Raw genomic sequence first — 40,625 nt, 5'->3', positions numbered from 1 at the left:
CTCCTGATGATAGTTGGCCATGTCGAATCCGGCCGCCTCAAGCATCTGCCGCACGGCGCGCATGAACGGGTCGGGGCCGCAGCAGAAGATTTCGCGCTCGCGAAAATCGGGCGCCAGCAGCGGCAGCCGTATCGCGTCGATCCGGCCCATATGGCCGAACCAGCCCTCGCGGCTGGAGCGTTCCTCGATCATGAAGCCGAGCGACAGGCCCGGCATGCGGCTGCCGAGCAGTTCGAGCTCCTTGCGGAAGATGATCTCCTCGGGCTTTCGTGCGCAATTGACGAAGCCGACGTCCGTCCATGGCGCGCAGTCGTTCAGCCAACGCAGCATCGACATCATCGGCGTGACGCCGGAGCCGGCCGAAATGAACAGATACTTGGCCGCGGGGTGGCTGTGCAGCGAAAAGTCGCCCGCCGGCCCATAGGCCTTCACGTGCACGCCGGGTTTCAGATTGTCGAACATCCAGCGTGTGCCGAGGCTGCCGGCCTGCGCTTTCACCGTCACCGCGATCGAGAACGGCCGCGACGGCGAGGACGACAGCGTATAGGTCCGCATCAGCGGGCCGTCAGTGGTCGGCAGTTCCAGCGTCACGAACTGCCCCGGTCTGTAGCGGAACCAGGTCTGGTTGTCGGAGCGGAAGGTGAAGGTCTTCACGTCAGGCGCCTCGTCGCTGACGCCGATCACTTCCAGCACCTGAAGCCTGTCGTTCCAAGGCGCCATCTCGTCAAGATGGCGGTAGAGCCCGAGATCCGTCATCGCATTCACACCCTTGACCTTTCTCAGGCGACGCTGCGCAACGCCGGCCGGCCGTCCTCGGCAAGGCGCGGCCCGATGAAGGAGGCGTACCATTCGACGAACTGGATGACGCCGCCCTCATGCAGTTCAGAATAGGGGCCGGGCTCATAGGCCGGCGACAGGATGCCGAAGGCGTTTTCCTCGACGATGCGGCGGTCCTGGTCGTTGGTCTCGGTCCAGACATGGGTAAGCTCGGCGAGATCGTAATCGACGCCTTCGACCGCGTCCTTGTGGACGAGCCATTTGGTGGTGACGGCCGTTTCCGTGGCGCTGATCGGCAGCACGCGGAAGGTGACGGCATGGTCGCCGAGGATGTGGTTCCAGGTCGTCGGATAGTGGTAGAGCAGCAGCGAGCCGATACGGTCCGTGGAAACGCTGTCGGAAAGGTTCTTCCTCACCGCGCGCTTACCCGTCATCGTATAGCTGACGGCGTCGCGCAGCAGCGGCGCGCGGGTGGCGCGATACTGCCCGGCCGGATCGATGCGGAACTTGCTCGGCAAGCCCGCCGCCTCGCATCTCGCCCAGTGCGCGAGCATCTCCGGATCGCTATGGGCGCCCTGCACGCCAGTCACGGTCGGCGCTTCCGGGAATGTCTTGCACAGTTCCGGATGGTTGCCGGCGCAATGGTAGCACTCGCGGTTGTTTTCCCAGACGAGCTTCCAGTTGCCCTTCTCGACGATGGTCGATTCGAAGGCGATTTTTGCCTCCCGCAGCCGGTGCGGCAGGAGGTAAGGCTCGATCATGGCGCGCATCGGCGCGAAATCGGCAGGCTCCTTGGCCAGGCAGATGAAGATGTAGCCGCCAACGCTTTCGCAAGCCACCGGCTTCAGGCTGAACTGACTCTTGTCGAAGCCGTCCGCCATCTGCCTTGCGAACAAAAGCCGGCCATCCAACTCGTAGGTCCACTGGTGATAGGGGCAGACGAGCTTCGCCGCCGTGCCTTTGTCGGCGTTGCAGACGCGGCTGCCGCGATGCCGGCAGGAATTGTGGAAGGCATTGATCCTGCCTTGCTGGTCGCGGACCAGCACGACCGGATAGTCGCCGATCTGGGCAGTGATGTAGCTGCCCGGCTTCGGCAACTCGCAATCGTGGCCGATGAACAGCCAGTCGCGATACCAGATCAGCTCCATGTCGAGCTTGAAGAAATCGGCATCGGTATAGAAGGGCTGCTCGAGCGAATAGCGTTCCCTGCGGCCGTGCAAGAGCCTCAGCATATCGTTGCGCGCATCCATGTCCTGTCCTCATAGCCGTCGCATCGGACCGAAATCGGAATCGATTCGGAAAGCACGATGCGCAATTCAAAGTCTTGGAGCGTACTTTGTGCGTCCAAATGGACGCACGTCGCTCCAAAGACTGAACTGGTGGTGATGGAGGAAGGATCGCTCGCAGGCCGGCAACAGGCCAGACATGCATTATCCACCTCTTGACCGCCCACCGCGATCAGTCGAGTCTAGAAATCTCGGGCTGGTTTCCGGGCTCTGGAGTGTCCTTGCGGACTCATCGCGACACCTTCCCAAGCTTGTGGCCCAGTGGTCTCCCGTTGCGACTTGAACTCCACCACCGTTGCGGGGGCAGCGCCGGGTTCTGACCGGCTTCCCAATTCTCCGCTTCGTCGTCACAAAGCGGCACCTGAGATGGCGTGATCTAATCATGACGGCCGGCTGACTGTCGGCATGAAAGCGACATCGTATCCATGCGGCGCGACACGGCCGGCGAAACCTGTTGGCCGGGATTTGAGGGGGATGAAATTGCATTCGGCTGCGAGCGCTGCCGGTTCTGAAAGCATGCCGGATCTAGCCATTGCAGGGCGCCGAAATGCCTAATGATTCGACAACAACTCCAACACAGGTTTTTAAGCCGCTTCTAAAATCGAACCGAACGGTTCGTTTCTGTTGACAGTGCGTGCATGAGGCTGTGAACGCAGGTCCGGCAATCCGTCAAATGGTCGAATGGCGCCTTTGGCATAAGCCTCTGAAAACAAAACGTAAAATAACGCTATTAGGAGCATCTGGTACAATTTCAAGGTGTAGATTCTTGGTCCACACGGAACAACTTAGTGATTGGAATCCGCCGAATGGCCTTCCCACATCGGGGCTGTCCGAACGACGCGAATTCCTCCCAAGACACCCCGCTAGACGGACGGAAAATTAAAGATACTGGAGTACCAAAAATGAAAATGATTGCTCTTACTGCCGTCGCCGTTCTGGCCATCACCGGCAGCGCCTTTGCTGGCAGCGACCATTTTGGGTCCAACGGCGCCAACCAGCCGGCCGCTGCGGTCGACAACAGCTCGTACACGGCTTCCATTCAGAAGCCGGCTCACGCTGAAAAGCCCGTTGTCCAGGGCGCCGACCGCAACCTTTTCGGCAACAATTAACAGCTGATCCCAAACAGCAGAGCGGCGTTGTCTTTCATAAAGACCGCGGCCGCCGCGCTGAGGGGATACGACAATCCAGGAGTACTAGAAATGAAGAAGATCATTCTTGCCGCCGCCGCCATTCTGGCCGTCTCCGGCAGCACTTTTGCCGGCAGCGACAATTTTGGATCGAACGGCGCCAACCAGCCCGCCGCTGCAGTCGACAACAGCTCGTACACGGCTTCGATTCAGAATTCGGCTTCGGCGCAGAAGCCGGTTCCGGCTGACGAGAAGCCCGTCCACGGCAGCGACCGTAACCTCTTCGGCAACAACTAATGTCGATCCCAACAGCAGCGGCGGCATTTGCCCGCCGCGCTGGTGGAACACGAAAAATCCAGGAGTACTGAAATGAAGAAGATCGTTCTTGCGACCGCCGCCGTTCTGGCCGTCGCCGGCAGCGCATTTGCCGGCAGCGACAATTATGGATCGAACGGCGCCAACCAACCGGCCGTTGCGGTCGACAGCTACACGGCTTCGATCCAGAATTCGGCCCCGGCGCAGAATCCGGTTCCGGCTGACGAGAAGCCTGTCCACGGCAGCGACCGCAACCTGTTCGGCCGCTAACAGCGACCTGAACGCATTGGAGTAATTCCAGGAAAAGTGTATAGCGGTTTTCCGTCCGGAATTGCGGAAAAACAAAGAGTTAGAGCGGCGGGCTTTGCCCGCCGCTCTTGTTTTTTTGCCTTCGCCAAACTGCCTGTACCAAGCAGTTAGGCCGCGGGCCTCAGGCTGCCTTTGCTTCCGCTTTGTGGAGTGTGAAGGAATGTCCGTCGGCATCGAAAATATGCAGGTCGCCGGCATCGGCATTCAACCGCAGCGCAGCACCCCGCTTGACCTCGACATTGCCGGGCAGCTTCGTCACCAGCGGCAGGTCGGCGCGGCCGATGTCGACATAGACGAGCTGAACCTCGCCGAGCTGCTCGACATAGTCCACCGTGCCCTCGAAAAGATAATCCGCGCCGGTGGCGATCATCAGATCCTCCGGCCGCACGCCGAAGCTCACCGAAGCGCCCTTCACCGACGCCGGCGTGGCGATCGGCACCGTCGCCTTGCGCCCGCCGACATGACTGACGACGGTCGGGTCGCCTGATTTGTCGATCGTCGCCGGCAGGATGTTCATTGCCGGCGAGCCGATGAACTGGGCAACGAACAGATTGCCGGGTTTCTTGTAGAGATCCATCGGCGTGCCGACCTGCTCGATATGGCCCTCCTTGAGCACAACGATGCGGTCCGCCAGCGTCATCGCCTCGACCTGGTCGTGGGTGACGTAGATCATCGTTGTAGCCGGCATCGACTCCTTGAGCTTGGCGATCTCGATGCGGGTGGCGACGCGCAGTGCCGCGTCGAGGTTCGACAGCGGCTCGTCGAACAGGAAAACCTTCGGGTTGCGCACGATGGCACGGCCGATGGCGACGCGCTGGCGCTGGCCGCCCGACATCGCCTTGGGCAGCCGGTCGAGATAGTTTGTCAGCTGCAGGATTTCCGCGGCCTGGCGCACCCGCTTGTCGATCTCTGCCTTGCTCTCCTTGCCGATCTTCATCGAGAACGCCATGTTGTCGTAGACGGTCATGTGCGGATAGAGCGCATAGGACTGGAACACCATGGCGATGCCCCGCTTCGACGGCGGCACGTCGTTGACCACCTCGCCGTCGATCCTGAGCTCCCCGGAGGTGATTTCCTCAAGCCCGGCGATGGACCGCAGCAAGGTCGACTTGCCACAGCCGGAAGGGCCGACGAAGACGATGAACTCGCCCGATTTTATGTCGAGGTCGATGCCGTGGAGAATGTTGAGATTGCCGTATGATTTCTTCACTTGCCTTAGCGTGACATCGGCCATGATTCCCTCCAGTGAATTGCAAATTCAGTTAACACGCCCGAACCAGGCGCCGTAGCCGCCGAGGCGGATAGAGCCGACGCCAGTCTGTCCCGAAAACCCGTGCCCCGGCAAGGGTTGCAGCGAGCGTCCGCCGAGATCGATTTCGCCCGGTCGGCTGCCGAGATTGAAGGCGCAGACGATCTGCTCGTTGCCCTCGCGGCGCGTGAAGGCGACCGTATCGCCCTGGCTTTCGATGAAGTCTATTTCGCCCTTGGCCAGCGCCGGATGCGAACGGCGGAAAGCGAGAAAGCGCCGGTAGTGTTCGAGCAGCGAGCTGTCGTCGCCCTGCTGCACATCGACCGCTTGCGAAAGGTGCTTGGCGGGCACGGGGAGCCAGGGCTTTACCTTGGAGAAGCCGCCATTGCCGTCGGCGCCATTCCAGACCATCGGCGTGCGGCAGCCGTCGCGGCCCTTGAACTCCGGCCAGAAGCGGATGCCGTAGGGGTCCTGCAGGTCCTCGAATTGCAATTCCGCTTCGCCAAGGCCAAGTTCCTCGCCCTGATAGATGCAGACCGAACCGCGCAGCGACATCAGCAGCGCCGAGATCACCTTGAGATAAGCGATCTGGTCGGCCTCGCCCGCCGCCCAGCGCGAGGCAGTGCGCATCACGTCATGGTTGGAGAAGGCCCAGCACGACCAGCCGTCGCTGGCAACGTTGCCGAAGGCTTCCAGCACCGAACGCACCTTTGCCGCGCTGATCTTTTCGGGCGCCAGGAAGTCGAACGAATAGCACATGTGCACGCGCTTGCTGCCGGCGGTATAGGCCGCCACCACCTCGAGCCCGCGCTGCGAATCGCCGACTTCGCCGACCGCCGCCGTCGCCGGATATTCGTCGAGCAGCGCGCGGAAGCGTTCGAGGAAGTCGAGATTTTCGGGGCGGCTCTTGTCGTAGAGATGGTCCTGGTAGTTGTAAGGGTTGACAGAAGGAGCGGTCTGGTCGTTGCGCTCTTCGGGCGGCAGCGGCGGATTGTCCTCCAGGCCCTGGCTGTGGAAGTAAAAGTTGATGGTGTCGAGGCGGAAGCCGTCGACGCCGCGCTCCAGCCAGAAGCGGGTGACATCGAGCAGCGCATCCTGGACCGCGCGGCTGTGGAAGTTGAGATCGGGCTGCTCGGCCAGGAAATTATGCAGGTAATATTGCTGGCGGCTGGTGTCCCACTGCCAGGCCGAGCCGCCGAAGATCGACAGCCAGTTGTTGGGTGGCGTGCCGTCGGGCCTGGCGTCGGCCCAGACATACCAGTCCGCCTTCGGGTTGGTGCGGCTCGAGCGGCTTTCCCTAAACCATGGATGGATGTCGGCGGTATGCGACAGCACCTCGTCGACCATCACCTTGAGCCCAAGCCTGTGCGCCTCGGCGGTCAGGGCATCGAAATCGGCCAGCGTGCCGAACATCGGATCGACGTCGCAATAGTCGGATACGTCGTAGCCGAAATCCTTCATCGGCGACTTGAAGAACGGCGAGATCCAGATGGCATCGACGCCGAGCGCCGCGATATAGGGGAGCCTGCCGATGATGCCCTTGAGGTCGCCGATGCCGTCGCCGTTCGAGTCCTGGTAGCTGCGCGGATAGATCTGGTAGATCACGGCACCTCGCCACCAGTCGCGGTCGATTGCGAGGTCGGGGCTCAACGTTGCTTTCACAGCGGATTGCATGATCTCAACCCCCTTTGACCGAGCCGGCAAGCAACCCGCGGACGAAATAGCGCTGCAGCGAGAAGAACACGATCAGCGGCACGACGATGGTGATGAAAGCCGATGTCGTCAGGATCTCCCAGTCGCCGCCGCGCGAGCCGAGCAATGCGTTGAGCTTGGCGGTCAGCACGATCTGGTCGCCCTCGGTGCCGAGGAAAACCATCGCGACCAGCAGGTCGTTCCACACCCACAGGAACTGAAAGATGGCGAAGGAGGCCAGCACCGGGAACGACAGCGGCAGCACGATCTTGACGAAGATCTCGAAATCACTGGCGCCGTCGATGCGCGCCGATTCCATGATTTCGCGCGGCAGGCCGGCAATGTAGCTTCTGAGGAGATAGATGGCGAAGGGCAGGCCGAAGCCGGTATGCGCCAGCCAGATGCCGAGATAGGTTTTCGACGGCACGCCGAAGAAGCTGCCGACGCCGTTGTAGAGCTTCAGCAGCGGGATCAGCGACATCTGCAGCGGCACGACCAAGAGGCCGATGATCACCGCGATGAGCAACGCCCGGCCGGGAAAGCGCATCCAGGCCAGCGCATAGGCCGCGAACGCCGCGATCAGGATCGGGATGACCGTCGCCGGAATGGTGACGGTCAGCGAATTCATGAAGGAGCGGCCGATGCCTTCCGAAAACAGCACCGTATTGTAATTGTCGGTGGTGAATTTCGGCGGCGCCGACGAGGCGTAGTAGACGCGCTGGCCGCGCTCGCCCTCAAAGGGCTTCGGTGAGGTCATGACGAAACTGCCGTCGGCGTTGAGCTGCAAGGTCTCGCCGTCGCCAAGATCGGCTGTCGTGCCGGCGGGATATTGCGTCGGCGCCGCCGACTTGACGCCGAAGGCGCTGATGTCGCGGGCCGGATCGTCGCCGAAGATGTTGCCCTCGAGGACGAACTTGCCGTCCTTCTCGACTTGCGCCGAGGCGGGTGGCAGCCGGCCCGCTTCCGTCTGGGTGGAACTGGCGAACGAGTTCCACCAGCCCGAGGCGATGATCTGATCCTTGTCGCGAAGCGATGAGACGAGAATGCCGAGCGTCGGCACGGTCCAGATCGCGACGAAGATGAAGACAGCGATATGGACGCCGAAACGGCTGGCAAAGGACTTTCCGGTCGCCACGGCCATCTCAATGTCCTCCCGTTTCTTTGTTGGCCTGGCGGATGTTCCAGACCATGATCGGAATGACCGCGATCATGATGATGATGGCGATGGTGGCGCCGCGGCCGAAATCGCCGCCGCCGCGGAACATCCAGTCGAACATCAGATTGGCCAGCACCTGGCTGTTCCATTGGCCATTGGTCATGGTCAGCACGATGTCGAAAACCTTCAGCACCAGGATGGTGATGGTGGTCCACACGACGGCAATCGTGCCCCAGATCTGCGGCACCATGATCTTCCAGAAGATCTGGAACGGATTGGCGCCGTCGATGACGGCCGCTTCCAGCGTCTCTTCGGGGATACCCCGCAAGGCAGAGGACAGGATGACCATGGCAAAGCCGGTCTGTATCCAGATCAGGATGATCATCAGGAAGAAATTGTTCCAGAACGGCAGCGATATCCAGACCTGCGGCTGGCCGCCGAAATACTGGATGATGGCGTTGAGCAGGCCGATCTGCGTCTGGCCCGCGCCGCGATACTCGTAGATGAATTTCCAGATGACGCTGGCGCCGACAAACGAGATGGCCAACGGCAGGAAGATGAGGCTCTTGGCGATGGTGCCCCACCAGATCTTGTCGGTGAGGACGGCGATGATCAGCCCGAAGAAAGTGCAGGCGGCAGGCACGACCGCCAGCCAGATGATGTTGTTGAGGATGGAAGTGCGGAACTCGCGGTCGCCGAACGCCCATTCATAATTGGCGAAGCCGACGAAGTTGGCGCCACCGCGATCGAGGAACGACAGCCTGAGCGTCTCCACGACCGGGTAGATCAGGTAGATGGTTAGGATGATCATGGCCGGGCCGACGAACAGCCACGGCCGGATCATCCCCTGCCGGCGCAGATTGTCGATGGCTGCAGCACCTGCAACGCCGCGCGACGGGAAGATGATGTCCACCAGCTTGTTGGCGCCCCAGAAGTAGGCGACGCAGCCGCCGACGCCGACGATGATGACGAATATGGCCGAGAAAATCTGAGCCGCCACGGGTCCCTCCCTCTGCGCATGATCCGCCAGTCGAGAATGGCTTTGGCGACGGATCATGCGCCGATTCAGTTGTTTGGAACGCGACCGGATGCAAGGCGGGGTCTTGCTGGTCGCGCGTCATGCCGGAATGTGCTCAAAAACAAAGATTGCTGCGGCGCGGGCCGCCGGTCGGATCCGGGCCACTGAGGCCCGGATCCATTCAGGATCGGCAGTCCGCACGTTCAGCTGGGACCGCCTACTTGATCGCGTCCCAGCTCTTCTGGATGTCAGTGGCGACATCCTGGGCGGACTTGCCGCCGACGAGATCGATCATGCCGGTCCAGAAGGCGCCGGCGCCGATCTTGCCCGGCATAAGGTCGGACCCGTCGAAGCGGAAGGTCGAGGCTTCGGCAAGGATTTCGCCCTGCTTCTTCAGCGCGTCGCTGGCATAGGCGTCCTTGTTGACCGACTTGAATGGCGTCACGAAGCCGCCTTGGGCCATCCAGATCTCATGGGCGAGCGGCATCTTCAGGAATTCGATGAAGGCGCGGGCACTCTTGCTATCCTTGGTGATCATGGCCAGCGTGCCGGCGCCGAGCACCGGGGTGCCGAGGTCGGGCTTGGAAGCATAAGGTGGGAAGTAGAAGAAGTCGGCGTCCTGGCCGATCTCAGTGCCTTCCGGGAAGAAGGTCGGGATGAACGACGCCTGATGGTGCAAATAGCATTTCGGCGGCACCGAGAACAGGCCTTTCGGGCTGTCGCGGAAGTCGGTCGCCGCCACCGCCTTGGCGCCGCCGTCGACCATCTTGTCGTCGGTCGCGATCTTGCCGAAAATGTCGATGGCGTTGACCACCGCGGGATCGCTGAATGGGATCTCGTTCTTCACCCACTTGTCGTAGGTCTCGGGCGTCTGCGTGCGCAGCATGATGTCCTCGACCCAGTCGGTCGCCGGCCAGCCGGTGGCGCCGCCCGAACCGAGCCCGATGCACCATGGCGTACCGCCGTCGGCGATGATCTTCTTTTCAAGCTCGGCGAGCTCTTCCTGCGTCTTCGGCACCTCGTAATCGGCTTCATCGAAATTGTCCGGCGAGTACCAGACCAGCGATTTCACGTCGGCCTTGTAGGGGAAGGCGAAGAAGCCCGGCTTGCCGTCCTTGTCGTTGAAGGTGCCGAGATCGACCCATGACTGGCCGGCGCCGTAATTGTCCTTGATCCAGTTGGCGGTGTCGTCGCCGAGCGGCGTCAGCAGGCCCTTGGACGCCAGATCCTGGATCAGGCCCGGCTGCGGCAGCACCGCGATGTTGGGCGGGCTGCCGGCCTGCGTGTCGATGACGATCTGCTGCTCGTAATTTTCCGACGACGAGTATTTGATCTCAGCGCCGGTGGCCTCCGAGAAATAGTCGAGAACGGTGCGCACAAGGCCCTCGTCCTCGCCGCGCCATGGCCCGAAGATCGATAGCGTCTCGCCCTTGAGGTCGACCTTCTTGAGCTCTTCGTAGTTCGCCCAGTTGAAGCGGGGGTCCTCACCCGGCTTGAACTTCAGTTCGGCTTGCGCCGGTGCGCCCAGGGCGAGCGTGACAAAAGCGGCGCTCAGCAGAAGCATTTTCGTCATAGGTATTCCCTCCCAGTGGTGACAAACACCGGACGGAACCTCCATTCCGTCCGCCGACGCCGCAGGACTGTGACTCAGTCGGAAAGGAACCGCAACCTTTCGAAGAGTCTTCCAAAGCGCTTTGGTCATTTCGATCACGCCACTGAATGGATCAGGAGTCAAGAGGGAGATAAGCTAATCGACTTAATTCTGCCGACATAAGGAGCAACTAAAGTGCGATGCAGTATGGTTTTTTGGCGCTGCAGCAGCAAATTTTGCTTCAAACCGGTCAGAAACAGTGCTTATGGTCTTAGATGCAGCAGCGCTGCCGTGGCGGGGCCGACAATCCATAGTTAGAAGCGCTTTGAGGCTTGGAGGCCTCCGGTGAACCTCAAACAGCTTTCCCACATGCTGGCGCTTTCGCAGACCACGGTAAGCCGTGCGCTCAACGGCTACCCGGAAGTCAACGAGGAAACGCGCCGGCGGGTGATCGACGCCGCCAAGCGCCACGGCTACCGCCCCAACCCGAGCGCGCGCCGGCTGGCGACCGGCAAGACCGGGATGATCGGTTATGTCTTGCCGACCGGGACGACCGTCGACATCGACCCGCATTTCGTCGAATTCCTGTCGGGTCTCGGCGACTACGCCCGTTCGCACGAACTCGACCTGGTTCTGTCACCGGCCGATGCCGACGACCAGGAGACGACCTACCGGCGTATCGTCGCCAACCAGCAGGTCGACGCCGTCTACATCTCCTCGCCGAGGCCGGCCGACCGGCGGGTGGCGCTGGTCAGCACGCTCGGCATCCCCTTCATCGTCCATGGCCGCAGCGAGGGCCTGGATTTCGACTACCCCTTCACCGACATCGACAATGAGGGCGCCTTCCACGAAGCGACACGGCTACTCGTCCAACTCGGTCACCGGCGGCTGGCGCTGATCAACGGCGACGATCGCGAGACCTTCGCCATTCACCGCGAGCGTGGCGTGCGCCGGGCGCTGGCGGCGAGCGGTCTTGCGCTTGGCGAAGGCCATGTCTGTTCCCTCGCCATGACCGAGGAGAACGGCTACCGCGCCGCCAGACGGCTGCTCGAGGGGAGCGATGCGCCGACGGCGATCGCCTGCTCCAGCCTGATCATGGCGCTAGGCCTCGTGCGCGCGGCGCGCGATCTCGGCCTGACCATCCCCGGCGACCTGTCGCTGATCGCCCATGACGACGTTTTCCCCTGGCTGAAGCCGGAGAATTTTTCGGTGCCGTTGTCGACGACGCGTTCGTCGATCCGTTTGGCCGGCGCGCGCGTCGCCGAGCGGCTGGCGGCGCGGATTTCCGGATTGGAGGAGGGCGCCCGCGGCGAAGTCTGGCCGGTCGATCTGGTGGTAAGGGGATCGGTCGCCGGCGCGCCGACGTAAGGGTCAAATCCTAATCGCTCTGAATGATGGAGTTCGACCCTCTGCGGAAGTTCGCTGGCTTTGGCCGAACTCACGCCTTACGACCCAAAGTCGGACATTCCGGGCTCTTATTTGCTTCCAGATAGCGGGCCTCACCGCGATGGCGTTTCGCGGGCCTCCGCGAGCTCCCTTCCGGCCACTGGTATTCGAGGCCGCACTGTCAGCTGCGTATCACAGGGAAAAACGCAAAAGCGATCTGTCCAGCAAGGCCGAGCAGATGGGCGGGCTCCGCATAGAGCGCCATATGCCCGATGACCGTGCGCCCCGAAAGCACCACCGATAGCGCCGCTTCGGTCAGCATCAGCAGCACGAAGGCCACCGCGCCCGTGCCCGCGGCTTCGGATAGCGATAGTTTGCGGCCACAGAGCAGCCAACCGCAGATGATCCATGCGGCGGTCAGGATCACCGGCAGCTCGACCGCCACGGCGCCGAGTTCATCCAGCTGCGGAACCAGGACCAGCATGCGGATCGTGCCGAGCGCGAAGCCGACTGCGAAGACAGAGGCGAAGTAGAGCGCGCCGAGACGAATGGCCCTCATGGGGCGATCACCGACCGAACAGGACGCCGCAGCGAGCGCGGCATCGGCTGCGCGTAGCCGAATCGCAACACGAGATCGGGCCGGCGGTTGCCAAGCCCGAGAAGGGACTGCAGTTCCCGGCGGACAGACGGCACTTCGACCGGCTGGTTCAGATGCGCGTGCCGGATGCCGAGAGCGGTCGCCTGCAAGGCAAATCGCTGGTAGCTGCGCCCCGCCTGAACCCAGTGTGCGGGATCGTCGCGCTCCGAAACGAACACGGCAAGCCCGCTGCTCGACTGTACCTGTCTTGCGTACCGGTCGTTCTCCGCATCGGGTTTGAAGAAAACACCGAACATGATCCGGCCGAGGAAGGTCGGCAGCGACGGGTTTCCCGAGCAGCCGGAATAGAGCCCGTCACCCATCTCGATTGCCGCGCGGGCGTTAAAGCGCAACCAGGATCCCAGCTCCTCGGCAAAGGCCGGGTCCGAGACTTGGCTAGCGTTTGCTGCAAGGATCAGTTCCAGAACCTGTTCGATCTTCGCGCGATCCTCGATCAGCAGCAATTCGCACCCGGCAACGCGCGCCGCAACTTGCATTGCGCTGAGATCGCTGCGGGGTACCGGGCGCCCGCTGAAATCCGACCGCGTGCACTGGCGTTCGAGGATCGCGTCGAACAGCCCGTCGCGGTTTCCCACCTGCCCGAGCGCGATCTCGATGCGCGCCTCGCCATTGGTAGCGAATTCCATCGCCGAGGACCGCCCCGCAGCGCCCGCCGCCAGCATCAGGTTCTCTGCTGCGCAACCCAGCGAAGCGTAGAGGTGGTGGTGATCGGAATCGGCCACTGGCAGGGCGCGTGCCATGTCGGGTAGGATCGCAACCCCCTCGGTCGTCCGGCGGAAGCGCCAAGCCTGCGCATTGTGGCTGTTGGCGGCGAGTGTGGTGTAGTGCACGAGCCCCATGAACTCGGCCGGGTCTCGGTGTGACCAAAGCGCAGCGGTGGCGGCGTCGTAATCAGGTCCTCGGTTCAGCATGAGAGCGCCTCCTCCGGCAATTGCGGCAGCTCCCCCGGCAATCAGGATAGATCGGCGCGAAATCATGGAGCCCCCATTTGGCTATGGTTGACCGACGCCGTCACCGGAGAGCACCCGCCTGCGGCAGTTGCAACCGGCGGACAATCAGCGCGTCGGCGGCGACCAGGATGAGGAGCGAGAAGATCGCTGTGGCAAGAAGCGGCACCTGCGGGACTGCATAGCCGCCGAGCTTATCGGCTGCAGCAAGCGCCTGCACGACACCGTAGACGCCCAGGAAATTGTGGAAGGCAATGGTCGCGTAGACATCTCGCGAGGCGAAGAAGAACGCGCTCGTCGCGAGGCCCACAACTGTGAGAAGCACGACCATGCCGATCGTGTCGAACGGAGGACTGTGGGCGAAGTGGTAGACACCGAAGAGCAAGCTTGCGACCACCGCGGCACCTGCAGCAGCGACCCAGCGGGAGCCGCCGAAAACCCCCTTGAGAACGCCGCCCACCAGTGCCCAGCACACGAGCACCTCGGCGACGGAAACGACAAACACCTGGGCATAGGCGTTGAGGATCACCATCGGGTTCGTGGAAGGCGCTCCCTGAATGAAATAAAGTCCGAGCCCAAGGGCAGCGCCCATCGCGATCCACGGAATCGAAGGTGAGCGCCGACCGAAACCCGTATGCTCCTGGTTCACGCCGCCGGAGGAGATCACGAACCTCAGCATGAGAAGCGCGCCTACGATGCCGATCGCAAGATTGGCGACCACCACATAGACGAGCCGGTCAAAAACGGCCTCGGGCCTCAGCAGCGTTTGGATACGCCCTTCGAGAAAGAAGGTCGCGGCCGTCCAGACGACATAGAAGGCAAGCGCCAGGATTATTGCGTTTCGCACCTTGACCGGCATTCCGAGTCTCCCGGCTGAACAACTGCCGCCAGTGACTATCAATGGATGAGCGGCCTTGCGTTGATTTCCATCAAGACCCACAGACAGCCGGACTCCGCGCTGCCGTCTGGCTACCCGCCCGGTCGGGATACGCGCAGTTGAGCCAGGTCAATGGCCTCGGGAAAACGGACAGGTAGATTGTCGGCGATCGATCTGCGGAGCATGCCATGTCCCACGCCGCATCCCGTCGCGCGGCAACCAGTCAGGATGCGAGCGCCATCCTGCCGTTCCTGCTGATCACCTTTGGAATGGCCTGGGCTGATGGGGCTCTACTTGGCCATGCCCGACCGGATCGAAGCTAACTTCGGTCCGGTTAGCGGCAGCTATCCGTTGTTCATCCTGGCCGTCTACGCCCCGGCCATCGCGGCGGTGGTTCTGGTGCTCCACCACGGCGGGATAGCCGGGCTGAAGGCGTTTCTTTCGCGCCTGTTGCTGTGGCGAATGGCGGCGGGTTGGTGGGCCTTTCTCCTCCTCGGCATTCCAGCCGTCTATTTCCTTGACGCGGCCCTGGCGGCACGCTGGCGGGCTGGGCCGGAAGCCTGCCGGAGGCGGGCCCGTTGTTGGCGGCAACCGCCTTCATGCTGGTCCTCGGCCCGGCGGAGGAATTCGGCTGGCGTGGATTTGCCCTGCCGCTCCTCCAGCGCAGGATGGCGCCGGTCCGGGCCGGACTCGTCCTCGGGCTGATCTGGGGCGTCTGGCACCTGCCGGCATTTTATCTGTCGGGGCTAGTGCAGAGCGAGTGGAGCTTCATGCCCTTCCTCATAGGCTCCGTCGCCGTCAGCCTCATCCTCACGGCAATGTTCAATGCCGCACGGGGCTCCATCCTGCTCGCCGCGCTGTTCCACTTCCAGCTCAACAATCCCCTTTGGCCGGACGGGCGGCCCTGGGATATGTATCTCTTCGCCGCCGTCGCCGCGGCTGTCGTGTGGATCGACCGCAAGCGGATGTTCAGCCGCGCAGGAGCGGCGACCGATGTGATTCCCGGAAGCGACAAACCGTTGCGGTAGATCAAGGCGCGTCGCGTCGAATCAAGCAGGCTACGCTTCGGCGAGTGCCGCCGGTCGCTGTTGCGAGCCGGTGAGCCGCGCCTTGTTCTTGCCGTCGGGGTCACATCGAATGCGCAGCCTGCTCCTGGCCCTCTTGATCGTGCTGGTCGCGTCTGCGGCGGCGATCTGGTTCCTGGTCGACCGCGACTTGAGGGAGCTCGAGGCTCGCCTGCTGGGGCGAAGCCAGTTGGTCGAAACGTCCTTCGGATCCATAGAGTATGCCTCCCTTGGCAACGGCCATCCGGTCCTCGCCATCCATGGCAGCGGCGGCGGCTTCGATCAGGGGCTGGAGTTTGTCGGCCCCCTCGCGGACCATGGCTTTCGCCTGATCGCGCCCTCGCGCTTCGGCTATCTGCGCACGCCGGCCCCCGCGGACTTCACGCTGGAACAGCAGGCGGACGCCTATGTCGATCTCCTGGACCATCTGGGTCTCGACAAAGTTGTCGTCTTCGGCGGGTCGGCGGGTGCGCTGTCGGCGATGCAATTCGCGATCCGGCACCCCGAGCGCTGCGAGGCGCTGGTGCTTCTCGTTCCCGCATCCTATGCGCCCGACCGGCGGCCGACCGAGTCGGGGGCCGAAAGTCGTTTCGCGGAGACCGTCATGATGACCGCGTTGCGCTCCGATTTCCTTTTCTGGAGCGCCATCCGGCTTGCGCCTGATGCGATGACGCGCCTCATTCTCGCCACAGAGCCGGCTCTGGTCCATGCCGCCAGCCAAAAGGAACAGGCGCGCGTGCGCGCCGCTCTTAAACACGTCCTGCCGGTGAGCCGGCGGGCCGAGGGGCTCTTGTTCGATTCCCGCACGGCCGGCAATCCGCCGCCGATGGAGTTGGAGAAGATCGCCTGTCCCGTGCTGGCCATCAGCGCCGAGGACGATCTTTACGGAACCGCGGCCTCCGCCCGCTATGTGGTAGCGAATGTCCCAGCCGGAAAACTGCTCCTGTACCCGCGAGGCGGCCATCTCCTCGTCGGTCACAGCGAACAAGTCTGGCGCTCCGTCGCGTCTTTCATTGCGGAGGTATTGACCGATGTGAATGTTGCAGGGGGGATCCCTCATGACTGGCGACCAGCTTGTCTGCCGTCCCGAGCGCATTCCGAGACCTTCGGTGGAAGTTTCCCGGATCAGCCGCACCTGGATGTGTTTGACAATTGTCAGACGCGATGTGCGAAGGACCGCTAATTGGGCACCCTGCCCGTTGAGGCGGATCGGGCGAACGACAAAAGTTCCACCCATTTCGGTCGTTGGCGGCAGCCAGTTGATTGAGTTTCGACATGCATAAAAGCAGAAGCGTTTAAGCCTACGCCTATTCTTTCGCTGCCTCGGCCGCCTTTGTGTCCAACAGGCCATAGCCGAAATCATTGTCCCGTCCCTTGGGGCCGAGATCCCTGGCGGTGGCGGCCAGCGCCTTCTCGACCCAGTCGGCGGAACGGTCCGGCGCAGCATGCAACAGGTTGGCGATGGCGCCGGTCACGATGGCTGCGGCAAACGAGGTGCCGGTGACCACATCCGAACCGGCGCCGCTCGGCGCCACCATCTCGACGCCGGGAGCGGAGAGGAAGACGTAGGCGCCGCGATTGGCCTGCTGCATCAGCCCGTCCTTGGCATCGGTGGCGGTCACCGCGATGACGCCGTCGAAGGCGGCCGGGTAGCCGTAGGGCGCCTTCGGTCCATTGTTGCCGGCGGCGGCGACCAGCACGATGCCGAGCGCCCGGGCATTGCGGCAGGCGACGCCGAGCAGATCGTTCTTCGGGCCGACGAAGCTCATATTGATGATGCGGACATCCTGCTCCGCCGCCCAGTCGAACGCCGCCAGGATGATGTCCATGGTCGATTTGCCGCCCTCGAAGGCGCGGGCGTGATAGATCCTGGCGCCCGGCGCCATGCCTTTGAGTGCGCCGACGCCGGCGATCAAGCCGTCGATCGAGGTGCCGTGATCGCGCGCCTCGATCGGCACGTCGGGCATGGCGTCGAACTGATCGGCGATGACGCCGGACAGCGCCGGATTGGTATCGTCGATGGCGGTATCGATGACGGCGATGCGTACATTCTCGCCGCTCGCCTCTCTCGAATCGAGCGCGATGCGTTCGAAGGCATAATTGACTACGGTGGCTGCCTGCTGCAGCGCGTAGATATGGTTGGGCTCGCGCCGCAAGGTGCGGCCGTCGGCGGCAAGCTGCGCCAACACGACGCCGACCGGGCGGCCGTCGGGAATGCCGAAGCGCACCAGCGTGGTGCCAAGCAGTTGAGACTGGCGCTGCGAGCGCACCTCGAGGCCAAACGAAGCTGCGATCTGCTGGACGGCATCGCCATCCACCGTCACCAGCACCTCGTCGGGCACGAAATCACCGATGACGGCGCGCGGCGGCTCGGCCGCGACGAGATCGGTGGGCGAAACGATCGGCCCGCCCGCTGCGGCGGCTTGTATCGCTGTCGCACCGGCGGGCGGGACCGGCTGCGGCAGCGCACCGCTGGCCGGATCGCGGCGCGGATCGGGCGTCGGCAGCGGAGCCTGGTCGCCGCCGACCGGATTGGGGAACAGGTCGACGATCAGCGCGGGAAGAAAGACAGCACCTGTGGGGCCGGCGCCAGGCTTTTCGCCGCCGCCATCCTTTGTGTCGTCTTCGATGCAGTCGGCCGCCGCCGTCCCTCGGTTGAGGCAGTCGATTTCCGTCTGCGTGAGGTTCGGGTCATTTGTCTGCGCCAAGGCAGGCGCAGCGGCGATTGTCGCAGCCGTCACCAGGAGCGCTGCAAATCGGACGACCGCCCTAGGCGCCATCGACCGGTTTCCTTCCCTCGACCACAGCCTCCGCAAAAGGCTGGGCGGCAATAAGGCCGAGCACTTTTTCATAGTCGGCTGCAGTCGTGGCCGGGATGCCAAGGCGGAACACGCCGTCCGCCGTCGGCCCGCCGGCAATCTTCAGCTGGTGTTCGCCAAGAAAAGCGACAATGTCGGCCATCTTCGCATCCAGCTTGAACTTCACCAGCGCGAACGGCATTTTCGCCAGATCGCCTTGCTGGCCGGCAATTTCGAAATCGCTGTCCATGCCGCCGGGCTGCTCAAACGACTGCACGACAACAAGCGCCAGCAGAGCCGCGGCTGCAGCCCAGGCGACACCGGCCGGCACCGCGGTGAAGCGGCCCCACATCTGCGCCAGCCAGGAGGATGCCGCCGGCGCGCGCACCGGGCCGGCCTCGGCGTCGAGCGCCCGGGCGAAGCGGCTGAGCGCACCGGCCGGCGGACGGATCGCCTCATTGGATGCTGCGGTGCTGGAGAATTCGGCTTCGGCCTCGCCGAGTGCGGCAAGCGCTGCCGGGTCGGTCGCCAGCCATTCCTCGACGGCTTCGAGCTCCGCACCTTCAAGCGAGCCGTTCAGGTAAAACGGCAGCAGCGTTTCCATTTCATCGCGGCGCGACATCTTTTCAGCGGCGCTCATGGCCACCCCCTGTCGTAACCGGCGGCCTTGAGGGCCTCGCCGAGTTTCTTGCGGGCGTAGAACATCCTGGTCTTGACGGTGGCGACCGGAATGCCGAGCACCTCGCCGATCTCGCTCACCGACTGTCCATGGTAATAGGCAAGGTCGATCACCGTGCGGTGCTCTTCCGGCAAGGCATCGACAAAGCGCCGCAAGGCGGCGCCCTTGTCTTCCTTCATGGTGACGACTTCCGGCGTATCGGCGCCGTCGGCGATCTGGGCCGCGTCATCGTCGTCGATCCAGTCTTCCTTTTTCTTGCGCAGCGACGACAGCGCCTTGAAGCGGGCGATGCCGAGCAGCCATGTCGAGACTTCCGAGCGCCCCTCAAAGCCGGGCGCCTGGCGCCAGAGTTCGAGAAACACCTCGTTGGCGATATCGTCGGCCATCATTTCCGATCCCGTCTGGCGCACCACGAACCGATAGACCCGCGCGTGGTGGCGCATGAACAGGAGCCGCACGGCGGCACGGTCGCCCTGCGCGACCCGGCCGACAAGCGCGCGATCGGTCTCCGTCGCTGCCATCATGGCCGGTCGAGCCGCCTGGCTCCTGTCTGCTCTGTCGCCGATCGGCCCCAAAAGGTTCACCGCTTTCCGCCCGGATTCTCTGAAAGCTAGCCGAAGAGCGGCAACGTTGCCAGAGATCTCCTTCTCCCGTCTCTATACGGGGAGAAGGTCCCGGCAGGGGGATGAGGGGCGGCGCCAGCGCTCGCTGTTCACACTGAGCGTTCGCGCTGCCCCTCACCCTTACCCACTCCCCGTAAGGGACGGGGAAAGGGGGCGCGAAGGTTGGTGGTCGCCTCCATCAGCTCAAAAACGGCCGTGCCTTCATTGTCGCGGGCACCGGCACGCCAAGGCGCGCAAGCACCGTCGGCGCAAGCTGCAACTGGTCGAGCAGCGTATCGGCCTCCGGACCCTTGCCCTGTCCGAAATAGTACAGAGCAAAATCCTGCATCTCGTCGCCATGGCCGCCATGATGGCCGCGATCGGTCTGGCCGTGATCGGCGGTGACGATCACCTCGTAGCCGGCTTCCCGCCAGCGCGGCAGGAAGGTGGCCAGCATGCCGTCCATCGCATAAACGGCATGGTCCATCTCGTGGCAGTCGTGGCCGAAGCGGTGGCCCATCGAGTCCAGCGTGCAGGTATGCAGGATGCCATAGTCGATGCCGTGGCGCCTGGTCAGCATGGTCAGCGTCGCGAACAGGTCGATGTCGCTCGGCGTCATCTGGTTGCGGGCGTTGTAGCCGGTCATGGTGTGGAAACGGCCATGCGTGATCGGCCCGCCCGGCTCGTCGAATTCCATATCCTCGACCAGATCGAAAGGATAACCCCGGAAGAATTCGGACCAGTAGGAATGGGTGACCGCGCCGGTCTTCCCACCGGCCTTGCTGACCTCGGAGAAGATATCCGGTTGCTCGACGCGAAACCGGTTCTCGTTGGTCAGGATACCATGCACCTGCGGCGCCACGCCGGTGTGGATCGAGGCATAGCAGCAGGCCGAGGTCGACGGCAGCACGGAACGCATCTTCCAGACACGTGCTTCGCCCGATAGCACCCAGCCTTCGAGATTGCCCATCAGCCGGCGCCAGTTGCGGTAAGGCACGCCGTCGAGGATGATCAGCAGAAGTTTTGTCGTCAGCGCCACCGGGGTGTCTAGTTCCCCGCGCTGGCCATGCGCCGTCCCTTGATCGCCTTTTCCAGCCAGCCAATCTCCATTTCGGGGACTGAGGACAAGAGAAGGTCGGTGTAGGCATCGAACGGCGGCGCCAGCACCTGGCTCTTAGCGCCGTAGCGCACCACCTCGCCGCGATACATCACCGCGATCGAATCGGCGATCGACTTCACCGTGGCGAGGTCGTGGGTGATGAACAGATAGGCGACGTTTTCCTCTTTCTGCAGCTCGAGCAACAGTTTCAGGATGCCGTTGGCCACCAGCGGGTCGAGCGCCGAGGTCACCTCGTCGCAGATGATCAGCTTCGGCTTGGCGGCGAGCGAGCGGGCGATGCAGACGCGCTGCTTCTGCCCCCCGGAAAGCTCGGCCGGGTAGCGGTCGATGAAACCCTTGCCCATCTCGATTTTGTCGAGCAGCTCGGCGACGCGGGCGTCACGCTGTCTTCCACGCAGACCGAAATAGAATTCGAGCGGCCGGCCGATGATGGTGCCGACGGTCTGGCGTGGGTTCATCGCCACGTCGGCCATCTGGTAGATCATCTGCAATTGCCGCAGATCCTCCTTGGGCCTGTCGGCGAGCCGGTTGGCGAGCGGACGTCCATCGAAGGTGACGGTGCCCTCTTCGGGCGGCAGAAGGCCGGTGATGGCGCGCGCCAGTGTCGACTTGCCCGAACCGGACTCGCCGACGACAGCCAGCGTCTGGCCCGGATAGATGTCGACCGAGACGTTCTTCAGCACCTTGACATGGCTGCGGCCATAGGCGGCGGTGATGTTCTTGACAGACAGGAACGGCGTCGTGCCGGGCTTCTGCTCCTGGTGCTCGATCTCATGCACCGAGACCAGCGCATTGGTGTACTCTTGGCGCGGTTCCTTGATGATCTGGCGGGTGCCGCCCCATTCGACCAGCCGGCCGTGACGCAGCACCATGATCTCGTCCGAGACCTGGGCGACGACAGCAAGATCGTGAGTGATGTAGAGCGCGGCGACATGGGTGTCGCGGATGGCGTCCTTGATCGCCGCCAGCACGTTGATCTGCGTCGTCACGTCGAGCGCCGTGGTCGGCTCGTCGAAGACGATCAGGTCGGGCTCGGAGCACAGCGCCATCGCTGTCATCACACGCTGCAGCTGGCCGCCGGACACCTGGTGCGGAAAGCGCTCGCCGATGCTTTCGGGGTTCGGCAGGCTGAGCTTCTTGAACAGCGCGACGGCGCGTTTTTCGGCCGCGGCTCGTGCCGCCGTGCCATGCAGTAGCGTCGCCTCGACCACCTGGTCCATCAGTCTGTGCGCCGGGTTGAAGGCGGCGGCAGCCGATTGCGCGACATAGCAGACCTCGCGGCCGCGCAGCTTGCGAAAGCCCTCCTTGCCGCCCTTGAGGATGTCGCGGCCGTTGAGGATGACCTGGCCGCCGGTGATACGCACGCCGCCGCGGCCATAGCCCATCGACGCCAGGCCGATGGTCGACTTGCCGGCGCCGGACTCGCCGATCAGGCCGAGCACCTTGCCCTTTTCGAGCGTCAACGAGACGTCGTGGACCAGCACGATATTCTTGGGCGCCTCACCCGGCGGGAACACCGTGGCCTCGATGCGCAGATTGCGGATGTCGAGCAGCATGGACTTTGGTCGCTGGTCGGCCATTACCCGCGCCCTCCCTTGAGGCTTGTCGTGCGGTTGAGCACCCAGTCGGCGACAAGGTTGACGGAAATCGCCAGCATCGCGATCGCCGCCGCAGGGATGAGTGCCGCCGCTATGCCGAAAACGATGCCGTCCTTGTTTTCCTTGACCATGCCGCCCCAATCGGCGCTAGGCGGTTGCACGCCAAGGCCGAGGAAGGACAGCGTCGACAGGAACAGCACCGCATAGATGAAGCGCAGGCCGAGTTCCGAAACCAGCGGCGACAACGCATTGGGCAGGATCTCGCGGAAGATGATCCACATGCTGCCCTCGCCGCGCAGCTTGGCCGCCTCGACGAAATCCATGACGTTTATGTCGACGGCGACCGCTCGCGACAGGCGGTAGACGCGGGTCGAGTCGAGGATACCCATGACCAGGATCAGCGTCACCAGATTGGTTGGTAGCACCGAGAGCACGACCAGGCCCATGATCAGCGTCGGGATCGACATCAGGAGATCGACGAGACGCGACATAAGCGTGTCGAACCAGCCGCCGAAAACCGCCGCCGAGAAGCCGAGGATGGCGCCAAGCGAGAAGGACAGCGCGGTGGCCAGCACCGCGATGAACAGCGTGACGCGGGCGCCGTAGATCATGCGCGAAAGGAGGTCGCGGCCGAGATTGTCGGTGCCCAGCCAATGTGTCGCCGACATCGGTCCCCAGACGTCGCCGACGATCTCGCCATTGCCGTACGGCGCGATCCAGGGCGCGAAGATCGCTGCCAGCACGAACAGCGCCGTCAGCAGCAGGCCGATCAGCGCAGGGATGGGGATGCGTTTTATGTCGAGCATGCCCGCTCCCCTATTTCGGATGTCTGAGACGCGGATTGGCGACGATCGCCGCTATGTCCGCAATGATGTTCAGGCTGATGTAGACGGCGGCGAAGATCAGGCCGACCGCCTGCACCACCGGCACGTCGCGCTTGGTGACATGGTCGACGAGGTATTGCCCCATGCCCGGATAGACGAAGATCACTTCGACCACGACGACGCCGACGATCAGATAGGCGAGGTTGAGCATAACGACGTTGATGATCGGCGCAATCGCATTGGGGAAGGCATGCCTGCGGATGACGGAAAATGCCGAAAGCCCCTTGAGCTCGGCGGTTTCCACATAAGCCGACTGCATGACATTGAGGATCGCGGCGCGCGTCATGCGCATCATGTGGGCGAGCACCACCAGCGTCAGTGCCGCCGCCGGCAGCATGATCGCCTGCATGCGCTCGCCGAAAGGCATTCCGTCATAGACGGTCGAAATGCCGGGGAAGATCTGGTATTTCACGGCAAAGAAATAAACCAGCACGTAGCCGATGAAGAATTCGGGAAACGACGTCGAGGCAAGCGCCAATCCGGAGATCAGCTTGTCGACCCAGCCATTGCGGTAGCGCACTGCAATCAGGCCGAGGATGATCGCCAGCGGCACGGCCACGACCGCCGCCCAGAAGGCGAGGAACAGCGTGTTCCATAACCGCCCCTGGATCGACGTCGCAATATCCTGACCGCTCGACATCGCCGTGCCGAGGTCGCCGGTCACGACGCCGCCGAGCCAGCGGAAATAGCGGATAAAGGCGGGATCGTTGAGGCCGAGTTGCTCGCGCAGATTGGCGAGCGATTCCGGTGTCGCCGACTGCCCAAGGATGGCTTGCGCGACATCGCCGGGCAGGATTTGGGTGCCGGCGAAGATCAGGACCGATACGGCCAACAGCAAGAGGATGCCCAGCGCAATGCGCTGGGCCACCAGTTTCACGATGGGTGAGGACATATCCGCAAGGCCGGGCTCAGGCTTCGAGCCAGCACTTTGCCAGGGCGTAGCCGTTCATCAGCTCCTGATGCGGATCGTCGACCCAGCCGGCGACCTTGGCGCCCGTCGCGTCGATGAACTGGTTGAACATCGGCAGGATCAGGCCGCCCTCGTCGCGCACAAGGACAGCCATGTCGTGGTACATCGCTTTGCGCTTGTTCTCGTCGAGCTCGGCGCGGGCCGCCAGCACCATCTTGTCGAAATCCGGGCGCAGGAAACGCGTATCGTTCCAGTCGGCCGTCGACAGATAGGCGGTCGAATACATCTGGTCCTGCGTCGAGCGGCCGCCCCAGTAGGAAGCGCAGAAGGGCTGCTTGTTCCAGACTTCGTTCCAATAGCCGTCGCCCGGTTCACGCTTGAGCTCGATCTGGATGCCGGCCTTGGCGGCGCTCTGCTGGAAAAGCTGCGAGGCGTCAACGGCGCCGGGGAAGGCGACGTCCGAGGTCCTGAGCAGCACCGCGCCGTCGTGCCCCGACTTCTTGAAGTGGAACTTGGCCTTGTCGGGATCATACTTGCGCTGCTCGATCTCGGTGAACAGCGGATAGGAGGCATTGATCGGGAAGTCGTTGCCGAGCGAGCCATAGCCTCTGAGAACCTTGTCGAGCATCTCCTCGCGGTCAATCGCCAGCTTCAGCGCCATGCGCAGGTCGTTATTGTCGAACGGCGCTGTGTTGCAGTGCATGATGAAGACGTAGTGACCCGGCCCCGCATGGTTGCGGATGGTGACGCCGGGCAGGCGCTTGATCAGGTCGACGATCTTCGGCTCGACGCGGTTGATCATGTTGACCTGGCCGCCCTGCAGGGCCGAGGTGCGCGCGGTGGCATCGTTGATGACGATGATCTCGATCTGGTCGGCATGGCCCATCTTGTCGCCCTGCCAGTAATTGGCAAAGCGCTCGCCGCCATGGCGCACGCCGGGCTCGTTGGTGGTGATCTTGTAAGGCCCGGCGCCGATGCCGGCATCGGCCTTGTCCTTGCCGCCATTGGGCTGGACGATCAAATGGTAGTCGCTGAGCAGATAGGGCAGGTCCGCATTGGCTTCCTTCAGCGTCAGCACGACTTCCTTGCCGCTGGCCTTGATGCTCTCGATGCCCTTCATGTAGCCGAGCGCGCCCGACTTCGATTTCTCGTCCGAATGGCGTTCGAGCGTGGCCGCCACGTCCTCGGCGGTCACCGTCTTGCCATTGTGGAATTCGATGCCGTCGCGGATCTTCAGCGTCCAGACCTTGGCGTCGTCCGACGAGCCGATCTCCTCGGCGATGCGGTTCTCAAGACTGCCTTCCGGAGACAGCTCGACGATCAGTTCGCCCCACATCTTGCCGAAGGCGAACGGCACCTGCGTCATGAACAGGGCCGGATCAAGGCTGTTGGTGGACTCGCCGCCGACCAGGCCGGCCTTCAGCGTGCCGCCCTTGACCGGACCCGCGGCGCGCGCTGCACTTGAAAGCAGCGAATTGGCAAAGGTCGCGGTGACGCCGAGCGCGGCGGCGCGGCCGAGAAAGTCACGACGGCTCAGTTTGCCGGATGCGACGCGCCGGCTTAGAAATTCCAGTTCGTTCGACATGTTGAGTTCCTCACTCTGTTGGTTCGACCTTATGGTCGTTTTTATGGTTTCTTGTGAAGAGAATAATGACCGCAAGGGAAGGCCGTAAGCAAGACCGAATGCGACATGCCGTGGCGTAAATCGTGCGTCGCAATTGGACCAATCCGCATAAGCGCTCAAAGCATTGCGCGCGGGATTTTCTCTTCGAAATTTCGCTCGAAAACCAGTTCCTCACCTTCATAGGCTTCGATTCTGGCGCTAACCATGAAGTTTTGCGCGTCGGACCGCATCTCGGCTGATGTTTCGGTGCGCACCGACCATCCATTTCGCGACAGCGTCTGCGTCCAATGCGTCTTGCCCGACGCCGACAGCGGATTGTCGGGATGGATCGCCCATGTCTCACGGGCAATGCTGCCATTGGCGAGGCCATGCTCCAGATCGCGCACCTCGCCGAAATCGTCGACAATCGAAAGCGTGATGATTCCGGTCTTTTCGTCGCGATCGATATGACGCTCGGAATTGGCGGCGCGGACCGTTTCGGTTGCCCAGGGCGAGGCTGCTTCCGGTGAGGGGAAACCGACTTCATCGCCTTGCGCAAGCGGTCGCAGCGGCAGCTTCAGCGTTGCCGCCGACAGGTTGAGCCGGACCGGATCCGGCGATGGCCAGATCATCGGCCAGTAGGCGTTCGAAACGGCAATACGCAGGCGATGGCCTGATGGCACGCGATAGGCGCATTGGTCGAGCACCACCCGGGCGCTGACGGTTTCGCCTGGCACCAGCGCTTGCGGGAATTCGTGCGAGTTGTGGTGCGTCAGGTTGAGCACGCCATAGGAGATCAGCTCCGACGCGCCGTCGGGATGCACGTCGCACAGCCGGATGGCGATGTTCGCTTGAGGCCGGTCCGACGAAACCCTGACCAGCACTTCCGGCGCACCGATAATGTCGATCGCCTCAGTCAGCACCGGCTGGTCGAAACATACCGACAGCGCATCGTCGGGGCGCTGGTCGCCGGGCAATTCCGGGCCGAAGGTGAAGGGAAAATATTCGCCGCCGGCAAGGCCGCAACTTTGCGGCGAAGCGACGATGGCCGGCTCGCTGCCTTCTGGGATCAGCTCGATCGCTTGCGCCTCGATACGGGACGACGGCCATTCTTGTTCCGCGACCCAGCGGCCCGGCCGCTCGGGATGCCAGCGTGCCGGGCGGACGCTGTCCATGACATAGGCGCGGTAGGCCGGGTCGGCTTCGACGCCGGTGTCGATGTCCTTCAGCCAGCGGTCCCACCAGCGCAAGGCCTCCTGCAGGAAGCCGATGCGCGGTTCGGGTGCGGCGTAGTGAGGGTATTTGTGGATCCAGGGACCGACGATCCCTTTGACCGGCGCCTCGATATTGCCGGCGAGGTGGGAAATGGTATTTCGATAGCCGTCATGCCAGCCGCCGATCGACAGCACCGCGGCTTGGATGGCGGAATAGTCCTCGCAGATAGAGCCGCGCTTCCAATAGGCGTCGCGGTGCTGATGCTTCAGCCATAGCGGCGCCAAGAAGGGCTGATTCTCCAGCCGGGTCAGCCACAGGTCGCGCCAGCGATTGTCGCCGGCCAGCAGCGGATCCGGCGGCCGCGAGGAATAGGACAGCATGGTCGAGGCCCAGCCGAAATTCTCGATCAGCAGGCAGCCGCCCTTGTAGTGGATGTCGTCTGCATAGCGGTCGACGGTCGAGCACAGGCTGATGACCGCCTTCAGCGCCGGCGGCTGCTTGGCTGCCGTCTGCAGGCAGTTGAAACCGCCCCAGGAGATGCCCATCATGCCGACATTGCCGTTGCACCAGGGCTGGGAAGCCGCCCAGGCGATCACGTCGCAGGCGTCCTGCAATTCCTGCTCGGAATATTCGTCGTCCATAAGCCCTTCGGAATCGCCATTGCCGCGCATGTCGACGCGGATCGAGGCGTAGCCGTGGCCGGCGAAATAGGGATGCGTCAGCTGATCGCGAAAGATCGTGCCGTCGCGCTTGCGGTAAGGCAGGTGTTCGAGAATCGCCGGCACCGGATCGTCGCCGGCATCGGCCGGCATCCACACCCGCGCCGACAGCCGGCAGCCATCCGGCATGACGATGCCCATGTCCGGAAATTCGACGACCTTGCGGGGAAATTCAGTGACGGTTTTCATGCGGCGCTCCTGGCAGGCCGCATGATGGAGCCCAGGCCTGCCGCGTCGTGGGCCAGCCAACGAATTCGGCTGGTCAATCCGCGTCAGCTCAGCGGAATGTCGTTTTCGTCCTTGCTCGCCTGATAGGCGCCGGACAATTCGTCATAGCGTGTGGAGATTTTGCCGATCCGCGTTTCCAGCCGCTGGCGCTCGGCCTCGGGCAGCGATCGCACCATTCTGCGGATCGAAAAGCTCTTCCAGTAGGCGTTCTCGGCATTGTAGCCGCCGGGGTCGAGGGTGAAGACCTCCTTCAGGATATTCAGGTCGTGCGGGATGGCAAAGCTGTCGCGCGAATCCTCGTGCGAAAACAGATAGTAGAAATTGTCGAAGCCGGTCCAGGTAATCGCCGACAAGCAGAGCGAGCAGGGTTCATGCGTGGCCAGAAAAATAGCGTCCTTGGTATCGACGCGCTCGGCCTTCGGCATTTCGTAGAAGCGCTTCAGGCAGTGCACCTCGCCGTGCCAGAGCGGGTTTTCCGTCTCGTTGTTGGTCTCGGCGAGCACCAGCGAGCGATCGTCCTTTCTCAGGATTGCCGCGCCGAACAGCTTATTGCCGTGGGTGACGCCTTCCGCCGTCTTCGGCACGATGTCGTGCTCGATGACGTCGAGCAGGCGATCGATCAGCGAGACGTCGGCCATCAGGCGGTCCCGTCAGGGAGATCGATCTCATAGGCGTGCGAGAAATGACACTCTTCGAGGTTGGAGCCGTCGCCACCGCGGTCGACGACGAGAAAGTCCTGGGCCTCGCCGATCGGCGTCAGCACGCCGTGCCACCGATTGCGCGGGTAATTGACACCCTGCCCGGGCGCGGTGATGAAGGCGTGCGGCTCGCCTGGGCCGTCCTCGCCATCATGGCAAACGACGACCAGGAACGGCCGTGGCGACAGCGGGATGAAAGCCTGGCTACCGAACGGGTGTCGCTCGACCATGGTGAGCTTCAGCGGAAAATCGTAAGGCGTGCCGCGCACCATGGAGATCAGTACACACGCATTCGGCCCCAACGCTTGCGCGGTGGCGAGGTCGTGGAAGCGCTCGGCCTTGCCGCCATTGATCGGGTAGTGATTGTCGCCGCCCATATCGATGACGTCGCCGAATTCGGCGAAGGTCTCGCGGGTCAGCGGCCGGGCGACGATGCGGGTCATGGCGCGCGCCTCGCGACGCCGGCGCCGCCAAGCTTGGCATGCCGGTTGACGTCCTTGTAAAGCAGGTAACGGAACTGGCCCGGACCGCCGGCATAGCAGGCCTGCGGGCAGAAGGCGCGCAGCCACATATAGTCGCCGGCCTCGACCTCGACCCAGTCCTGGTTGAGGCGATAGACCGCCTTGCCCTCCAGCACGTAGAGCCCGTGCTCCATGACATGGGTCTCGGCGAAGGGAATGACCGCGCCCGGCTCCAGCGTGACGATGGTGACATGCATGTCGTGGCGCATGTCGGCCGGATCGACGAAGCGCGTCGTCGCCCATCTGCCTTCGGTGCCCGGCATCGGCGTGGGCGCAATGTCCCGTTCGTTGGCGAACAAGGCTTGCGGAACATCGATGCCTTCGACGGCGTCGTAAGCCTTGCGGATCCAGTGAAAGCGGACAACAGCGCCGCTCTCGTTGCGAACGGTCCATCCGCTGGCCGGCGGCAGGAAAGCAAAGCCACCCGGCTGCAGGACATGTTTCTCGCCAGCCAGCAAAACGGTCAGCTCGCCCTCGACCACGAACAAGGCACCCTCGGCGCCGGCATCCGGTTCAGGCCGGTCGCTGCCGCCGCCGGGCGCGACCTCGACGATATATTGCGAAAACGTCTCGGCGAAGCCGGACAGCGGGCGCGACAGCACCCAGACGCGGGTCTTTTCCCAGAACGGCAGGGCGCTGGTGACGATGTCCTGCATCACTCCCCTTGGAATGACGGCATAGGCCTCGGAGAAGACAGCCCGGCCGGTCAGCAGCTCACTCTGGCCGGGGTGGCCGCCCTGCGGCGCGTAGTAGAATCGGTCGGCCATCTTGATCGTGTCCATGAGTTCAAAGCCTATTGCGAAGCCAAAGCCTATGCGGAAGCCAAGCCTATTGTGGGAGCATGTCCTGGAGGCGGAGCAGCGCGATACGCTCGACCTGTTTGCAGGCGGTGTCGAATTCAACGTCGTGGCTGTTGCCGCTGCGCGCCTCGAACTCCGCCAGGATTTCCGCCTTGGTCTTGCCTTTCACCGCGATAATGAAGGGAAAGCCAAAGGAAGTGACGTAGGCGGCATTGAGTTTGGAGAACAACTCGCGCTCTTTGTCGGTCAGCGCGTCGAGCCCGGCGGAAGCCTGTTCCCTCGTCGATTCCGCCGACAGCCGCTTGGCCTGCGCCAGTTTGCCGGCGAGGTCGGGATGAGCATTGAGCACTGAGAGCCGCTCGGCCTCGCTGGCGCCGCGAAAGACACGGCACAACGCATTATGGAGACCGCCGGCGCTGTCATGCGCTGGGCCGAGTTCCAACTCGTAGGCGCGCTCGGCGATCCACGGCGAATGCTCGAACACGCCACCGAATGCATGGACGAAGGCCTCGAACTCCATTTTCGACGGGCGCAGCGCCGGCCGCCGGAACGGATGGGTCTCTTGCCAGTGCCTGGCGATATCGATGCGCCGCGCCAGCCAGACCCTGTCGTGCGATCTGACGTAGTCGACGAAGCGCTTCAGCGCCGCGACCCGGCCCGGCCGGCCGACGAGGCGGCAGTGCAGACCGATATTCATCATGCGCGGCCTGCCTGCCTTGCCCTCGGCATAGAGCGTGTCGAAACTATCCCTGAGATAGGCAAAGAACTGGTCGCCCGAGTTGAAGCCCTGCGGCGTGGCGAAGCGCATGTCGTTGGCATCGAGCGTGTAGGGGATGATGAGCTGCGGCTTTGTCGACCCGTCCGGCCCATCATGCTCGAACCAGTAGGGCAGTTCGTCGTCATAGGTGTCCGACACATAGTCGAAGCCGCCTTCTTCCGCCGCCAGCCGCACGGTGTTGATCGACGTGCGGCCGGTGTACCAGCCTGCCGGCCGCGCCCCAGTGACCTCGTAGTGGAGCTGGATCGCCGCTTCCATGTCGCGGCGCTCGTCCTCCGGCGCATGGTCGCGGTAGTCGATCCATCTCAGCCCGTGCGAGGCGATTTCCCAGCCGGCCTCCTGCATCGCTGCGACCTGGTCTGGCGAGCGCGCCAGCGCTGTGGCGACGCCGTAGCAGGTGACCGGCACCTCAGCCTCGGTGAACAGGCGCAGCAATCGCCAGAAGCCGGCGCGGGCGCCATATTCGTAAATCGATTCCATGTTCCAGTGGCGCTGCCCGGGCCATGGCGCGGCGCCGACGATCTCGGACAGGAAGGCTTCCGAAGCCTTGTCGCCATGCAGGACGCAGTTCTCGCCGCCTTCCTCGTAATTGACGACGAACTGCACTGCGACATGCGCCCCGCCGGGCCACTTCGGATCCGGCGGATTGGCGCCGTAGCCGCGCATGTCTCGTTCGTACCGCATCGTTGCTCCTGCCGGATTGTGTGATCAGGATAGTCGAAAGCGCCGCTTGCGCATTCCCCCGAAAATTTTGAAAGTGTTTTTGCAGCACTCCGCTCGACCGGGACTTATGCATCGCCTTTAATTGGCGCACAATTCGTCAAACATGTTCGGCTGTATCGGGCATGTTCGACTGTACCGGGAATGGGAGCAGCCAGTGGCGGAAACGTCGAAAGCCGAAGGCGGACGTCTGACGACCCATGTCCTCGACACCGCGACCGGCCGGCCGGCGGCAGGCCTGTCGATCGAGCTTTACCGCATCAACGACGATATGCGGACGCATCTGAAGACGACGGTCACCAATGCCGACGGCCGCTGTGACGCGCCGCTGCTTGCCGACGCGGAATTCCGCACCGGCGAATACGAGCTGGTCTTCGCGGCCGGCGACTATCTGCGCCGGCAGGGATTGAGGCTGCCGGAACCGGCCTTCCTCGACAGCGTGCCGATCCGCTTCGGCATGGCCGAGCTGGTGCACTATCATGTGCCGCTGCTTATATCGCCCTACGGCTATTCGACTTATCGAGGGAGCTGACATATGGCCGGGCTCAAGACACGCAATGAGATACGCTTCATCCTTAATGGCGAGTACATTGCGCTGACCAGGGTTGCGCCTGAGGAGACCTTGCTAGACTGGCTGCGGCTCGAGCGCACGCTGCGCGGCACCAAGGAAGGCTGCGCCGAAGGCGATTGCGGTGCTTGCACCGTGTTGGTCGGAAGGCTCTCAGCCGGCCGGCTGGTCTATGAAAGCGTCAATGCCTGCATCCGCTTCCTCGGTTCGCTCGATGGCACGCATGTCGTGACCGTCGAGCATCTGCGTGGCGACGGCGATAGGCTGCATCCGGTGCAGCAGGCGATGGTCGACTTTCACGGCTCGCAATGCGGCTTCTGCACGCCGGGCTTCGTCATGTCGCTTTACGCTCTGTGGATGCGGTCGCCGGAGCCGTCGGATGCGGCCATCGAAAAGGCGCTGCAGGGTAATCTCTGCCGCTGCACCGGCTACGAGGCGGTCGTGCGGGCGGCACGCGCCATTTCCAGTTACGGCAAGGCGGCGAAGGACCCGCTGGCGGCAGAGCGCAAGGCGATCACGAGCAAGCTCTCAGCCATGAAAAACGGTGAGCGCATCGAGATCGGCTCCGGTAAGCAGCGGCTGGTAGTGCCGGCCAATGCCGACGACCTTGCCGCCGCGCTTGACAAGGAGCCGGGCGCCACCATCGTTGCCGGTTCGACCGATGTCGGCCTGTGGGTGACCAAGCATATGCGCGAGATTGCGCCGGCGATTTTCATCGGCAATCTCGACGGGCTCTGCGGGATCTCCGAAGACAAGGGCATCATCTCCATCGGCGCCGGAGTCACCTATACGGAGGCGTTTTCGACGCTGGCGAAACGCATCCCGGCGCTCGGGCCGCTATTCGATCGCATCGGCGGCGATCAGGTGCGCAATATGGGTACGATCGGCGGCAACATCGCCAATGGCTCGCCGATCGGCGACACGCCGCCGCCGCTGATCGCTTTGGGCGCGCAGCTGACGCTGCGCCGGGGCAACACGCGGCGGACGATCCCGCTCGAAGACTTCTTCATCGGCTATGGCAAGCAGGATCGGCAGCCGGGCGAGTTCGTCGAGGCCGTCCATGTCCCAGTGCCGGGCAGGGACACCAGATTCGCCGTCTACAAGATCACCAAGCGCCGTGATGAGGACATCACTGCAGCACTCGGCGCGTTCCTGCTGACCCTGGCCAGCGACGGCATGGTGACGGATATCCGCATCGCCTATGGCGGCATGGCGGCAACGCCCAAGCGGGCTTTCAGCGTGGAAAAGGCGTTGCTAGGCAGGCCCTGGACGGAGGCGACGGTCGAGCAGGCGATGGCCAAGTACGCCAAAGATTTCACCCCGCTGACCGACATGCGGGCGAGCGCCGAATACCGGGCGTTGGCGGCGCGGAACCTGCTGTTGCGCTTCTTCGCCGAGACCAGCGGCACCAAGGCGCCGATCCAGATATCGCGGTACGAGGCGGCGTAATGACCACGCACGCTCCCAACCTCAAGGCGCAAAAAATCGCCGGTGGCGTTGCCACCGACCAGCGCCATGATTCCGCGCACAAGCATGTCCGCGGCACCGCTGTCTATATCGACGACATGCCGGAACCGGCAGGCACGCTGCATGGCTGCCTTGGGCTTTCGACGACCACGCACGCCACCATCACCAGCATGGACCTGTCGGAGGTGCGCGCCGCGCCCGGCGTCGTCGACGTGCTGACGGCAAGCGACGTGCCGGGCGAAAACGATATTTCGCCGACCGGCCGTCACGACGAGCCGGTGCTGGCCGCCGGCAAGGTGCAGTTCTTCGGCCAGCCGATCTTCTGCGTCATAGCCGAAACCCGGGAGCAGGCGCGCCGCGCCACAAGGCTGGCCAAGGTCGAATACAAGGAGTTGCCTTTCGTCACCGACATCGGCGTGCTTGATCCCCGCAAGGACAAGCTGGTCACGCCGCCGCTGACCCTGAGGCGCGGCGATGCAGCGGCTGCGATCAAGGCGGCGCCGCACCGAGTCAAAGGGCAGATGCGGGTCGGCGGCCAGGACCATTTTTATCTCGAAGGCCAGATCGCCATGGCCATTCCCGGCGAGGATCAGGACGTCTCGATTTATTCCTCGACCCAGCATCCGAGCGAAGTCCAGCACATGGTCAGCCATGCGCTCGGCGTGCCAAGCCATGCCGTCACGGTCGAGATCCGCCGTATGGGCGGCGGCTTTGGCGGCAAGGAAACGCAAGGCAACCAATTTGCCGCGCTCGCGGCGATTGCTGCGAAAAAACACCACCGCGCGGTGAAAATCCGGCCCGACCGCGACGACGACATGATCGCCACCGGCAAGCGCCACGACTTCCTCGTTGATTACGAGGTTGGCTTCGACGACGAGGGCAATATTCTCGGCGTCGATTTCATGTTCGCGGCGCGCTGCGGCTTCTCGGCGGACCTTTCAGGCCCGGTCACCGATCGCGCGCTGTTCCACTGCGACAATACCTATTTCTGGCCGGCGGTTCATGCTCAATCGGCGCCGCTCTACACCAACACCGTGTCGAACACCGCCTTCCGCGGCTTCGGCGGGCCGCAAGGCATGGTGGGGGCCGAGCGTGTCATCGAGGAGGTCGCCTTTGCCCTTGGCAAGGACCCGCTCGAGATCCGCAAGAAGAACTTTTACGGCACCTCAGACCGCAACATCACGCCCTATCACCAGACGGTCGAGGACAACATCATCCACCGCATCGTCGCCGAACTGGAGGCGAGTTGCGACTATGCGCGGCGTCGCCGCACCATTGAAGCCTTCAACGCCAACAGCCGCTTCATCAAGCGCGGATTGGCGCTAACGCCGGTCAAGTTCGGCATCTCGTTCACCGCTACGCATTACAACCAGGCCGGCGCGCTGGTGCATGTCTACACCGACGGTTCGGTGCATCTGAACCATGGCGGCACCGAAATGGGGCAGGGCCTCTACGTAAAGGTGGCGCAGGTTGTGGCGGAAGAGTTCCAGATCGACCTCGACCAGGTCAAGATCACCGCGACGACGACCGGCAAGGTGCCGAACACCTCGGCGACCGCCGCATCGTCCGGCTCCGATCTCAACGGCATGGCGGCGCAGAATGCAACCCGGCAGATCAAGGAGCGGCTTACCAATTTCGCCGCCGAAAAATACCAGGTGCCGCGGGACCAAGTGCTTTTCCTGCCCAACCGGGTGCGCATCGGCAACCAGGAGATCGCCTTCGCCGATCTCGTCAGGCAGGCCTACATGGCCCGCATCCAGCTTTCGGCGGCGGGCTTCTACAAGACGCCGAAAATCCACTGGGATCGCGACAAGGGGGAGGGCCGTCCCTTCTACTATTTCGCCTATGGCGCCTCCTGCTCGGAAGTCTCGGTCGACACGCTGACCGGCGAATACATGGTCGAGCGCACCGACATCCTCCACGAGACCGGCCGCTCGCTGAACCGCGCCATCGACCTCGGCCAGGTCGAGGGCGGTTTCATCCAGGGCATGGGCTGGCTGACGACGGAGGAACTTTGGTGGGACGACAATGGCCGGCTGCGCACCCATGCGCCCTCGACCTACAAAATCCCCTTGGCCTCGGACCGGCCGAAGATCTTCAACGTGACTTTGGCCGATTGGCCGGAAGCGAGCGAGCCGACGGTGCACCGCTCCAAGGCGGTCGGCGAGCCGCCGCTCCCGCTCGGCATGTCGGTGCTGCATGCTCTGTCGGATGCGGTGGCGAGCATTGCCGACCACCGGATCTGCCCGCGCCTCGATCCACCGGCGACGCCGGAGCGTGTGCTGATGGCGATCGAACGGCTGAAGAGGGAAGCCAAGACCGGCACGTGAACTCGGCCTCCGAACCCAGAAAGGTGCAATTCAGGCCGAAAAACTCTATATTTCCCGATAGGGAATGCGAATGATGACCTCGAAAGTGCAAAGCTTGAAAGCCTTTCTTGCCGACGCCGGCCGGGTCGCCCTGGTCGAGGTGGCCGGGACAAAAGGTTCGACGCCGCGCGAGAAGGGCGCCTTCATGCTCGTCTCGGGCGCGGCAAGTTTTGGCACGATCGGCGGCGGCCAACTCGAATACATGGCAATCGACAAGGCGCGGCAGCTGCTCTTCTCCCTCCTTGAGGGGGGTGAGGAGAGGTCGGCCAATGGCCGAGAAAAAGCCAACGATTTGGCTTTTTCAGCGACGAACGCCCGGAGCCATAGCGAAGGGCAGGCCGCGAAGCGGCCAGAGGGGGTCGTCTCAGAAGGCACCGCCAGAGCGTCAAGCACTGCCGCGGCAGCCCCACCCGACGGCCGCGCCGCCACCCTCCCCTCAAGGGGAAGGGATGTCAGCGCCATGCTCGACATCCCGCTCGGGCCGGAGATCGGCCAGTGCTGCGGCGGCAGGGTCGAGGTGTTGATCCGGCTGGTCGATGCCGCGCTGGCGCGAGAGTTGGTTACTGCGGCGGATGCCGAGGCGGCGCAGCTGCCGCATGTCTATATCTTCGGTGGTGGTCATGTCGGCCAGGCGTTGGCCTCGGCGGTGGCCTTGCTGCCGGTCCGTGTCGTCGTTGTCGAGACGCGGGTCGAGGCGCTGGAGGGCATGCCGGACACCGTCGAAACCAGCCTGACGCCTATGCCCGAGGCGATGGTGCGCAAGGCCCCGGCCGGGGCCGCCTTTGTGATCCTCACACACGACCACGCGCTGGATTTCCTGATCGCCACCGAGGCGCTGAAACGCCGGGATGCCGCCTATGTCGGCATGATCGGCTCGAAGACCAAAAAGGCGACGTTCAGGAGCTGGTTCCTGAAGTCGGCGGACGGCAGCGAGGCGGAATTTGCCCGCCTGGTCTCGCCGATCGGCGGTGATGCGGTTAAGGACAAGCGCCCGCAAGTGATCGCGGCACTGGCCGCCGCCGAGATCATGATGGCGCTGGCCGCGCATGCCATGGCATCAGCAGCTCCGCACCCCGCCTCTCGTGGCAAAGCGATGGCCGGCTGACGGCCAAGCGCCCACAGCGTGCTGCTCACTCCGGCCGTTTCAAACCCAGATGGTCGCGTAGCGTGCTGCCTTCATAGTCGGTGCGGAACAGGCCGCGTCGCTGCAGCTCCGGCACGACGAGCCCGGCAAAGGCGTCGAGTTCGCCGGGAAAATAGGAGGGCATGACGTTGAACCCGTCGGCCGCGCCGCCCTCGAAGCGTGCCTCGAGCTCGTCGGCGATCTGGGCCGGCGTTCCGACGACGCGCCAGTGGCCGCGAGCGCCGGCGAAATGGCGCGCAAGCTGCCGAATGGAGAGGTTGTCTCGGCGCGACTGCTCAATGACGAGCGCTTGCCGGCTCTGCATGCCTTCGCTGGGCGGCAGCTCCGGCAACGGCCCATCGATGGGATAGCGCCACAGATCTGAGATACTGAGATAGCTGGACAGCAGCGCGACGCCGACATCGTCAGGGATCAGCTCCTGCAATTCCTCGTATTTTTCCTGGGCTTCAGCCTCGGTTGCCGCCACGACTGGCGCGACGCCCGGCATGATCTTGATGTCGTCCGGCTCGCGCCCATAGGTCGCCAGACGCCCCATGAGATCATCGTAGAAGGCCCTCGCCTCCTCGAATGTCTGCGCCGCCGTGAACACGACGTCGGCGGTCCGGGCGGCAAGATCCCGGCCCTCGTCCGATGCTCCGGCCTGAACCATGACTGGTGCGCCTTGCGGCGAGCGCGGCAGGTCGAGTGGGTCGCGCACCGAAAAGCTTCTGCCGTCGTGACCCGGTCCGGAAACCCCGTCAAGCTTGCCTCGCCAGAGTGCGGCAACCACGGCAGCGAATTCACGCGCGCGCTCGTAGCGGTGGGCATGCGGGCGCAGGCCGGTCGAGCCGAAATTCGCGGCCTCGATGTGGCTGGCCGAGGTGACGAGGTTCCAGCCGGCGCGGCCGCTGCTCAGAAGGTCGAGCGACAAGAAGGTCCGCGCCAGCCCGTAAGGCTCGTTGTAGCTCGTCGACGCTGTGCAGACGAGGCCGATGCGGCTGGTCTGGACCGCGAGAGCCGAAAGCAGGCTGATCGGTTCGAAGCCGATCGAGCGTGACGTCTGGCTGGCGATGTTGATATCGGCCTCGCGCACGCCGGCGGCGTCCTCGCAGAAGATCATGTCGAATTTCGCCGCCTCCGCCGTTCGCGCCAGCTGGATGTAGTGCTCGATGTCGACTCCTGCCGTCACATGCGCTTTTGGGTGGCGCCAGGCGGCAATGTGGTGGCCTGTTGCCCACAGGAACGCCCCGAGCTTCATCTGACGTCGATGGGCGGTCATCGTTCATCTCTCCCAGCAAGTCCGAGATGGGAGCGCAGCGTCGCGCTGGGATAATCCGACCGGAGGAGGCCGCGACGGCGAAGCTCCGGCAGCACGAGGTCGACGAAATCGTCGAGCACAGATAGCGCCGGTGGCATGAGTATGTTGAAGCCATCGCAGCTTTTCGATCGGAAGGGCTCTTCGAGCCTGTCCGCGATCAGGTCCGGCCTGGCGGCCATGTCAGCACCCGGCGCGACGGTCATCAGCACCTTTGTCGCGCCAGGACTGCGCCCGAACGCAAGCGCGTGGCGCTTCAGATCGTCGGGCTTCGCGCCCGCGATCGATGGCTCGTCCAGCAGGATGACATCGGCGAAGCGGGGGGCGATCTCCATGTCGGGCTCCGACAGGACTGACATGACGAGCACCGGGGTATCCTGCGGCGAGCGTGCAACGTTCAGTGGCCCGCGCACAGAGAAAAACTCGCCCTTGTAGTCGAGCAGCTGCATCTTTTCGGGATCGAAGAAGCGGCCGCCGCGCTGGTCGAACAGCAGGGCATCCGCATCCCAGCCTCTCCACAAGCCCCGCACGATCCCGATGAATTCTTCCGCGCGTCGGCGGAAATCGTCGCTGGAAAACCCTTCCGGACGGCTGAAATTGGTCGCCTCGCGCGGATCGGAGACCATGCTCGCGTGCCACCCGGCACGGCCATGGCTGATGACGTCGAGCGATGCGAAACGGCGCGCGAGGTTGTAGGGCTGGTGGGCGACCGTCGACGCCGCGGCGACGAGGCCGATCCTGCTGGTAATCGTCGCAAGCGCTGCCAGCAGGGTCGTCGCTTCGAAGGGCACTTGCCGGTTCGGTGCGTCGCCGCCTGCAGCCGGCGCGGAATCGGCAAGCAGCACCATATCCAGCCCGGCCGTCTCGGCCTTTTGCACAAACCGGGCCAGAAGAGTGAAATCCGGACCGGCGTCGGATGGAGGGGAAAGAGCGCTTTCCGGAAACAGTGAAACGGCGAGATGCATTTTGGCACCGCTGGCCATCGGTCTTCCCTGGTGAGTGAATACCGCTGGGACTATCTTCGCCGGCTTGACGGGACGCAACCGGCCAGCCGGCGATCATTTGCCTGCCAGAATATCCTTGATCAGCCGTTGGCAGCGCTCGGCCATGAAATCGAGCAGCAGCCGCACCTTCGGGTCCTGCAGCTTCTTGTGCGGGTAGACGGCGGCGAACTGCACCGGTGTCGGCGGCGTATCGGGCAGGATCACCTTCAGCCGCCGGTCGCGGATGAACGGCTCGACCTCGAAGCGCGGCTTGTTGATGATGCCGCGGCCGGACAGCGCCCAGCCGGTCAGCACGTCGCCATCATCGGTGTCATAAGGCCCATGCACTTCGAATTTCCGCGGGCCGTCGGCCGTCTGCAGCGTCCAGACGTATTCGCGCGCGCCGGAATAGCGAAGCATCAGGCAGTCGTGCTTCTTGCCGATCAATTCCTGCGGTTCAGTCGGCTCACCGCGCGCCTCAAGATATTTCGGCGCCGCCACCAGCACCCGCTCGCACTCCATGATGCCGCGCATCCTGAGGCTGGAATCCTCGATGATACCCAGCCGGAAGGCAACGTCGATGCCTTCCTTCATGATGTCGACATTGTGGTCTGAAAGCCTCAGCCGCACCTCGATATCAGGGTATTTGTCGTGGAAATCGGGGATGCCCGAGGCCACCAGCCGCCGGCCGAGGCCGAGCGGCGCTGTCACCTTGATGGTGCCGCGCGGCTGGCCGGACAAAGCGCTGACCGCGGCCTCCGCCTCGGTGACCGCCTCAAGCACCTGCTTGGCGCCGGAGTAGAACACCGTGCCGTGCTCGGTCGGCATTAATTGCCGCGTCGTGCGGTTGAACAGCCTGACACCAAGGTGCTTTTCGAGCTCCTTGATGCGGTTGGAGGCGACCGCCGGCGAAATTCGCATGTCGCGGCCCGCCGCCGATAGATTGCCAAGCTCGACGACGCGGACGAAAACGGCGATGTTGTCGAGGTAGGCCATGCGGCTTAGGGCTCTCATACGGCTGCGTAGGGATAACCCTAGTATTTTCCATTTTTTTTTGAAAGTCATCGTGCAGCTCGGCCCTTTCCGTTTGCGCTCCAGTCCGTAAAGTCAGCCGATCGGCAGGGACGACTTTTCAATGTTGGATTTCGCGATTTTCTGGGACTGGCTGAGTTTCGCCGTGCGCTGGCTGCATGTCGTAACCAGCATAGCCTGGATCGGTTCGTCCTTTTATTTCGTCGCGCTCGATCTTGGCTTGCGCCAGCGTCCGGGCATGCCTGTCGGCGCCTTCGGCGAGGAATGGCAGGTGCATGGCGGCGGCTTCTATCACATCCAGAAATATCTGGTGGCGCCGGCCGAAATGCCCGAGCATCTGACCTGGTTCAAATGGGAATCCTACGCCACCTGGCTTTCGGGCTTTGCCATGCTGTGCGTGGTTTACTATGCGGGGGCGGACCTGTTCCTGATCGATCCCAATG

Annotated in this window: 37 protein-coding genes and 1 riboswitch; of the genes, 11 read left to right on the top strand and 26 right to left on the bottom strand. The window is 63.4% G+C overall.

The genetic code is table 11. The features are described from left to right. Window positions 1–756, bottom strand: a 756-nt coding sequence (locus EOA78_RS22255; RefSeq protein WP_127317002.1) for an FAD-binding oxidoreductase, incomplete at its 3' end; no start/stop codon positions are given. 23 nt (window positions 757–779) lie between these two features. After that, entirely contained in the window at window positions 780–2,027 is a 1,248-nt protein-coding gene (locus EOA78_RS22250) for an aromatic ring-hydroxylating dioxygenase subunit alpha (protein ID WP_127317001.1), read from the bottom strand. A 212-nt stretch (window positions 2,028–2,239) separates the two neighbouring features. Beyond that, window positions 2,240–2,443: riboswitch (cobalamin riboswitch) on the bottom strand. A gap of 522 nt (window positions 2,444–2,965) precedes the next feature. Here EOA78_RS22250 and EOA78_RS22245 point away from each other — a divergent pair. From EOA78_RS22245 to EOA78_RS22235, 3 genes are all read left to right on the top strand, one after another. Beyond that, window positions 2,966–3,172, top strand: coding sequence for a DUF680 domain-containing protein (locus EOA78_RS22245; RefSeq protein ID WP_127317000.1), 207 nt, complete (start codon window positions 2,966–2,968; stop codon window positions 3,170–3,172). A 90-nt stretch (window positions 3,173–3,262) separates the two neighbouring features. Beyond that, window positions 3,263–3,487, top strand: coding sequence for a DUF680 domain-containing protein (locus EOA78_RS22240; protein ID WP_127316999.1), 225 nt, complete (start codon window positions 3,263–3,265; stop codon window positions 3,485–3,487). A 72-nt stretch (window positions 3,488–3,559) separates the two neighbouring features. Further along, window positions 3,560–3,775 carry a DUF680 domain-containing protein gene (locus EOA78_RS22235; protein ID WP_127316998.1) on the top strand — a complete coding sequence of 72 codons (216 nt, stop codon included), beginning with the start codon at window positions 3,560–3,562 and terminating at the stop codon, window positions 3,773–3,775. Between the two features lie 160 nt (window positions 3,776–3,935). Here the strand turns inward: EOA78_RS22235 and ugpC are convergent, their stop codons facing one another. From ugpC to EOA78_RS22210, 5 genes are all read right to left on the bottom strand, one after another. Continuing rightward, a complete protein-coding gene (gene ugpC, locus EOA78_RS22230) occupies window positions 3,936–5,048 on the bottom strand; it encodes a sn-glycerol-3-phosphate ABC transporter ATP-binding protein UgpC (RefSeq protein ID WP_127316997.1) in 1,113 nt (370 codons plus the stop codon). A gap of 24 nt (window positions 5,049–5,072) precedes the next feature. Further along, window positions 5,073–6,737 (bottom strand): alpha-amylase family glycosyl hydrolase, encoded by a 1,665-nt coding sequence (locus EOA78_RS22225; protein WP_127316996.1) that lies wholly within the window; start codon window positions 6,735–6,737, stop codon window positions 5,073–5,075. A 4-nt stretch (window positions 6,738–6,741) separates the two neighbouring features. Further along, window positions 6,742–7,896, bottom strand: a complete 1,155-nt coding sequence (locus EOA78_RS22220) for a carbohydrate ABC transporter permease (protein ID WP_127316995.1) — start codon at window positions 7,894–7,896, stop codon at window positions 6,742–6,744. A gap of 1 nt (window position 7,897) precedes the next feature. Further along, window positions 7,898–8,911 carry a sugar ABC transporter permease gene (locus EOA78_RS22215; RefSeq protein WP_127316994.1) on the bottom strand — a complete coding sequence of 338 codons (1,014 nt, stop codon included), beginning with the start codon at window positions 8,909–8,911 and terminating at the stop codon, window positions 7,898–7,900. A 235-nt stretch (window positions 8,912–9,146) separates the two neighbouring features. Beyond that, a complete protein-coding gene (locus EOA78_RS22210; protein WP_127316993.1) occupies window positions 9,147–10,502 on the bottom strand; it encodes an ABC transporter substrate-binding protein in 1,356 nt (451 codons plus the stop codon). A gap of 363 nt (window positions 10,503–10,865) precedes the next feature. On the opposite strand from EOA78_RS22210, the gene EOA78_RS22205 reads away from it, so the two are divergent. After that, entirely contained in the window at window positions 10,866–11,888 is a 1,023-nt protein-coding gene (locus tag EOA78_RS22205) for a substrate-binding domain-containing protein (protein WP_127316992.1), read from the top strand. Between the two features lie 199 nt (window positions 11,889–12,087). Here EOA78_RS22205 and EOA78_RS22200 read toward each other — a convergent pair whose 3' ends face one another. From EOA78_RS22200 to EOA78_RS22190, 3 genes are all read right to left on the bottom strand, one after another. Continuing rightward, entirely contained in the window at window positions 12,088–12,465 is a 378-nt protein-coding gene (locus EOA78_RS22200; RefSeq protein ID WP_127316991.1) for a hypothetical protein, read from the bottom strand. Beyond that, a complete protein-coding gene (locus tag EOA78_RS22195) occupies window positions 12,462–13,475 on the bottom strand; it encodes a Tat pathway signal protein (protein ID WP_245477640.1) in 1,014 nt (337 codons plus the stop codon). Before EOA78_RS22195 ends, EOA78_RS22200 begins: the two co-directional genes overlap by 4 nt. A 100-nt stretch (window positions 13,476–13,575) precedes the next feature. Continuing rightward, window positions 13,576–14,370: a CPBP family glutamic-type intramembrane protease gene (locus EOA78_RS22190; RefSeq protein WP_127316989.1), complete on the bottom strand. Its 795-nt coding sequence runs from the start codon at window positions 14,368–14,370 to the stop codon at window positions 13,576–13,578. A gap of 599 nt (window positions 14,371–14,969) precedes the next feature. On the opposite strand from EOA78_RS22190, the gene EOA78_RS36495 reads away from it, so the two are divergent. Both EOA78_RS36495 and EOA78_RS22180 read left to right on the top strand, forming a co-directional pair. Then, a complete protein-coding gene (locus EOA78_RS36495) occupies window positions 14,970–15,416 on the top strand; it encodes a CPBP family intramembrane glutamic endopeptidase (RefSeq protein ID WP_206533477.1) in 447 nt (148 codons plus the stop codon). A gap of 139 nt (window positions 15,417–15,555) precedes the next feature. Then, the gene (locus EOA78_RS22180) at window positions 15,556–16,635 is read left to right on the top strand and encodes an alpha/beta hydrolase (protein ID WP_245477642.1); all 1,080 of its coding nucleotides are present in this window, start codon (window positions 15,556–15,558) and stop codon (window positions 16,633–16,635) included. Between the two features lie 124 nt (window positions 16,636–16,759). Here the strand turns inward: EOA78_RS22180 and EOA78_RS22175 are convergent, their stop codons facing one another. The 13 genes from EOA78_RS22175 to puuE all read right to left on the bottom strand — a co-directional run bounded on the left by EOA78_RS22175 (window position 16,760) and on the right by puuE (window position 31,289). Next, complete coding sequence (locus EOA78_RS22175; RefSeq protein ID WP_127316987.1) at window positions 16,760–18,232, bottom strand: S8 family serine peptidase; 1,473 nt, start codon at window positions 18,230–18,232, stop codon at window positions 16,760–16,762. Further along, window positions 18,222–18,890 (bottom strand): anti-sigma factor, encoded by a 669-nt coding sequence (locus EOA78_RS22170; protein ID WP_127316986.1) that lies wholly within the window; start codon window positions 18,888–18,890, stop codon window positions 18,222–18,224. Before EOA78_RS22170 ends, EOA78_RS22175 begins: the two co-directional genes overlap by 11 nt. Continuing rightward, window positions 18,887–19,453, bottom strand: coding sequence for a sigma-70 family RNA polymerase sigma factor (locus EOA78_RS22165; RefSeq protein WP_127316985.1), 567 nt, complete (start codon window positions 19,451–19,453; stop codon window positions 18,887–18,889). The genes EOA78_RS22170 and EOA78_RS22165 overlap by 4 nt, the downstream gene beginning before the upstream one ends. Before the next feature lie 277 nt (window positions 19,454–19,730). Beyond that, window positions 19,731–20,570, bottom strand: a complete 840-nt coding sequence (locus tag EOA78_RS22160) for an alkaline phosphatase family protein (RefSeq protein WP_127316984.1) — start codon at window positions 20,568–20,570, stop codon at window positions 19,731–19,733. 8 nt (window positions 20,571–20,578) lie between these two features. Next, a complete protein-coding gene (locus EOA78_RS22155) occupies window positions 20,579–22,231 on the bottom strand; it encodes an ABC transporter ATP-binding protein (RefSeq protein WP_127316983.1) in 1,653 nt (550 codons plus the stop codon). Then, window positions 22,231–23,055: an ABC transporter permease gene (locus tag EOA78_RS22150; RefSeq protein WP_127316982.1), complete on the bottom strand. Its 825-nt coding sequence runs from the start codon at window positions 23,053–23,055 to the stop codon at window positions 22,231–22,233. Before EOA78_RS22150 ends, EOA78_RS22155 begins: the two co-directional genes overlap by 1 nt. A gap of 10 nt (window positions 23,056–23,065) precedes the next feature. Then, the gene (locus EOA78_RS22145) at window positions 23,066–24,025 is read right to left on the bottom strand and encodes an ABC transporter permease (protein WP_127316981.1); all 960 of its coding nucleotides are present in this window, start codon (window positions 24,023–24,025) and stop codon (window positions 23,066–23,068) included. Window positions 24,026–24,041: 16 nt separating this feature from the next. Further along, window positions 24,042–25,628: an ABC transporter substrate-binding protein gene (locus EOA78_RS22140; protein WP_127316980.1), complete on the bottom strand. Its 1,587-nt coding sequence runs from the start codon at window positions 25,626–25,628 to the stop codon at window positions 24,042–24,044. A 155-nt stretch (window positions 25,629–25,783) separates the two neighbouring features. Beyond that, the gene (locus EOA78_RS22135) at window positions 25,784–27,769 is read right to left on the bottom strand and encodes a CocE/NonD family hydrolase (protein ID WP_127316979.1); all 1,986 of its coding nucleotides are present in this window, start codon (window positions 27,767–27,769) and stop codon (window positions 25,784–25,786) included. 83 nt (window positions 27,770–27,852) lie between these two features. Beyond that, window positions 27,853–28,446 (bottom strand): nucleoside deaminase, encoded by a 594-nt coding sequence (locus EOA78_RS22130; protein WP_127316978.1) that lies wholly within the window; start codon window positions 28,444–28,446, stop codon window positions 27,853–27,855. Beyond that, complete coding sequence (locus tag EOA78_RS22125) at window positions 28,446–28,949, bottom strand: ureidoglycolate lyase (protein WP_127316977.1); 504 nt, start codon at window positions 28,947–28,949, stop codon at window positions 28,446–28,448. The genes EOA78_RS22130 and EOA78_RS22125 overlap by 1 nt, the downstream gene beginning before the upstream one ends. Beyond that, window positions 28,946–29,809 (bottom strand): bifunctional allantoicase/(S)-ureidoglycine aminohydrolase, encoded by an 864-nt coding sequence (locus EOA78_RS22120; RefSeq protein ID WP_127316976.1) that lies wholly within the window; start codon window positions 29,807–29,809, stop codon window positions 28,946–28,948. The genes EOA78_RS22125 and EOA78_RS22120 overlap by 4 nt, the downstream gene beginning before the upstream one ends. 46 nt (window positions 29,810–29,855) lie before the next feature. Further along, window positions 29,856–31,289 (bottom strand): allantoinase PuuE, encoded by a 1,434-nt coding sequence (puuE, locus tag EOA78_RS22115; protein ID WP_127316975.1) that lies wholly within the window; start codon window positions 31,287–31,289, stop codon window positions 29,856–29,858. A gap of 193 nt (window positions 31,290–31,482) precedes the next feature. Here puuE and uraH point away from each other — a divergent pair, with 193 nt between their 5' ends. The 4 genes from uraH (at window position 31,483) to xdhC (ending at window position 36,834) form a co-directional block, all read left to right on the top strand. Continuing rightward, window positions 31,483–31,857: a hydroxyisourate hydrolase gene (uraH, locus tag EOA78_RS22110; RefSeq protein ID WP_029347558.1), complete on the top strand. Its 375-nt coding sequence runs from the start codon at window positions 31,483–31,485 to the stop codon at window positions 31,855–31,857. Between the two features lie 3 nt (window positions 31,858–31,860). Next, entirely contained in the window at window positions 31,861–33,342 is a 1,482-nt protein-coding gene (gene xdhA / locus EOA78_RS22105; RefSeq protein ID WP_127316974.1) for a xanthine dehydrogenase small subunit, read from the top strand. Further along, on the top strand, window positions 33,342–35,690 hold the full coding sequence (xdhB, locus tag EOA78_RS22100) for a xanthine dehydrogenase molybdopterin binding subunit (protein WP_127316973.1): 2,349 nt from the start codon (window positions 33,342–33,344) through the stop codon (window positions 35,688–35,690). Before xdhA ends, xdhB begins: the two co-directional genes overlap by 1 nt. Window positions 35,691–35,763: 73 nt before the next feature. Continuing rightward, window positions 35,764–36,834 carry a xanthine dehydrogenase accessory protein XdhC gene (gene xdhC / locus EOA78_RS22095; protein WP_127317003.1) on the top strand — a complete coding sequence of 357 codons (1,071 nt, stop codon included), beginning with the start codon at window positions 35,764–35,766 and terminating at the stop codon, window positions 36,832–36,834. A 25-nt stretch (window positions 36,835–36,859) separates the two neighbouring features. On the opposite strand, the gene EOA78_RS22090 is transcribed toward xdhC, so the two are convergent. The 3 genes from EOA78_RS22090 to EOA78_RS22080 form a co-directional block, all read right to left on the bottom strand. Next, window positions 36,860–38,131 carry an LLM class flavin-dependent oxidoreductase gene (locus tag EOA78_RS22090; protein ID WP_127316972.1) on the bottom strand — a complete coding sequence of 424 codons (1,272 nt, stop codon included), beginning with the start codon at window positions 38,129–38,131 and terminating at the stop codon, window positions 36,860–36,862. Continuing rightward, window positions 38,128–39,150 carry an LLM class flavin-dependent oxidoreductase gene (locus EOA78_RS22085; RefSeq protein ID WP_127316971.1) on the bottom strand — a complete coding sequence of 341 codons (1,023 nt, stop codon included), beginning with the start codon at window positions 39,148–39,150 and terminating at the stop codon, window positions 38,128–38,130. Before EOA78_RS22085 ends, EOA78_RS22090 begins: the two co-directional genes overlap by 4 nt. A gap of 75 nt (window positions 39,151–39,225) precedes the next feature. Next, window positions 39,226–40,146 (bottom strand): LysR family transcriptional regulator, encoded by a 921-nt coding sequence (locus EOA78_RS22080; protein ID WP_029347567.1) that lies wholly within the window; start codon window positions 40,144–40,146, stop codon window positions 39,226–39,228. Window positions 40,147–40,285: 139 nt separating this feature from the next. Here EOA78_RS22080 and EOA78_RS22075 point away from each other — a divergent pair. Beyond that, window positions 40,286–40,625 (top strand): urate hydroxylase PuuD (locus tag EOA78_RS22075; protein WP_206533475.1); only part of this gene is annotated, 340 nt, incomplete at its 3' end.

The sequence above is a fragment of the Mesorhizobium sp. M5C.F.Cr.IN.023.01.1.1 genome (assembly GCF_003997585.1).
GTDB lineage: Bacteria > Pseudomonadota > Alphaproteobacteria > Rhizobiales > Rhizobiaceae > Mesorhizobium > Mesorhizobium wenxiniae.
The sequence above is the reverse complement of the archived record's forward strand: the minus strand, read 5'-3'. Positions and strand labels throughout refer to the sequence as shown.

Excerpts from the sequence above, each read along its gene's own strand:
- EOA78_RS22250 (WP_127317001.1), bottom strand. The coding sequence starts at position 2,027 with ATGGATGCGCGCAACGATATGCTGAGGCTCTTGCACGGCCGCAGGGAA.
- EOA78_RS22245 (WP_127317000.1), top strand. The coding sequence starts at position 2,966 with ATGAAAATGATTGCTCTTACTGCCGTCGCCGTTCTGGCCATCACCGGC.
- EOA78_RS22240 (WP_127316999.1), top strand. The coding sequence starts at position 3,263 with ATGAAGAAGATCATTCTTGCCGCCGCCGCCATTCTGGCCGTCTCCGGC.
- EOA78_RS22235 (WP_127316998.1), top strand. The coding sequence starts at position 3,560 with ATGAAGAAGATCGTTCTTGCGACCGCCGCCGTTCTGGCCGTCGCCGGC.
- ugpC (WP_127316997.1), bottom strand. The coding sequence starts at position 5,048 with ATGGCCGATGTCACGCTAAGGCAAGTGAAGAAATCATACGGCAATCTC.
- EOA78_RS22225 (WP_127316996.1), bottom strand. The coding sequence starts at position 6,737 with ATGCAATCCGCTGTGAAAGCAACGTTGAGCCCCGACCTCGCAATCGAC.
- EOA78_RS22220 (WP_127316995.1), bottom strand. The coding sequence starts at position 7,896 with ATGGCCGTGGCGACCGGAAAGTCCTTTGCCAGCCGTTTCGGCGTCCAT.
- EOA78_RS22210 (WP_127316993.1), bottom strand. The coding sequence starts at position 10,502 with ATGACGAAAATGCTTCTGCTGAGCGCCGCTTTTGTCACGCTCGCCCTG.
- EOA78_RS22200 (WP_127316991.1), bottom strand. The coding sequence starts at position 12,465 with ATGAGGGCCATTCGTCTCGGCGCGCTCTACTTCGCCTCTGTCTTCGCA.
- EOA78_RS22195 (WP_245477640.1), bottom strand. The coding sequence starts at position 13,475 with ATGCTGAACCGAGGACCTGATTACGACGCCGCCACCGCTGCGCTTTGG.
- EOA78_RS22190 (WP_127316989.1), bottom strand. The coding sequence starts at position 14,370 with ATGCCGGTCAAGGTGCGAAACGCAATAATCCTGGCGCTTGCCTTCTAT.
- EOA78_RS22175 (WP_127316987.1), bottom strand. The coding sequence starts at position 18,232 with ATGGCGCCTAGGGCGGTCGTCCGATTTGCAGCGCTCCTGGTGACGGCT.
- EOA78_RS22170 (WP_127316986.1), bottom strand. The coding sequence starts at position 18,890 with ATGAGCGCCGCTGAAAAGATGTCGCGCCGCGATGAAATGGAAACGCTG.
- EOA78_RS22165 (WP_127316985.1), bottom strand. The coding sequence starts at position 19,453 with ATGATGGCAGCGACGGAGACCGATCGCGCGCTTGTCGGCCGGGTCGCG.
- EOA78_RS22155 (WP_127316983.1), bottom strand. The coding sequence starts at position 22,231 with ATGGCCGACCAGCGACCAAAGTCCATGCTGCTCGACATCCGCAATCTG.
- EOA78_RS22150 (WP_127316982.1), bottom strand. The coding sequence starts at position 23,055 with ATGCTCGACATAAAACGCATCCCCATCCCTGCGCTGATCGGCCTGCTG.
- EOA78_RS22145 (WP_127316981.1), bottom strand. The coding sequence starts at position 24,025 with ATGTCCTCACCCATCGTGAAACTGGTGGCCCAGCGCATTGCGCTGGGC.
- EOA78_RS22140 (WP_127316980.1), bottom strand. The coding sequence starts at position 25,628 with ATGTCGAACGAACTGGAATTTCTAAGCCGGCGCGTCGCATCCGGCAAA.
- EOA78_RS22135 (WP_127316979.1), bottom strand. The coding sequence starts at position 27,769 with ATGAAAACCGTCACTGAATTTCCCCGCAAGGTCGTCGAATTTCCGGAC.
- EOA78_RS22130 (WP_127316978.1), bottom strand. The coding sequence starts at position 28,446 with ATGGCCGACGTCTCGCTGATCGATCGCCTGCTCGACGTCATCGAGCAC.
- EOA78_RS22125 (WP_127316977.1), bottom strand. The coding sequence starts at position 28,949 with ATGACCCGCATCGTCGCCCGGCCGCTGACCCGCGAGACCTTCGCCGAA.
- EOA78_RS22120 (WP_127316976.1), bottom strand. The coding sequence starts at position 29,809 with ATGGACACGATCAAGATGGCCGACCGATTCTACTACGCGCCGCAGGGC.
- puuE (WP_127316975.1), bottom strand. The coding sequence starts at position 31,289 with ATGCGGTACGAACGAGACATGCGCGGCTACGGCGCCAATCCGCCGGAT.
- xdhA (WP_127316974.1), top strand. The coding sequence starts at position 31,861 with ATGGCCGGGCTCAAGACACGCAATGAGATACGCTTCATCCTTAATGGC.
- xdhB (WP_127316973.1), top strand. The coding sequence starts at position 33,342 with ATGACCACGCACGCTCCCAACCTCAAGGCGCAAAAAATCGCCGGTGGC.
- xdhC (WP_127317003.1), top strand. The coding sequence starts at position 35,764 with ATGACCTCGAAAGTGCAAAGCTTGAAAGCCTTTCTTGCCGACGCCGGC.
- EOA78_RS22090 (WP_127316972.1), bottom strand. The coding sequence starts at position 38,131 with ATGACCGCCCATCGACGTCAGATGAAGCTCGGGGCGTTCCTGTGGGCA.
- EOA78_RS22085 (WP_127316971.1), bottom strand. The coding sequence starts at position 39,150 with ATGGCCAGCGGTGCCAAAATGCATCTCGCCGTTTCACTGTTTCCGGAA.
- EOA78_RS22080 (WP_029347567.1), bottom strand. The coding sequence starts at position 40,146 with ATGGCCTACCTCGACAACATCGCCGTTTTCGTCCGCGTCGTCGAGCTT.